Source organism: Streptomyces humidus (assembly GCF_014649655.1).
Taxonomy (GTDB): Bacteria; Actinomycetota; Actinomycetes; order Streptomycetales; family Streptomycetaceae; genus Streptomyces; species Streptomyces humidus.
The window spans coordinates 230,687-279,870 of record NZ_BMTL01000009.1 but is presented as its reverse complement, the minus strand read 5'-3'; the positions used below and the strand labels follow the sequence as shown (position 1 = coordinate 279,870).

Annotated in this window: 44 protein-coding genes (1 of these 44 cut by a window edge); 15 read left to right on the top strand and 29 right to left on the bottom strand. The window is 71.9% G+C overall.

Translation table 11 applies throughout. The features are described 5' to 3' along the window. The first annotated feature begins 760 nt into the window (after positions 1–760). Positions 761–1,846 (top strand): tryptophan--tRNA ligase, encoded by a 1,086-nt coding sequence (gene trpS / locus IE239_RS13485; RefSeq protein ID WP_190149496.1) that lies wholly within the window; start codon positions 761–763, stop codon positions 1,844–1,846. A gap of 86 nt (positions 1,847–1,932) precedes the next feature. Here the strand turns inward: trpS and proC are convergent, their stop codons facing one another. From proC to IE239_RS13455, 6 genes are all read right to left on the bottom strand, one after another. Further along, on the bottom strand, positions 1,933–2,745 hold the full coding sequence (proC, locus tag IE239_RS13480; RefSeq protein WP_190149495.1) for a pyrroline-5-carboxylate reductase: 813 nt from the start codon (positions 2,743–2,745) through the stop codon (positions 1,933–1,935). Between the two features lie 150 nt (positions 2,746–2,895). Next, on the bottom strand, positions 2,896–3,705 hold the full coding sequence (locus IE239_RS13475) for an ABC transporter permease (RefSeq protein ID WP_190149494.1): 810 nt from the start codon (positions 3,703–3,705) through the stop codon (positions 2,896–2,898). Beyond that, positions 3,702–4,628 (bottom strand): ABC transporter ATP-binding protein, encoded by a 927-nt coding sequence (locus IE239_RS13470; RefSeq protein ID WP_373308094.1) that lies wholly within the window; start codon positions 4,626–4,628, stop codon positions 3,702–3,704. Before IE239_RS13470 ends, IE239_RS13475 begins: the two co-directional genes overlap by 4 nt. A 133-nt stretch (positions 4,629–4,761) precedes the next feature. Next, positions 4,762–5,526, bottom strand: a complete 765-nt coding sequence (locus tag IE239_RS13465) for a class I SAM-dependent methyltransferase (protein WP_190149493.1) — start codon at positions 5,524–5,526, stop codon at positions 4,762–4,764. 172 nt (positions 5,527–5,698) lie between these two features. Continuing rightward, a complete protein-coding gene (locus IE239_RS13460; protein ID WP_373308092.1) occupies positions 5,699–6,286 on the bottom strand; it encodes an EamA/RhaT family transporter in 588 nt (195 codons plus the stop codon). A 115-nt stretch (positions 6,287–6,401) separates the two neighbouring features. Further along, a complete protein-coding gene (locus tag IE239_RS13455) occupies positions 6,402–6,752 on the bottom strand; it encodes an SH3 domain-containing protein (RefSeq protein WP_190149522.1) in 351 nt (116 codons plus the stop codon). 183 nt (positions 6,753–6,935) lie between these two features. On the opposite strand from IE239_RS13455, the gene IE239_RS13450 reads away from it, so the two are divergent. Next, positions 6,936–9,263 (top strand): serine/threonine-protein kinase, encoded by a 2,328-nt coding sequence (locus IE239_RS13450; protein WP_190149492.1) that lies wholly within the window; start codon positions 6,936–6,938, stop codon positions 9,261–9,263. A 209-nt stretch (positions 9,264–9,472) separates the two neighbouring features. Here the strand turns inward: IE239_RS13450 and ilvD are convergent, their stop codons facing one another. From ilvD to IE239_RS13430, 4 genes are all read right to left on the bottom strand, one after another. After that, positions 9,473–11,326: a dihydroxy-acid dehydratase gene (gene ilvD, locus IE239_RS13445; RefSeq protein WP_190149491.1), complete on the bottom strand. Its 1,854-nt coding sequence runs from the start codon at positions 11,324–11,326 to the stop codon at positions 9,473–9,475. Between the two features lie 165 nt (positions 11,327–11,491). Continuing rightward, positions 11,492–12,097 (bottom strand): TetR/AcrR family transcriptional regulator, encoded by a 606-nt coding sequence (locus tag IE239_RS13440; protein WP_190149490.1) that lies wholly within the window; start codon positions 12,095–12,097, stop codon positions 11,492–11,494. After that, positions 12,094–13,059: a sugar phosphate isomerase/epimerase family protein gene (locus IE239_RS13435; protein WP_229878068.1), complete on the bottom strand. Its 966-nt coding sequence runs from the start codon at positions 13,057–13,059 to the stop codon at positions 12,094–12,096. The genes IE239_RS13440 and IE239_RS13435 overlap by 4 nt, the downstream gene beginning before the upstream one ends. A gap of 238 nt (positions 13,060–13,297) precedes the next feature. Further along, positions 13,298–14,230, bottom strand: a complete 933-nt coding sequence (locus IE239_RS13430) for a Ppx/GppA family phosphatase (RefSeq protein WP_190149489.1) — start codon at positions 14,228–14,230, stop codon at positions 13,298–13,300. A gap of 124 nt (positions 14,231–14,354) precedes the next feature. Between IE239_RS13430 and IE239_RS13425 the strand changes: the two genes are divergently transcribed. After that, on the top strand, positions 14,355–15,275 hold the full coding sequence (locus IE239_RS13425; RefSeq protein ID WP_373308091.1) for a DUF3109 family protein: 921 nt from the start codon (positions 14,355–14,357) through the stop codon (positions 15,273–15,275). An 88-nt stretch (positions 15,276–15,363) separates the two neighbouring features. On the opposite strand, the gene IE239_RS13420 is transcribed toward IE239_RS13425, so the two are convergent. Next, positions 15,364–17,277: a hypothetical protein gene (locus IE239_RS13420; protein ID WP_373308090.1), complete on the bottom strand. Its 1,914-nt coding sequence runs from the start codon at positions 17,275–17,277 to the stop codon at positions 15,364–15,366. A 289-nt stretch (positions 17,278–17,566) separates the two neighbouring features. On the opposite strand from IE239_RS13420, the gene radA reads away from it, so the two are divergent. Further along, positions 17,567–18,976, top strand: coding sequence for a DNA repair protein RadA (radA, locus tag IE239_RS13415; RefSeq protein WP_190149487.1), 1,410 nt, complete (start codon positions 17,567–17,569; stop codon positions 18,974–18,976). Positions 18,977–19,056: 80 nt separating this feature from the next. Continuing rightward, complete coding sequence (gene disA, locus IE239_RS13410; protein WP_069773158.1) at positions 19,057–20,181, top strand: DNA integrity scanning diadenylate cyclase DisA; 1,125 nt, start codon at positions 19,057–19,059, stop codon at positions 20,179–20,181. 299 nt (positions 20,182–20,480) lie between these two features. Here the strand turns inward: disA and IE239_RS13405 are convergent, their stop codons facing one another. After that, positions 20,481–21,329, bottom strand: a complete 849-nt coding sequence (locus IE239_RS13405; RefSeq protein WP_190149486.1) for a hypothetical protein — start codon at positions 21,327–21,329, stop codon at positions 20,481–20,483. Positions 21,330–21,589: 260 nt separating this feature from the next. On the opposite strand from IE239_RS13405, the gene IE239_RS13400 reads away from it, so the two are divergent. The 5 genes from IE239_RS13400 to cseC all read left to right on the top strand — a co-directional run bounded on the left by IE239_RS13400 (position 21,590) and on the right by cseC (position 26,400). Further along, on the top strand, positions 21,590–22,537 hold the full coding sequence (locus IE239_RS13400; RefSeq protein WP_229878067.1) for an HhH-GPD family protein: 948 nt from the start codon (positions 21,590–21,592) through the stop codon (positions 22,535–22,537). Between the two features lie 322 nt (positions 22,538–22,859). After that, positions 22,860–23,402 carry a SigE family RNA polymerase sigma factor gene (locus IE239_RS13395; RefSeq protein ID WP_190149519.1) on the top strand — a complete coding sequence of 181 codons (543 nt, stop codon included), beginning with the start codon at positions 22,860–22,862 and terminating at the stop codon, positions 23,400–23,402. Further along, a complete protein-coding gene (locus IE239_RS13390; protein WP_190149485.1) occupies positions 23,387–24,046 on the top strand; it encodes a hypothetical protein in 660 nt (219 codons plus the stop codon). The genes IE239_RS13395 and IE239_RS13390 overlap by 16 nt, the downstream gene beginning before the upstream one ends. Before the next feature lie 283 nt (positions 24,047–24,329). Next, on the top strand, positions 24,330–25,031 hold the full coding sequence (gene cseB / locus IE239_RS13385; RefSeq protein ID WP_190149484.1) for a two-component system response regulator CseB: 702 nt from the start codon (positions 24,330–24,332) through the stop codon (positions 25,029–25,031). A 19-nt stretch (positions 25,032–25,050) separates the two neighbouring features. Beyond that, positions 25,051–26,400: a two-component system sensor histidine kinase CseC gene (gene cseC, locus IE239_RS13380; protein WP_190149483.1), complete on the top strand. Its 1,350-nt coding sequence runs from the start codon at positions 25,051–25,053 to the stop codon at positions 26,398–26,400. Between the two features lie 207 nt (positions 26,401–26,607). Here the strand turns inward: cseC and IE239_RS13375 are convergent, their stop codons facing one another. Continuing rightward, positions 26,608–28,191, bottom strand: coding sequence for an MDR family MFS transporter (locus IE239_RS13375; protein WP_190149482.1), 1,584 nt, complete (start codon positions 28,189–28,191; stop codon positions 26,608–26,610). A 166-nt stretch (positions 28,192–28,357) separates the two neighbouring features. Between IE239_RS13375 and IE239_RS13370 the strand changes: the two genes are divergently transcribed. Further along, a complete protein-coding gene (locus tag IE239_RS13370; RefSeq protein WP_190149481.1) occupies positions 28,358–28,945 on the top strand; it encodes a TetR/AcrR family transcriptional regulator in 588 nt (195 codons plus the stop codon). 63 nt (positions 28,946–29,008) lie between these two features. Here the strand turns inward: IE239_RS13370 and IE239_RS13365 are convergent, their stop codons facing one another. Continuing rightward, positions 29,009–29,599: a M23 family metallopeptidase gene (locus IE239_RS13365; RefSeq protein ID WP_190149480.1), complete on the bottom strand. Its 591-nt coding sequence runs from the start codon at positions 29,597–29,599 to the stop codon at positions 29,009–29,011. A 516-nt stretch (positions 29,600–30,115) separates the two neighbouring features. Here IE239_RS13365 and IE239_RS13360 point away from each other — a divergent pair. Beyond that, the gene (locus IE239_RS13360; protein WP_190149479.1) at positions 30,116–30,802 is read left to right on the top strand and encodes an HAD family acid phosphatase; all 687 of its coding nucleotides are present in this window, start codon (positions 30,116–30,118) and stop codon (positions 30,800–30,802) included. Between the two features lie 145 nt (positions 30,803–30,947). Here the strand turns inward: IE239_RS13360 and IE239_RS13355 are convergent, their stop codons facing one another. Next, complete coding sequence (locus IE239_RS13355) at positions 30,948–33,476, bottom strand: ATP-dependent Clp protease ATP-binding subunit (RefSeq protein ID WP_190149478.1); 2,529 nt, start codon at positions 33,474–33,476, stop codon at positions 30,948–30,950. 430 nt (positions 33,477–33,906) lie between these two features. Here IE239_RS13355 and IE239_RS13350 point away from each other — a divergent pair, with 430 nt between their 5' ends. Beyond that, positions 33,907–34,608 carry an SCO3374 family protein gene (locus tag IE239_RS13350; RefSeq protein ID WP_190149477.1) on the top strand — a complete coding sequence of 234 codons (702 nt, stop codon included), beginning with the start codon at positions 33,907–33,909 and terminating at the stop codon, positions 34,606–34,608. Here IE239_RS13350 and IE239_RS13345 read toward each other — a convergent pair. The 10 genes from IE239_RS13345 to IE239_RS13300 all read right to left on the bottom strand — a co-directional run bounded on the left by IE239_RS13345 (position 34,587) and on the right by IE239_RS13300 (position 43,175). Next, positions 34,587–34,922: a histone-like nucleoid-structuring protein Lsr2 gene (locus tag IE239_RS13345; RefSeq protein ID WP_069773146.1), complete on the bottom strand. Its 336-nt coding sequence runs from the start codon at positions 34,920–34,922 to the stop codon at positions 34,587–34,589. The two genes, IE239_RS13350 and IE239_RS13345, sit on opposite strands and share 22 nt — an antisense overlap. A 235-nt stretch (positions 34,923–35,157) precedes the next feature. Further along, complete coding sequence (locus IE239_RS13340; RefSeq protein ID WP_190149476.1) at positions 35,158–35,706, bottom strand: amino-acid N-acetyltransferase; 549 nt, start codon at positions 35,704–35,706, stop codon at positions 35,158–35,160. Between the two features lie 9 nt (positions 35,707–35,715). Beyond that, positions 35,716–36,213 (bottom strand): BlaI/MecI/CopY family transcriptional regulator, encoded by a 498-nt coding sequence (locus IE239_RS13335; protein WP_373308093.1) that lies wholly within the window; start codon positions 36,211–36,213, stop codon positions 35,716–35,718. Between the two features lie 171 nt (positions 36,214–36,384). Continuing rightward, positions 36,385–36,564: a hypothetical protein gene (locus IE239_RS13330; RefSeq protein ID WP_190149474.1), complete on the bottom strand. Its 180-nt coding sequence runs from the start codon at positions 36,562–36,564 to the stop codon at positions 36,385–36,387. Positions 36,565–36,617: 53 nt separating this feature from the next. Continuing rightward, positions 36,618–37,361 carry a hypothetical protein gene (locus IE239_RS13325; protein ID WP_190149518.1) on the bottom strand — a complete coding sequence of 248 codons (744 nt, stop codon included), beginning with the start codon at positions 37,359–37,361 and terminating at the stop codon, positions 36,618–36,620. A gap of 266 nt (positions 37,362–37,627) precedes the next feature. Further along, positions 37,628–38,425: a type III pantothenate kinase gene (locus IE239_RS13320; RefSeq protein WP_190149473.1), complete on the bottom strand. Its 798-nt coding sequence runs from the start codon at positions 38,423–38,425 to the stop codon at positions 37,628–37,630. 16 nt (positions 38,426–38,441) lie between these two features. Beyond that, positions 38,442–39,443, bottom strand: coding sequence for a carboxylating nicotinate-nucleotide diphosphorylase (nadC, locus tag IE239_RS13315; RefSeq protein WP_190149472.1), 1,002 nt, complete (start codon positions 39,441–39,443; stop codon positions 38,442–38,444). A gap of 5 nt (positions 39,444–39,448) precedes the next feature. Then, the gene (locus tag IE239_RS13310; protein WP_190149471.1) at positions 39,449–41,164 is read right to left on the bottom strand and encodes an L-aspartate oxidase; all 1,716 of its coding nucleotides are present in this window, start codon (positions 41,162–41,164) and stop codon (positions 39,449–39,451) included. Then, positions 41,161–42,153 (bottom strand): pantoate--beta-alanine ligase, encoded by a 993-nt coding sequence (panC, locus tag IE239_RS13305; protein ID WP_190149470.1) that lies wholly within the window; start codon positions 42,151–42,153, stop codon positions 41,161–41,163. Before panC ends, IE239_RS13310 begins: the two co-directional genes overlap by 4 nt. Continuing rightward, positions 42,150–43,175 carry a Rossmann-like and DUF2520 domain-containing protein gene (locus IE239_RS13300; RefSeq protein WP_190149469.1) on the bottom strand — a complete coding sequence of 342 codons (1,026 nt, stop codon included), beginning with the start codon at positions 43,173–43,175 and terminating at the stop codon, positions 42,150–42,152. The genes panC and IE239_RS13300 overlap by 4 nt, the downstream gene beginning before the upstream one ends. A gap of 437 nt (positions 43,176–43,612) precedes the next feature. On the opposite strand from IE239_RS13300, the gene IE239_RS13295 reads away from it, so the two are divergent. Further along, complete coding sequence (locus tag IE239_RS13295) at positions 43,613–44,719, top strand: DUF5937 family protein (protein ID WP_190149468.1); 1,107 nt, start codon at positions 43,613–43,615, stop codon at positions 44,717–44,719. Between the two features lie 51 nt (positions 44,720–44,770). On the opposite strand, the gene IE239_RS13290 is transcribed toward IE239_RS13295, so the two are convergent. The 3 genes from IE239_RS13290 to IE239_RS13280 form a co-directional block, all read right to left on the bottom strand. Beyond that, on the bottom strand, positions 44,771–45,403 hold the full coding sequence (locus tag IE239_RS13290) for an AAA family ATPase (RefSeq protein WP_190149467.1): 633 nt from the start codon (positions 45,401–45,403) through the stop codon (positions 44,771–44,773). 50 nt (positions 45,404–45,453) lie between these two features. Then, on the bottom strand, positions 45,454–46,122 hold the full coding sequence (locus tag IE239_RS13285) for a response regulator transcription factor (RefSeq protein WP_190149466.1): 669 nt from the start codon (positions 46,120–46,122) through the stop codon (positions 45,454–45,456). A gap of 242 nt (positions 46,123–46,364) precedes the next feature. Further along, positions 46,365–47,567 (bottom strand): sensor histidine kinase, encoded by a 1,203-nt coding sequence (locus IE239_RS13280; protein WP_190149465.1) that lies wholly within the window; start codon positions 47,565–47,567, stop codon positions 46,365–46,367. 137 nt (positions 47,568–47,704) lie between these two features. On the opposite strand from IE239_RS13280, the gene IE239_RS13275 reads away from it, so the two are divergent. Then, complete coding sequence (locus tag IE239_RS13275; RefSeq protein WP_229878066.1) at positions 47,705–48,886, top strand: SAM-dependent methyltransferase; 1,182 nt, start codon at positions 47,705–47,707, stop codon at positions 48,884–48,886. A gap of 58 nt (positions 48,887–48,944) precedes the next feature. Here IE239_RS13275 and IE239_RS13270 read toward each other — a convergent pair whose 3' ends face one another. Then, positions 48,945–49,184 carry the 3' portion of an NADH-quinone oxidoreductase subunit D gene (locus IE239_RS13270; RefSeq protein WP_190149464.1) on the bottom strand. The gene runs 912 nt beyond the window's last position, so 240 of the gene's 1,152 nt are visible here — the last part of the coding sequence; its start codon lies off the right edge, out of view — the gene reads right to left on this strand; the stop codon is at positions 48,945–48,947.

Below are 49,184 nucleotides of genomic sequence, written 5' to 3'. Positions count from 1 at the left end.
ATCCTCGGCTTTCACGGCCGGGGACGGGGTATCAACATATCTGGCGTTGATTTTTGGCACGCTGTTGAGTTCTCAAGGAACGGACGCTTCCTTTGTACTCACCCGAACCTCTCGGGCTTTCCTCCGGGCGCTTCCCTTCGGTCTTGCTGTCTTGCGTTTCCGACTCTATCAGATCTTTTTCCGATCCGATTTCCTCGGTGCTTTCCAGGTTCCCGCTTTTGCTTCGCGGTTTCCCTTTCCGGCGGTTCCGACTCTATCAGATCCTTTCGGCGCTGATTCCCCGTCAGAGGGGGGTTGCCTTCCCGGCTGTTGGGCCGTTCCGACGAGTGAGACTTTAGCGGATTCCCGGCCTCCGAAGCCAATCGGGGCCTGCGCCCTTTCGAACGCGGATTCCTCATTTCGCGAATACACACGCCTGTCGACGCGACGGCAGACGAATGGACTGCACGTCGAGAAGTGGTGAGTACCTGCGGAATGGCTGTCCGGGGACCGACCGGAGTCGGCGCTCACGTCGGACAACTCGGAGAACACTACGTACGCGATCAGGGTGTGTCAACTCATGTCCCGACGGCATCCCTGAGGCGTACCCTGACGGGCATGACTACGCGTACGTGCACCCAGCTGTGGTGGGCCGCCTGACGGCGGCCGTGCTCACGTATGCACTCAACGGCCGCCGCTTCGGCGGCCGTTCTCGTATCTCCCTCCAGGGTTTCAGGGGACCGGCCGGCCGGGGCGGCGGTCTCGACCAGGAGGCGGAGAGATGAAGCGGGTCTTCAGTGGGGTCAAGCCGACCGGGCACCTGACGCTGGGGAACTACCTGGGAGCGCTCCGGCAGTGGGCCGAGGTCGACCAGCACCGGGCGGACTCGTTGTTCTGCGTGGTCGATCTGCACGCGCTGACCGTGGAGCACGATCCGGCGCGGGTGCGTCGGCTGAGCCGGCAGGCGGCGACGCTGTTGCTGGCGGCGGGGCTGGACCCCCGTTTGTGCACCGTGTTCGTCCAGAGCCATGTGGACGAACACGCGCGGTTGTCGTATCTGCTGGAGTGCGTGGCCACGGACGGCGAGATGCGTCGGATGATCCAGTACAAGGAGAAGGCCGCGCGCGAGCGGGAGCGTGGGGGCAGCGTGCGGCTCTCCCTGCTGACGTACCCCGTGCTGATGGCGGCGGACATCCTGGCTTACGCGACCGACGAGGTGCCCGTCGGCGACGACCAGGCGCAGCACGTGGAGCTGGCGCGGGATCTGGCGATGCGGTTCAACCAGCGGTACGGGCACACGTTCGTCGTGCCGAAGGCCACTCTTCCCGCGGTGGCGGCGCGGGTGATGAACCTGCAGGAGCCGGGGTCGAAGATGGGCAAGAGCGACGACTTCGGCCCGGGGATCGTCTATCTGCTGGACGAGCCGGACGTCGTCCGCAAGAAGGTGATGCGTGCCGTCACCGACAGCGGGCGGGAGGTCGTGTACGACCGTGCGGGGCGGCCCGGGGTCGCGAATCTGCTGGAGATCCTCGCGGCGTGCACGGGCGGGGATCCGGAGGCGTTGAGCGCCGCGTACACGTCGTACGGGGATCTGAAGAAGGACACGGCCGATGCCGTGGTGGAGGTTCTGCGGCCGCTGCGGGCCCGTCATCAGGAGTTGTGTGCCGACCCCGGCTATGTGGAGCGGGTGCTGCGGGACGGGGCCGAGAAGGCGAGGGCCATGGCCCGGCCCGTCGTCGACGACGCCTATCGCGCGATCGGGCTGCTTCCGCCTCTGAAGGAGTCCGGGGCGAAATCCGGGGCGGAATCCGGGCCTGAGTCCGGGGCAGGGTCCGGGGAGGAGGGGGCCTTGAACGCGGCGCGGTAGGCGCGGGGCGGGCGGCGAGGCGCGAGGCGAAGTGCCGGCGCCTCGTGACCTCGCTGCCGAAACCGGTGCGCCGGGCGATGGAAGGGTCAGTCCTTCTTGCCTGCGGCCAGTTCGCGGCTGCGGTCGCGGGCGGCCTCCAGGGCGGCGATGAGGGCGGCCCGGACGCCGTGGTTCTCGAGTTCCCGGATGGCGTTGATGGTCGTGCCCGCGGGGGACGTGACGTTCTCGCGGAGCTTGACCGGGTGCTCGCCGCTGTCGCGGAGCATCGTCGCGGCGCCGATCGCGGACTGGACGATCAGGTCGTGGGCCTTGTCGCGGGGCAGGCCGAGCAGGATGCCCGCGTCCGTCATCGCCTCGACCAGGTAGAAGAAGTACGCCGGGCCGGATCCGGAGAGGGCGGTGCAGGCGTCCTGCTGGGACTCGGGGACGCGGAGCGTCTTGCCGACCGCGCCGAAGATCTCCTCGGTGTGGGCGAGGTGGTCGGCGGTGGCGTGGGTGCCGGCGGAGATGACGGACATGGCCTCGTCGACGAGGGCGGGGGTGTTCGTCATGACGCGGACGACCGGGGTGCCGGCGGCGAGACGCTCCTCGATGGAGGCGGTGGTGATGCCGGCGGCGCCGCTGATGACCAGACGGTCGGCGGGGACGTGCGGGGCGAGCTCGTCGAGGAGGGCGCCCATGTCCTGCGGCTTGACCGTGAGGATCAGCGTGTCGGCGGTCTTGGCGGCCTCGGCGTTGGTGACAGGGGTGACTCCGTGGCGGGCGCGGAGTTCCTCGGCCCGCTCGGCGCGGCGGGCGGTGACCAGGAGGTCGGCCGGGGCCCAGCCGCCTCGGATCATGCCGCTGAGGAGAGCTTCGCCGATCTTGCCGGTGCCGAGGACTGCGACTTTCTGGGTCATGGCGGGAGGGTCCTCCGGGGGTGCGTCGTCCGTCGTCCGGGGTCATCCTCGCACCGGGGGTGGGGGGTGGGTCCGGATGTCCGGTGGGCGGACGGGTTCCGGGCCGGGTTCCGGGCCGGGGCCGGGTTCCGGGCCGGGGTGGGCGGCGGGTCAGGGGGTTCGGCGTCGTAGCGTCGCCGCTCCGAGGAACAGGACCAGGAGGGCGCAGCCGGCGACGATCAGGACGTCCCGGACGAAGGTCGCCGTCATCTCCGTGTGCCGGAGGACCTCGTTCATGCCGTCGACGGCGTAGGACATGGGCAGGACGTCGGAGACGGCCTCCAGGGCGGGGTGCATGGTGTCGCGGGCGGCGAAGAGGCCGCACAGCAGGAGCTGGGGGAAGATCACCGCCGGCATGAACTGGACGGCCTGGAACTCCGAGGCCGCGAAGGCGGAGACGAAGAGGCCGAGAGCCGTGCCGAGCAGCGCGTCCAGGAGGGCCACCAGGAGCAGGAGCCAGGGGCTGCCCGTGACGTCGAGGTCGAGGAACCACACGGCCAGGGCCGTGGCCAGGGCCGACTGGACGATCGCGAGGGCTCCGAAGGCCAGGGCGTAGCCGGCGATCAGATCCCCTTTGCCCAGCGGCATGGCGAGGAGGCGTTCGAGGGTGCCCGAGGTGCGTTCGCGCAGGGTGGCGATGGAGGTCACCAGGAACATCGTGATCAGCGGGAAGATCCCGAGGAGGGACGCGCCGATGTTGTCGAAGGTGCGGGGGCTGCCGTCGAAGACGTAGCGGAGCAGGAACAGCATCAGGCAGGGGACGAGCATCAGCAGCGCGATCGTGCGGGGGTCGTGGCGCAGTTGGCGCAGGACGCGGGCCGCGGTGGCGGTGGTGCGGGAGACGTTCAGGCCGCCGGCGGGGGCCGGAGGCGCGGTCGCGGGGGACGCGGCGGACGGGGTGGGCGACGTCTGTGTGCTCATCGGGTGCTCTCCTTCTCTCGGGCCGTCTGCGTGGCGGCGTCCACCAGGTGCAGGAAGGCCGCCTCGACGGTGTCGGCGCCGGTGCGGGTGAGCAGGGCGTCGGGGGTGGCGTCGGCGAGGATCCCGCCCTCGCGCATGAGGAGAAGGCGGTGGCACCGCTCGGCCTCGTCCATGACGTGGGAGGAGATCAGGAGCGTCGCGCCCCGGGTCTCGGCGATGTCGTGGAAGAGGTTCCACAGATCGCGGCGCAGGACGGGGTCCAGGCCGACGGTGGGTTCGTCGAGGACCAGGAGCTCCGGTGTGCCGAGGAGGGCGACGGCCAGGGAGACACGGCTGCGCTGGCCGCCGGAGAGGTTGCCGGCCAGGGCGTCGGCGTGGGTGGTCAGGTCGACGTCGGCGATCGCGCGGGTGACGTTCTCGTGGCGCCGGTCCGCTGCGGCCCGGCCCGGGTCGAGGATCGCCGCGAAGTAGTCCAGGTTCTGGCGGACCGTCAGGTCGTCGTAGACGGAGGGGGCCTGGGTGACGTAGCCGATGCGGGTGCGCAGGGCGGGGTGGCCGGCGGGTCGGCCGAGGACGTCCAGGGTGCCGGTGACCTTCGCCTGGGTGCCGACGACGGCGCGCATGAGGGTCGACTTGCCGCAGCCGGAGGGGCCCAGGAGACCGGTGATCTGACCGCGGGGGACGGTGAAGTCGAGGGTGCGCAGAACGGTGCGGGGACCGCGGACCACGCTGAGGTCCTGGGCTCGTACGGCGGGCGCGGCGGCCTCGGCGGGGTCGCCGTGGCCACCGGAGCCTTGGGTGCTTGCGGAGCCTCCGGGAGCTCCGGAGCCTCCGCGGATTCCGGGGGCGGTCCCGCGCGGGCTCTGCTTCTCGGATTCCCGCGCTTCCCGGTCGGGTGGGCGGGAGCCGGGCCTGAAATTCATCATGTGATGAATAATGCTCGCGAGGCGGTGCGGCGTCAAGCGGCACGGCCGTGGGGAACACACGAGCGCGGCGACCCTGGAGGGGGGCCGCCGCGCGGGAGGGGGCAGGTGGGAGTGGCTGGAGGGGAGGAGGTCAGGTGGTGGTCGCGAGCAGCAGGACGACGTCGTAGACCTCTTCGACGAGTCCGTCGGGGAAGGCCCGGGTCAGGTGCTCGCGCTCCTCGGCGAGGAAGGCCGCGGTCGCCTCGTCGCCATGGACCAGGAAGATCGAGTGGCTGCCGATGTTGGCCAGGTGCGTGTCGACCGGAACGCGGCGGCTCCAGCGGACCTCGCGGCGGACCGGGTCCAGGCGGCCCGAGGGGTCGACGGTACGAGCGCTCACGTTCCGGTCGGCGACGGGGACGCCCGCCCCGAAGTGCCGTGCGATGCGCCGGCCCTGCTCGGCGAGCCACGGCACGTCCGGCGCGTCGGTGTTCCACCAGAGGGCCAGCGCCCCGCCCGGACGCAGCACGCGCAGGGCTTCCGGGACCGCGCGGGCCGGGTCGGTCCAGTGCCAGGACTGGGCGTAGGTGAGGAAGTCGAGGGAGGCGTCGGCCAGCGGGAGGCTGTTCCCGTCGCCCCGGACGACCGCCACGTCGGGGAGGACGCGGCGGAACTGCGCGGCCATGCCCTCCCCGGGCTCGACGGCGACGACGTCCGCGCCGCGAGCGTGCAGGAGAGCGGTCGAGATGCCGGTGCCGGCCCCGACGTCCGCGACCCGCGCACCGGCGAGGGGGCGGCCGGCGAGTTCCTCGATCGCGTCGAGGAGGGCGCTCGGGTAGGAGGGGCGGTTGGCGGCGTACTGGGCAGCGGCGGAGTTGAAGGAGTGGGCTCGGGCCGCGTGGGAGGAGACCGTCATGGGGCCATGCTCGCGGGGGGTGGGCGCGGACGGGAAGGAATTGACGATCCCGAGCCCAGAGGGAGTCGGGGGGGTGTCGGGACCGGACCCGGCCGGGGCGCGGGGACCGGCTCGGCCGGGGCCGGCCGGGGCGGCAGGCCGGGCCCGACGGAGAGGACGGGCAGCGTGGGCGTCAGCCGGTGCGGCGTTTCTTCGAGGGGTTGCCCGTGCGGCGGCTGGTGCGCTGGGTGTGGCGCCGACGGGCCTCTTCGAATTCCTTGCGGTGCAGGCTCTCGCCGGGGGCCTCGGTGAAGGTGCGGAAGAAGTAGGCGAGCAGCGAGCCCACGAAGCCGATGGCCAGCAGGCCGCGCAGGGATGCCTGGCGGTCGGGGTCAGGGCGCTTGGCGAAGCCGTCCCAGGTGTGACGGAAGGCGAGGGCGCTGCAGACGGCGAACATCACGACGACCAGGAGGGTCACGAAGCCGCCGAGGCCGGCGATGGCGATGCCCTGGTAGGCGAGGCGCAGGACGAGGCAGGAGACGGCGGCCGCGGCGAGGGAGCCCACGGCCGCGGCGACCCGTCGGACCGCGTAGCCGCGGGGGCCGGGGTCGTGGTCGACCCAGGTGGTGCCGAAGAAGCCGAGCGGCTCCGGGCGGGGTCCGGACACCGGACCGGTGCCGGCGGCGGGGCTCCCGGCCGCCCGGCCGGTCGAAGCGCTCGGGGCGCTCGAGGCGCTCCGGGCGTCCGCGGAGGTGTCCGGGGTGCCGCTTTCGTCGCTCACGGGACGATTATGGCTCCGGGTGGACACGCGCTCCCGGGCGGGCTGCCGGGAACCCCCGGTGGCGGGCTGCCCGAAACCTCCGGTGGGGGGCTCCGGGCAGCCCGCCGGCGTCGGATCAGGCGCAGCGCGAGGCGACGTACCCGTCGCTGCCGGTGTGCACGTACGCGTCCGAGACGAACTGGCCGCCACCGATGTTGTCCCAGATGTTCGACGTGCCGTACGGGCCGGAGACCGAAGTGCCCGGCGTCTGGCAGAAGATCGGGACCTGGACGCCCTCGGCCAGGACCTTGACGACCGAGTAGCCGGTGCCCGGGCCGCTGCGCACGTTCAGCCGGACACCCGGGGCGACCGGGTAGTAGTCGATGGCCACCGTCGTGACGGCCGCCGCGGTTCCGGCACTTTCGGAACTTTCAGTGCTTTCGGTACTTTCGGTGCTTTCGACCTTTTCCACACGGTCCACAGACATGAAAAAACCTCCCCCGTCGGACCCCATGACTGCCATGGGGACACGTTGATTCCCCCGAGATCCGCAATGAAACACATGTGCAGAATTCGTACACGGAGGCTGGCAAGCCGTCTCTGTCCCGTACGAGTCATCGATTAGGCTCCGTGGGTCGCGCGCGCGGTTTGAACAGCACGGGGGTGGTCCATGTCGCCACAGCGCAACACCGGGGCGGGCGCGGAAGCGGAACTTCCGGAATACGCCGGCCACTACCGCCTGCGCGAATGCCTGGGCTCCGGTGGCATGGGCGTGGTGCACCTGGCCCACAGCACCTCCGGGATGAAGGTCGCGGTGAAGGTCGTCCACGCCCGGTTCGCCCTGGATCCCGAGTTCAGGGGCCGTTTCCGGCAGGAGGTGGCCGCGGCTCGGCGAGTGAGCGGGGCGTTCACCGCGCCCGTCGTCGACGCCGACCCGGAGGCCGAACGGCCCTGGATGGCGACTCTGTTCATCCCCGGCTCGACCCTCGCCGAGCACGTGAAGCGGAACGGCCCCATGCGCTCGGGCGAGTTGCGGCGGCTGATGGCCGGGCTGGCGGAAGCACTGCGTGACATCCACCGCGTGGGGGTCGTGCACCGGGATCTCAAGCCGAGCAACGTGCTGCTCGCCGAGGACGGGCCGAAGGTGATCGACTTCGGCATCTCCCGGCCGAAGGACAGCGAACTTCGCACCGAGACCGGCAAGTTGATCGGCACACCGCCCTTCATGGCGCCGGAGCAGTTCCGTCGGCCGCGGGAGGTCGGGCCTGCCGCCGACGTCTTCGCGCTCGGGTCGGTGATGGTGCACGCGGCGACCGGGCGCGGGCCGTTCGACTCCGACAGCCCCTACGTCGTCGCCTACCAGGTGGTGCACGACGAGCCGGATCTGACCGGCGTGCCGGACAACCTCGCGCCGCTGGTCTCGCGCTGCCTGGCCAAGGAGCCCGAGGGCCGGCCCACTCCGGACGAGTTGATGCGCGAGCTGCGGTCGGTGGCGGCGTCGTACGACACACAGTCGTTCATACCGGCGCAGCGGTCCCTCTGGGGCGGCGAGACGGATCCGGCGGGCACGGGAGACGCGGCGGGGCCGCCGGTTTCGGCCGCTCCGGGGGCTTCCGACGCTTCGGCTGCTCCGGACGCTTCAGCTGCTCCGGTGGCTCCAGCGGCTCCAGTGGTTCCGGTGGCTCCTGATGAGCCGTCGGGGGCCGAGTCCGAGCGGGTGGACGAGGAGGCCGTGCGAGAGACGGACAAGCGGCCCGGGCGGTGGGCGCGGGTCCGGTCCGGGCTCCGGGGGCGGCGCGGGCGGGTCGCGTTCACGGCCGGCGCGCTGGTCGTCGTCCTCGCGGGGGGCGCGCTCGGCGTCACGCGGCTGCTGGGCCACGACGACGCGGGCCGTGGCGTGCGGGGAGGCGCGGCCGGCTCGCACTCGGCGTCGCCCGCCTTCAGCCCCTGGAGCACCCGGCCGGCCAAGGCGGGCAAGGGGGCGGGTGCCGCCGGAACGGGCGGCATGCCGCTGTGCGCGTCCGCCGCGAAGCGGCTGCTCTGCGCGCAGTCGGGGCTGGTGTCCGCGCTGGACGCCGACGACGGGCGCGTGCTGTGGCGGCATGCGCTCGCCGACGGAGACCGGCCCAGCGAGGCGCCCGTGCTCGCGGGCGGTCTGGCGCTGGTGGTCACGCACTCGGGCAGGCTCGTCGAGGCGCTGGACCCGGCGTCGGGCGCCACGCGCTGGCAGCAGGACCTGTCGGGGTACGGGAGTCTGCGCGCCGTCGGCGACACCCTGCTGCTGACCGCGGCCGACAAGACGGTCACCGGCGTGTCCGCGACGACGGGCGAGAAGATCTGGAGCCGCTTGATCCCGGGACTGAACGAGCCGTACTTCACGACGTTCCCCGGGGATCCGCTGGCGTACGCGGCGAGCGTCTCTGACGACGGCCACACCCGGATCACGGCGGTGGACCCCGCCACGGGCAAGGTGCGCTGGAAGGCACGGCTCGGCGGCGCGCTCAGGCTGGTGGGCACCACCGCCGGCAGCGCGGTCCTGCTGTCCCAGGGCGACGCCTACGGCACGGTCGACGCCGTGGTCCGCTACGACCCGGCGGACGGGGCGGCGCGGCGGGTGCCGCTCGGCATCACGCTCCAGGAGGCTCAGGCCGCGGTGCACGGGGACCGGGTGTACCTGCTGGCCTTCGACGGGACGCTGGCGGCCGTCGACACGGCCGCCGGGCAGCAGGTGTGGTCCCTGCAGACGGCCGTGAGCCGGGGTTCGGCGCCGGCCTCCGACGGCGGGCACGTCTACTTCAGCGCCGCCGACGGCCGTCTCCTCGCCGTCGACGCGGACGACGGCAGGCTCCTCGGTCAGACGACGCTGCGGCTCGGCGCCCACTCGGACCGGGTGGTGGCCACACTGCCCGCGCCCGCGGCGGTCGGCGGCCGGGTCTACGCCGGCGCGCCCGACGGAACCGTCTTCGCGGTCGACGGGCGGGATCCGGCGGGCTGGTGAGACACCGCCGCATCCCGCAGACGGCGTAGACGTGGACGAGACGTAGGCGTAGGCGTCCGCACCGGTCCGGTGTCGGTCTCGGTATCCGGATCGGCACCGGCCGGCGGGTGGCCGAGGCCGCAGACACGCCAGGGCCGTCTGCGCGGTGCGCAGACGGCCCTGGCGAATGAGGTCCGGCGGAAGAGCCCCTGAGGGACGCCGGGCGGACGTCAGCCGAGCTTCGACACGTCCCGCACCGCGCCCTTGTCGGCGCTCGTCGCCATCGCGGCGTAGGCGCGCAGCGCGGCGGACACCTTGCGCTCGCGGTTCTTCGGGGCGTAGACGCCGCCGAGGGCCGCCTCGCGCCGCGCCAGTTCGGCGTCGTCGACGAGGAGCTCGATCGTGCGGTTCGGGATGTCGATGCGGATGCGGTCGCCGTCCTCGACCAGGGCGATCGTGCCGCCGGACGCCGCCTCCGGCGAGGCGTGGCCGATCGACAGGCCCGAGGTGCCGCCGGAGAAGCGGCCGTCGGTGACCAGCGCGCAGGTCTTGCCCAGGCCGCGGCCCTTGAGGAAGGACGTCGGGTACAGCATCTCCTGCATGCCCGGTCCGCCCTTGGGGCCCTCGTAGCGGATGACGACGACGTCGCCGTCGGTCACCTGCTTGTTGAGGATCTTCTCGACGGCCTCCTCCTGCGACTCGCAGACGACCGCCGGGCCCTCGAAGGTCCAGATCGACTCGTCGACGCCGGCCGTCTTGACCACGCAGCCGTCGACGGCGAGGTTGCCGCGCAGGACGGCGAGGCCGCCGTCCTTGCTGTAGGCGTGCTCGGCGGAGCGGATGCACCCGCCCTCGGCGTCCTCGTCCAGCGCCTCCCAGCGCTCGGACTGGGAGAAGGCCTCGGCGGAGCGGACGCAGCCGGGGGCCGCGTGCCACAGTTCCAGGGCCTCGGGGGACGGTGAACCAGCGCGGACGTCCCACGTCTTCAGCCAGTCCCCGAGGGACGGGCTGTGGACGGCGTGCACGTCCTCGTTGAGCAGGCCCGCACGGTGCAGTTCGCCGAGCAGGGCGGGGATTCCGCCGGCGCGGTGCACGTCCTCCATGTAGTACGTGCGGTTCTTCGCGACGTTGGGCGCCACCTTCGCCAGGCAGGGCACACGGCGCGAGACCTCGTTGATCTCCTCAAGGCCGAACGGGACGCCCGCCTCCTGGGCGGCGGCGAGGAGGTGCAGGATCGTGTTGGTCGAGCCGCCCATCGCGATGTCGAGGGCCATGGCGTTCTCGAAGGCCGCGATGGTGGCGATGTTGCGCGGCAGGACCGTCTCGTCGTCCTGCTCGTAGTAGCGGCGGGTGATGCCCATCACCGTGCGGCCGGCGTCCTCGTACAGCGCCCTGCGGGCCGTGTGGGTGGCCAGGACCGAGCCGTTGCCGGGGAGGGACAGGCCGATGGCCTCGGTCAGGCAGTTCATCGAGTTTGCGGTGAACATGCCGGAACAGGAGCCGCAGGTCGGACAGGCGTTCTCCTCGATGCGGAGGATGTCCTCGTCCGAGATCTTGTCGTTGACGGCGTCGGAGATCGCGTCGACCAGGTCGAGCGTGCGGACCGTGCCGTCGACGAGCGTGGCGCGGCCGGACTCCATCGGGCCGCCGGAGACGAAGACCGTGGGGATGTTCAGCCGCAGGGCCGCGTTCAGCATGCCCGGAGTGATCTTGTCGCAGTTGGAGATGCAGATCAGGGCGTCGGCGCAGTGCGCCTCGACCATGTACTCCACGCTGTCCGCGATCAGGTCGCGCGAGGGCAGGCTGTAGAGCATGCCGCCGTGGCCCATCGCGATGCCGTCGTCGACGGCGATGGTGTTGAACTCGCGCGGGATGCCGCCGGCCTCCCGGATGGCCTCGCTGACGATCCGGCCGACCGGCTGGAGGTGCGTGTGGCCGGGCACGAACTCGGTGAAGCTGTTCGCCACCGCGATGATCGGCTTCCGGCCGATGTCCGCACCGGGTACACCGGAGGCGCGCATAAGGGCGCGGGCGCCCGCCATGTTGCGTCCGTGGGTGACTGTGCGGGACCTCAGCTCGGGCATCGTCGCTCGCTCCTTCAGACGGATGGGGCTACTGGTGAGCGTACGCCGGTCATCCAGGGGGCGGGACGACGTGTCCGGAATGCGGGACGCGTGTCTCGGCTTCGGTGGCCGCGACGGTCCGGTCAGGCGCCCGGTCCGTCATGGTCCGGTCAGGCGCCCGGTCCGTCACGGTCCGGTCAGGTGCCCCTGCACCACCGGCGCCACCCGCGCGATGATCTGCTCCACGTCCGCCGAGGCCAGCGGCTCCACCTTGATCACGTATCGCAGCATCGCGCAGCCCACCAGCTGCGCCGCGGCCAGCTCGGCGCGCAGCTCGGCGTCCGGCAGGTCGAGCTGGTCGGCGATGCGGCGCAGCAGCTGCGAGGCGACCAGACGGCGGAAGACGGCGGCCGCGGTGTCGTTGTTCACGGCGGAGCGCACGATCGCCAGCAGCGGCTTGCGGGTGGTGGGGTTCTCCCAGACGCCGAAGATGAAGCGGGCCAGGCGTTCGCCCACCTGGTCCTGCGGCCCGTCGGCGACCGCTGTCGGCGCGTTCAGCGCGGGCGCGAAGGCCACCTCGATCGCGGCAGCGAAGACCTGCTCCTTGGTGCCGAAGTAGTGGTGGACCAGCGCCGGGTCCACGCCGGCCGCCTTGGCGATCCCGCGCACGGACGTCCTGTCGTAGCCCCGCTCGGAGAACTCCTCGCGGGCGGCGGTCAGGATGCGGTCCCGGGTGTCGGCCGACTCGGCCCGCGGGGGACGGCCGCGCCCCCGGGCGGTGACGCCGGTCATCGGCGGGGCGCCTTCGCCCGGCGCCGGGCCGACGACGAAGACACGGCGGACGAGGCGGACGACGGGGACGGCGGGGGCGACGGTGGCGAAGCAGACGGACCGGACGACGGGGAGGCGGCCGACTGCGGCGACGACGAGGCCGAGGCCGACGGCGATGAAGCCGACGCGAGGTGCAGGCGGGCGAAGGCCAGTGCCTCCGCCAGGTCCGCTTCCCGCTCCGCGCCGGACATCGCGCGCCTGGTGTTGACCTCGATGACGACGTGCCCGTCGAAACCGGTCAGCGCGAGCCGCTCCAGCAGTTCGGCGCAGGGCTGGGAGCCGCGGCCGGGGACCAGGTGCTCGTCCTTGGCCGAACCGTTTCCGTCGGCGAGGTGGACGTGGCCCAGACGGTCGGCCATGCGGTCGACCATCTGCATCGCGTCCGTGCGGGACGTCGAGGCATGGCTGAGGTCGATCGTGAAGTGCCGGTAGTCGTCCTTCGTGACGTCCCAGTCGGGCGCGTACGCGAGCATCTCGCGGTCGCGGTAGCGCCACGGGTACATGTTCTCCACGGCGAACCGCACGTCCGTCTCGTCCGCCATCCGCCAGATGCCGGTGACGAAGTCGCGCGCGTACTGGCGCTGCCAGCGGAACGGCGGGTGGACGACGACGGTGCTCGCGCCGAGCCTCTCCGCGGCCGCTCTGGCCCGCTGGAGCTTGGTCCACGGGTCGGTCGACCACACCCGCTGCGTGATGAGCAGGCAGGGGGCGTGCACGGCGAGGATCGGGATCCGGTGGAAGTCGCTGAGTCTGCGCAGCGCGTCGATGTCCTGGCTGACGGGATCGTTCCAGACCATGACCTCGACGCCGTCGTACCCGAGGCGTGCGGCGATCTCGAAGGCCGTCGCCGTCGACTCCGGATAGACCGAGGCAGTCGACAGGGCGACCTTCGCATCCGGGATCCGCACGACTGGCTCTGCCATGGGGGACAGGTTACGGGGTGGGATCGGGTGAGTGCGGGGCACCCGCGCCCCGCACGACCGCGCGCAGACGTGCCCTCACGCCGCCGTACGCGCGTTCTCGGCGCCCTGCCCGCCACGTCGGCGCGTCCGGCACGCTGTCACCTCCGTCACATCCGTCACATCACTCACGCCCTCTCCCCCAGAGGTCCCCAGGTCCCCCAGGTCCCCCAGGTCCCTCTGGTCGCTCACGTCGCGTCGCTCACGTGGACGCCATGTGGTCCAGCTTGCGCAGGATGACGCCCTCCCTGAGCGCCCACGGGCAGACTTCCAGCGTCTCGACGCCGAACAGGTCCATCGCGCCCTCGGCCACCAGCGCGCCCGCCACGAGCTGGCTCGCCCGGCCCTCCGAGACGCCGGGGAGCGCCGCACGCTGGGCCGACGTCATCCCGGCCAGGCGGGGCACCCAGGCTTCCAGGGACTCGCGCTTGAGCTGACGCTGGGTGTACGGGCCGTCGGCGGAGCGGGCGGCGCCGGCGATGCGGGCGAGCTGCCTGAAGGTCTTCGACGTGGCGACCACGTGGTCGGGGGCGCCGAAGCGGGCGAACTCGCCGACCGTGCGGGCGATCTGCGCGCGGGCATGGCGGCGCAGCGCTCGTATGTCCTCGGGGGCGGGCGGGTCGCCGGGCAGCCAGCCCGCGGTGAGCCGGCCCGCGCCGAGCGGCAGCGAGACGGCCGCGTCGGGCTGCTCGTCGATGCCGTACGCGATCTCCAGGGAGCCGCCGCCGATGTCCAGGACCAGCAGCTTTCCGGCCGACCAGCCGAACCAGCGGCGGGCGGCGAGGAACGTCAGCCGGGCCTCCTCGGCGCCGGAGAGGACCTGGAGCTCGACGCCGGTCTCGGCCTGCACGCGCGCGAGGACGTCGTCGGCGTTGCTGGCCTCGCGCACGGCGGAGGTGGCGAACGGCAGCAGGTCCTCGACGCCCTTGTCCTCGGCGGCCTGGAGGGCGTCCTTGACGACGGCGATCAGTTTGTCGACGCCCTCGGGGCCGATCGCCCCGTCTTCGTCGAGGAGTTGGGCAAGGCGCAGCTCCGCCTTGTGCGAGTGCGCGGGCAGCGGGCACGCGCCCGGGTGTGCGTCCACCACCAGCAGATGCACCGTGTTCGATCCCACGTCGAGGACACCGAGTCTCATGCAGGGAACGCTACTGCCCACCGGGCGATCCAGGTTGTGCGGGGCGAAACGCCTTGTCGCGGAGGCGGTGGCCGGGCTGCCGGCGACGTCCCCGGAGCGGGCCCCGGCGACTTACCCTGGACGGGTGCCAAAGACGAACAAGGCGAAGGCCGACAAAACCGCCGACAAGCCCACCGACGGCGCTTCGCGGGCGAAGCCGGTGAAGCCACCGAAGAAGTCGGGGAAGGACCTGGCGGCGACGGCTGTGGCCGCCGACGAGAAGGGCCTCGACTTCGCCCGCGCGTGGGTGGAGTTCCCGGACCCGGCCGACGCCGAGCAGGTCTTCCGGTGCGATCTGACCTGGCTGACCTCGCGCTGGAACTGCATCTTCGGCAGCGGCTGCCAGGGCATCCAGGCGGGCCGCGCGGACGACGGGTGCTGCTCGCTGGGCGCCCACTTCTCCGACGAGGACGACGAGAAGCGCGTCGCCGGACATGTGGCGAGGCTCACCCCCGACATCTGGCAGCACCATGACGAGGGCGAGCGCGGCGGCTGGGTCTCGCAGGACGAGGAGGGCTCCCGCCAGACCCGCCCGTTCAACGGCTCCTGCATCTTCCAGAACCGTCCGGGGTTCGCGGGCGGCGCCGGCTGCTCGCTGCACATCCTGGCCCTGCGCGAGGGCCGCGAGCCGCTGGAGACCAAGCCCGACGTCTGCTGGCAGCTGCCGGTGCGGCGCACGTACGACTGGATCGACCGGCCCGACGACACGCGCGTGCTGCAGGTGTCCATCGGCGAGTACGACCGGCGCGGGTGGGGGCCGGGCGGCCACGACCTGCACTGGTGGTGCACCTCGGCCACCTCGGCGCACGGCGCGGGCGACCCGGTGTACGTGTCGTACCGCCCGGAGCTGACCGAGCTGATGGGCAAGGCGGGCTACGACCGCCTGGTCGAGCTGTGTGAGGAACGCCTCGCCGCACAGCTGCCCCTGCTGGCGCCGCATCCGGCGGACCCGGTCGATCCCGTGAACCCGGTCGGCCCGGTCGGCCCGGGGAAGCCGGTCGGCTGAGCCTGTGACCAGCCCGTCGCCGGCGTGACGTCCGACGACACACCCGACGACACACCCGGCGACTCATGACTACGCCTGACGACGCTGTCTACGGCGTCGCCGGGCTCGGCGGGTCGCCGTCGGCGCTCGGGGACGGGCTGTCCGGGACGGACGGGGACGGGTCGCCTGGCGTGGGATCCGGGTCGGAGGAGGCGGGCGGGGCCGTCGGGGTGGGGTCCGCGGAGGGCGGGGCCGTCCGGGTCGGCTCCGGGCCGGACGAAGGCGGCGGGCCGCCGGAGCCCGGACCGTGACCGTGGCCGTCCCCGGGGCGCGACGGGGCGGGGGCGGTGCCGTAGCCCTCGATGGAGACGACGGCGCCCGCCGGGGCGATCGCCACGCGCGCGTGCCAGTGCCCGGAGGGTTCGCGCAGGGGGTCGACATAGACCCTGACCGTGGCCGACTCGCCCGGCTTCAGCGCGCCCGTGGAACGGCTCAGGTAGAGCCAGGGAGCCACGGTGGTCGCCGACCAGCGGATCGACTCCTCCGCTTCCGGCGACGCGGCGAGGGTGATGAGGGTGGTGTCGCCCCTGGTGACGGCCGCCACGGAGAGCAGGCCGGAAGCGCCGCGGCCGAGCCCGCCGACGCTGACGACCTCCACGGAGACGTCCTGTTCGCCGCCCCTGGACGGATCGGCGCCGGGGCGGGTGCTGACGTTCCCGGCGTTCTCGTAGCCGCCCCCCGCCCCGCCGTCGAGGCTGCCGGGGCCATGCGCCTCGCCGGCACTGGCCGGGCGGCCCTCGACCCCCTCGCCCGTCGGCGTGCCGCGACAGGCCGCCCACAGCGCGATCACGGGGGCGGCGACGACGGTGGCGACGACGGTCGTCGTGACGGCACGCGCGCGCAGCCGCTCCCGGCGGGCTGCGCGGTCCTTGGGGTCCATCGGGAAGCCGCGCCGGTCGTAGCGCGGCACGGCGACCCCCCGCGCGCGGGAGGGCCGGGCCATGGCAGCGTGCAGCTGCGCGCGGGGCGCTTCCAGGATCGGCAGCTCGGCGGGGGTGACGCCGGCGCCGGGCCAGCGGCCGGGAACGGCGCGCTCGGCGGCTCGGCGGCAGTGCGGACAGTCGTCGACGTGCCGGACGAGCTCGCGGCGCAGGGCGGCGCTGAGGACGAGCTGGTTCTCGCCGGCGAGGCGGCTCACGCCGGGACAGCCGCCGGACTCGACGACGGCGAGCGCCGCGCGCGTGCGCTCGACCTCGCAGGCGGCGGAGGCGAGCAGCTCGCGGGCCGCGGCGGGATCCCTGCCGAGCACGGCGGCGACCTCGTGCGCGGCCAGGTGGTGGCGTACGGCCAGCTCCAGCGCCTCGCGCTGTTCCGGGGAGGTGCCGGCGGCCTCCGGCCAGGCGAGCTGGGCGAGTTCGCGCCGCCGTTGCTCCTGGAGCTCGTCGGAGACGGGTGACGCAGGCGGAACGGAGGAAACCGAGGAGGCGCAGGGCGCGTAGGGCGTGGGGGGCGCGGAGACGGAAGAGGCGGCGCCGTTCGGAGCTGCGGGCGTCGTGGGCGTCTTGGACGCCGGGGACGCCGGGGACGCCGAGACCACCGAGGGGACCGACGGGGACGTCGACGGGGACGGGGACGGGGACGTCGCGTGCTTCCCGGTCGGCGGGCGGCGGCCGCCCTCGCGTCGCGCGGCGTGCGTGCTCCGACGTCTCTGCTTGGCCTCGGTGAGCTTGCGCAGACAGGCCCAGCGGGCCAGCGCGTACAGCCAGGCCCGGAGGTCGCCCGCCGCGTCCGGCATCCGCTGGCCGCGCCGTTCCGCGAACGCCAGGGCGTCCCCGAGGGCGGCGGTGGCCGCGTCGTGGTCGCACAGGACGGACAGACAGTAGGTGAACAGGCCGTCCAGGTACGGCTCGTAGCGCGCGGGCGGCCGCTGCGCGAGCGTGCGCGCCGCAGCGATGTCGCGCGCCTCCCGGTGCGCCCGGTGCGCGCCGGTCGTGCGGGCTGAGGTTTCCGGGCTGCTGCTCATCACCCGTGCGACCGTAGGCGGCGCGGAACGCGGTCTACTTGTCCCTTGAGTCCTTTTAATCCGTATGGGTGAAACGATCCCTCATAAGGGGACAGTGGAGGGGGGTCCCATGGCTCGTTCGTGACGGGGCGCGGACGGATCACAGGGGGTGGCGCTCCTCTCCGCGGCGCACGCCCCCGCGCGCGGGCGGCGGAGGGGCGGCAGCGGGACGCGGCGCAGGCCCCCGGAGAGCCCGGGCCGTTCACGGGCGCGTCCGGCTGATGTCAGTGGCGGCGGCTACGGTTTCCCCATGGCTGCCCGTACGAAGACCACCAAGGACCGACCGTCCTACCGCTGCACGGAGTGCGGCTGGCAGACGGCCAAGTGGCTCGGCCGCTGCCCCGAGTGCCAGGCGTGGGGGACGGTCGAGGAGTACGGCGCGCCCGCGGTCCGCACGACGGCGCCCGGCCGGGTCACCACCTCCGCGGTGCCCATCGGCCAGGTCGACGGCCGTCAGGCCACCGCCCGCCCCACCGGCGTGTCCGAGCTGGACCGCGTCCTCGGCGGCGGGCTCGTGCCCGGCGCCGTGGTGCTGCTGGCCGGCGAGCCCGGCGTCGGCAAGTCGACGCTGCTGCTGGACGTGGCGGCCAAGTCGGCGAGCGACGAACACCGCACCCTCTACGTGACGGGCGAGGAGTCGGCATCCCAGGTCCGGATGCGCGCCGACCGCATCGGCGCCATCGACGACCACCTGTACCTCGCGGCGGAGACCGATCTGGCGGCCGTCCTCGGCCACTTGGACGCCGTGAAACCGTCCCTGCTGATCGTGGACTCGGTGCAGACGGTGGCCTCTCCGGAGATCGACGGAGCGCCCGGCGGCATGGCCCAGGTCCGCGAGGTCGCGGGGGCCCTGATCCGCGCCTCCAAGGAACGCGGCATGTCCACGCTCCTGGTGGGCCACGTCACGAAGGACGGCGCGATCGCCGGTCCCCGCCTCCTCGAACACCTCGTGGACGTCGTCCTGAGCTTCGAGGGCGACCGGCACGCGCGGCTGCGTCTGGTGCGGGGCGTCAAGAACCGTTACGGCGCCACCGACGAGGTCGGCTGCTTCGAACTGCACGACGAGGGCATTACGGGCCTTGCGGACCCGAGCGGACTTTTTCTGACCCGCCGTGACGAACCGGTCCCGGGCACCTGTCTGACGGTCACCCTGGAGGGCCGCCGCCCCCTGGTCGCCGAAGTGCAGGCGCTCACCGTGGACTCCCAGATCCCCTCCCCCCGGCGCACGACGTCCGGCCTGGAGACCTCCCGCGTCTCCATGATGCTGGCCGTTCTGGAACAGCGCGGCAGGATCAGCGCGCTCGGCAAACGGGACATCTACTCGGCCACGGTCGGCGGTGTGAAGCTCTCGGAGCCCGCCGCGGACCTGGCGATCGCCCTCGCCCTGGCCTCCGCCGCGAGCGACACCCCGCTGCCCAAGAACCTCGTCGCGATCGGCGAAGTGGGCCTCGCAGGCGAGGTCAGGAGGGTCACGGGCGTCCAGCGCAGACTCTCCGAGGCCCATCGTCTGGGCTTCACCCACGCGCTCGTGCCGAGCGACCCGGGCAGGATCCCGGCGGGCATGAAGGTCCTGGAAGTCGCGGACATGGGGGACGCCCTGCGGGTCCTGCCGCGCTCCCGTCGCCGAGACGCCCCACAGGAGTCGGAGGACCGCCGGTAGACTTTGCCCTGGTCTCGCCCGTCCGTACGAAACGAGTGCGCGAAACGGGGGCGTCCCAGACCTGTGACCGGAGGAGTGCAGTGGCAGCCAACGACCGGGCGGCAGCTCCCGGAAAGTCCGGTGGGAGTTCCGGTGCCGACGGCCTGATGCGTGCCGCGCTGAGCGCGGTGGCTCCCGGCACGGCCCTGCGCGACGGCCTGGAGAGAATCCTCCGCGGCAACACCGGCGGGCTCATCGTGCTGGGCTCCGACAAGACGGTCGAGGCCATGTGCACGGGCGGGTTCGTGCTCGACGTGGAGTTCGCCGCCACGCGGCTGCGCGAGCTGTGCAAACTCGACGGCGGCATCGTGGTCTCCTCCGACCTGTCGAAGATCCTCCGGGCGGGCGTCCAGCTGGTGCCCGACCCCACGATCCCCACGGAGGAGACGGGCACCCGGCACCGCACGGCGGACCGGGTCAGCAAGCAGGTCGGCTACCCGGTCGTCTCGGTCTCCCAGTCCATGCGCCTGATCGCCCTCTACGTCGACGGACAGCGCCGCGTCCTGGAGGACTCCGCGGCGATCCTGTCCCGCGCGAACCAGGCACTGGCCACCCTGGAGCGCTACAAGCTCCGTCTGGACGAGGTCGCGGGGACGTTGTCAGCGCTGGAGATCGAGGACCTGGTGACGGTCCGGGACGTCTCCGCGGTGGCCCAGCGCCTGGAAATGGTCCGCCGCATCGCCACCGAAATCGCCGAATACGTGGTCGAACTGGGCACGGACGGGCGCCTGCTCGCCCTTCAGCTCGACGAGTTGATCGCGGGCGTGGAGCCGGAGCGTGAGCTGGTGGTCCGCGACTACGTGCCCGAGCCCACGGCCAAGCGTTCCCGCACGGTCGACGAGGCGCTCTACGAGCTGAACGCGCTCTCCCACGCCGAGCTGCTCGAAATGTCCACCGTGGCCCGCGCGTTGGGTTACACCGGCTCCCCCGAGGCGCTCGACTCGGCGGTGTCCCCGCGCGGCTTCCGCCTGCTGGCGAAGGTGCCTCGCCTCCCCGGCGCCATCATCGACCGCCTGGTCGAGCACTTCGGCGGCCTGCAGAAACTCCTCGCCGCGAGCGTCGACGACCTGCAGACGGTGGACGGCGTGGGCGAGGCGCGAGCCCGGAGCGTCCGCGAGGGCCTGTCCCGGCTGGCGGAGTCGTCGATCCTGGAGCGGTACGTCTGACCGGTCGGCCTGACCGCCCCTGCGACCGCACCCCCTCCGCCCGGTCCGCCTGACTGACCGACCGGCCTGATCTGGCCTGCTCTAGGGGTTCGGCACGCCTGCCTCCGACCTGTCCGGCGCGCCGGGCCACCGAGCGACCCACAGCGGACGAGACGGCCCGGCACGCAACCAGGAGGCCCGTCGATCGCTCCGAGCGCCCCGGTCTCCCGGTCTCCCGGGTCTTCCCGGGTCTTCCCGGTCATCGAGGCGCTTCGGTCGCCTCAGACGCCCTCACACCTCTCAGACCTCTCAGACGCGCCTCAGTCGCTCTTCAGCACGAAGGACGTCTGCGCCTTCGCGAACCCCGGGGCCTTGGCCTCCACCAGGTACGTGCCCGCTCCGGCCGTCCCCGCCGGAGGCGTGGCGCACTGCGGCGCGCTCGGCTTGCGGTCCCACTTGAGGGTGTACGTGAAGCTGCTTCCGGCCGGCACCCGGTACAGCAGGCTTCCGGCTCCCTTGGGACAGTCCGCGGACGACCAGTAGTCGTCGTCGCCGTCCGCCTTCGTGATCGTCAACACCGCGGCCTTCGGGCCCAGATCGACCTTGCAGTCGCTCGCCGAGCTGTTCCTGGCCGTCAGCCGGACGACGGGGGTCTCGTCCGGCGAGTACGCGTTGCGGACGCTGCGCAACGTCAACGTGACGGCGCTCGCCGTGCAGTTGGGCAGTGTCGTCCCGGCCGGCAGGGTCGTGGCCGTGCCGCCGTCGCCCCCGATGCCACCACCGCCGCTCGCGCTGCCGTTGGCGCCGTCGTCGACTTCGCCCGAGCCGGCCGATCCGCCGTCCGAGCCACCGGTTCCCGCGCCGCCGCCCGAGCCCGCACCGGACCCGGTTCCCGATCCGGACCCACTGGTGGCCCCTGCGCTCGACTCGTCCCGCCCGCCCGGTTTTTGGCTGATCGCGGGCCCCGACCCGGACGGCCCCGGCGTGATGGAGGACGCGGGGTTCTTGCCGCCGCCCCCGTCGGCGCCGTTCTTTCCGCCGCCTCCGCCCGACGTCGTCACCCACAGGACCAGCAACGCCAACAGGGCGAACACGGACAGCAGTACGGCCCTCCGTCGCCAGTAGATGGAGGAGGGAAGCGGCCCGACCGGATTGCGCAGTGATCCCACGGCCCAAACCTTACGAGAGATCGACGCGTTCGCTGGCCCCACCCGCCGCCGGGAACACAACTTTTCCGGATCATCATTTCGGAAACCGCCCGCCTCGTACCCGACTTCGTCCTCCACGGCCGTACTGCCGTCGCCGATCGCCCGCGTCGTGCCTCCGGTCATGGCCCTGGCGCCCGCGCGGGAAGCGCCTCCGGCGTGCGACCCGGTCGAGTGGCGGTACGCGCGCGTGCCCCGGTGCGCATGGCAGGATCGGTAGGGCCATGACTGCCCCCACGAAGCCCCCGCACAGCAGCAGCCCCGCCCGCGGCCCCGTCGGCGTCGACGCCGAGGCCCCCGGAGCGGATCTGCACGCCCCGGTGATCCACTGGTTCGACGACCACGCCCGCGACCTCCCCTGGCGGCGCCCCGAAGCCGGGGCGTGGGGGGTGATGGTCAGCGAGTTCATGCTCCAGCAGACGCCGGTCAGCCGCGTCCTGCCGGTCTACGAGCAGTGGCTCGCCCGCTGGCCGCGCCCCGCCGACCTCGCCGCGGAGGCCCCGGGCGAGGCCGTGCGCGCCTGGGGCCGGCTCGGCTACCCGCGCCGCGCCCTGCGGCTGCACGGCGCCGCGGTGGCGATAACGGAACGGCACGGCGGCGACGTGCCGTCCGACCACGCGCAGCTCCTGGCGCTGCCGGGCATCGGCGAGTACACGGCCGCAGCCGTCGCCTCGTTCGCGTACGGCCGGCGCCACGCCGTCCTGGACACCAATGTCCGCCGCGTGTTCGCGCGCGCCGTCAGAGGTGTGCAGTACCCGCCGAACGCCACCACGGCAGCCGAACGCAAGCTGGCCCGCGCCCTGCTCCCCGAGGACGAGGCGACGGCCGCGCGCTGGGCCGCCGCGTCCATGGAGCTCGGCGCGCTCGTCTGCACGGCCAGGAACGAGACGTGCGTGCGCTGCCCCATCGCCGCGCAGTGCGCCTGGCGGCTCGCGGGCAAGCCGGAGCACGACGGCCCGCCGCGCCGCGGCCAGACCTACGCCGGCACCGACCGGCAGGTCAGGGGCAAACTGCTCGCCGTCCTGCGCGACGCGCACGCGCCCGTACCGCAGGCCGCCCTCGACCGCGTATGGCACGATCCGGTGCAACGCGCGCGTGCGCTGGACGGGCTCGTCGCGGACGGACTGGTGGAGCCGCTGCCGAACGGGCTGTACCGCCTGCCCCTGACCTGACGCACGGTCGGTTCACTGCCGGCCCCCCCCGTCATGGCCGTCGTCGGCGTTCGTCACAGCCGTCGTCGGGCGTTTGTCACGGCCGACGCGTGGACGAATCTCCCCATAACCCTGCGATGCGGCCCTTACTCTTACCCCGAACTCACCGCCGTTACACAACCGACGGACAGCTGAGCGCTAGCCGCAGGCTGCTTCGGACAGTGCCGTGACAACACCTCCGTAGCTTCATCTCCGTGCCCGGCGAAGACACGACGGGCCGCAGACCACAAGCGGTGAACCGGCGGCGACCACCGTCGGAACGGGGAATCGGAGGCGGTTGACCATGGCGCAGGGCGAGGTGCTCGAGTTCGAGGAATACGTCCGCACGCGGCAGGACGCGCTGCTGCGCAGCGCCCGTCGCCTCGTCCCGGACCCGGTCGACGCCCAGGACCTGCTGCAGACCGCGCTGGCCCGGACGTACGGCCGCTGGGACGGCATCGCGGACAAGCGGCTCGCGGACGCCTACCTGCGTCGGGTCATGATCAACACGCGGACCGAGTGGTGGCGGGCCCGCAAGCTCGAGGAAGTGCCGACCGAGCAGCTCCCGGACGCCTGCGTCGACGACTCCACCGAGCAGCACGCCGACCGCGCCCTGCTGATGGACGCGATGAAGGTGCTCGCACCCAAACAGCGAAGCGTCGTCGTGCTGCGACACTGGGAACAGATGTCCACGGAGGAGACGGCCGCCGCCCTCGGCATGTCGGCCGGAACGGTCAAGAGCACGCTGCACCGGGCGCTCGCCCGGCTCCGCGAGGAGCTGGAAGCCCGCGACCTGGACGCACGCGCGCTGGAGCGTGAGGAGCGGGAGCGTTGCGTGGCGGCCTGACCCAGGCCGGGCCCACACCGGCCCGAGGCACCATCCAGGCGGCGATCACGGCGATGACCGTGCTCGCCGCCCTCGCCCTTTTCGTCTCCGCCTGCGGCACCGGCGGCACCGGCGCCCGCGACGAGGGCCCGGCCCACGTCGACGCGGTGGTCGGCGCCACGGCCTCGCCCTCGGCCGCCCCCACCGGCGCCCCCGACCGGACGGAAGCGGTACGTCTCGTCAAGGACGATCCCGCGGTCTCGGCGGAGGTCAAGAGCGGACTGAAGCCCTGCGTGGGCGACGAGTACCCGGTCGACGTGTCGTACGGGGACCTCACCGACGGTTCCGGCGAGGACCTCATCGTCAACGTGCTCACCTGCGGCGACGCCGTCGGTGTCGGCTCCTACGTCTACCGGGAGGACGCGAACGGCTACGCGAACGTCTTCAAGGCCGAGGAGCCCCCGGTCTACGCGGAGATAGACCGGGGCGACCTGGTGGTGACCAAGCAGGTGTACGCGAAGGGCGACCCGGTCTCCAGCCCCTCCGGGGAGAACGTGGTCACCTACCGCTGGGTCGCGGGCCGCTTCCGCAGGGAGTTCAGCTGGCACAACGACTACAGCAGCGTCGTCGGCGGAGAATCCACACCGGTGCCGAAGACCGGCTGACCTGCCCGGCAGCGCCCGGTCGAAGAAAAAATCGCGTCTGCGTGAACCGATCGGCCCCTCCCTTCCGATCATCTGGTGGACGGGTGCGAACGGTCGAGGACGGGCGGGCAGTGAACGTTCGCGGCCTTCCACGCGTCCACCCAAGGGACGCCCCTGACAGCGAGGGCACAGAAACCCGACAGACTGACGACCGACAGACCGACGACCGACAGACAGCCTGACGATTGTCAGGCGCACCCGCCGACACGCACGCGAGCACGCGACGAGAACTGAGAGCACCGGGATGGCAGACCAGACACACGTTCTGTTCGTCGAGGACGACGACGTCATCCGCGAGGCCACCCAGCTCGCCCTGGAGCGGGACGGCTTCGCGGTCACCGCGATGCCCGACGGCCTGTCCGGCCTGGCGGCGTTCCGCGCCGACCGTCCCGACATCGCGCTGCTGGACGTCATGGTTCCGGGCCTGGACGGCGTGAGTCTGTGCCGGCGCATCCGGGACGAGTCCACCGTGCCGGTGATCATGCTGTCTGCGCGCGCCGACTCCATCGACGTCGTCCTGGGGCTGGAGGCCGGTGCCGACGACTATGTGACCAAGCCGTTCGACGGCGCGGTCCTGGTCGCCCGGATCCGTGCCGTGCTGCGCCGGTTCGGCCACGCGGGCGGCGGGGACCGCATCGAGCCCGACGCCTCCCAGGCCGGCGGTGTGCTGGCCTTCGGCGACCTGGAGGTCGACACGGAGGGCATGGAGGTGCGCCGGGCCGGGCAGCCGGTGGCACTGACCCCGACCGAGATGCGCCTGCTGCTGGAGTTCTCCTCCGCTCCCGGCACCGTCCTCTCGCGCGACAAACTGCTGGAGCGGGTGTGGGACTACGGCTGGGGCGGCGACACCCGGGTCGTCGACGTCCATGTGCAGCGGCTGCGCGCCAAGATCGGCCAGGACCGCATCGAGACGGTCCGCGGCTTCGGCTACAAGTTGAAGGCCTGAGCGGGGCGGAGACGGAAGTATGCGGGGGATGATCCGGCACCTGGGTCCGGCTCGTGCGGAGGGCATGGCCCTCCGCACAGGCCTGCGATGGAAGCTGAGTGCGGCGATCGCGCTGGTCGGCGCCCTGGTGGCGATAGCGCTCAGCCTCGTCGTGCACAACGCCGCGCGCGTGTCCATGCTGGACAACGCGCGCGATCTCGCCGACGAGCGCGTGCAGATCGCCCAGCGCAACTACGAGCAGTCGGGGCGGCCCAACTTCTACTTCCCCAACATCAAGATCGACGACTCCAGTCTGCCGGCCGCGCTGCGCAAGAAGGTCCGGGAAGGCCGCCGGGCCACGTTCGTCTCCGACCGCAGGGGCGGCGTGCCGGACATCTGGGCGGCCGTGCCGGTCAAGGACGGGCATGTGCTGTCCCTGCACACAGGGTTCACCGACCGCAGCACGGACATCCTCAAGGACCTCGACCAGGCCCTGGTGATCGGTTCCATCGCGGTCGTCCTCGGCGGCAGCGCGCTGGGTGTGCTGATCGGCGGCCAGATGTCGCGCCGGCTGCGGAAGGCGGCTGCCGCGGCGAACCAGGTCGCCAAGGGCGAGACGAACGTCCGCGTCCGGGACGCGATAGGCGGGGTCGTGCGGGACGAGACCGACGACCTGGCGAGCGCGGTGGACGCCATGGCGGACACCCTGCAGGAACGCCTGGAGGCCGAGCGCCGGGTCACCGCGGACATCGCGCACGAACTGCGTACCCCGGTGACGGGCCTGCTGACGGCGGCCGAGCTGCTGCCGCCCGGCCGGCCGACCGAGCTGGTGCTGGACCGGGCCAAGGCCATGCGCACCCTCGTCGAGGACGTCCTGGAGGTGGCCCGCCTCGACGGCGCCTCGGAGCGTGCCGAGCTTCAGGACATCGTGCTCGGCGAGTTCGTGTCCCGCCGGGTGGCGGCCAAGGACCCGGACGTCGAGGTGCGGGTGGTGCACGAGTCGATGGTCACGACCGATCCGCGCCGCCTGGAGCGGGTGCTGTTCAACCTGCTGGCCAATGCGGCCCGGCATGGCAAGCCGCCCATCCAGGTCACCGTGGAAGGCCGGGTCATCCGGGTCCGCGACCACGGCCCCGGGTTCCCCGAGGATCTGCTCGCCGAGGGGCCGAGCCGCTTCCGCACCGGCAGCACCGACCGGGCGGGGCACGGACACGGGCTCGGGCTCACCATCGCGGCGGGCCAGGCCCGCGTTCTCGGCGCGCGGCTGACCTTCCGCAACGTGCGGCCCGCGGGCACCCCCGAGCACATACCGTCCGAGGGCGCCGTGGCGGTCCTGTGGCTGCCCGAGCACGCACCGACCAGCACCGGAAGCTACCCGACGATGCCGTGACGCCCGGCGCGGCAACGCCGGCCGTCCTCCGGCGCTCCGTCGCCATTGCCGGTGCACGCCGTCGCATCACGGCCGCCGGCTCCGGCTCCGATGCCGTGGCTGTCACCATCGGCGACGCGGCATCGGCGACGCGGCATGAGGAAGGCCCCCGGGGCGGACACCGCCGGAGGCCTTCGTTCAGCGCGAGCAGCGCAAGGTCGGACTGCGTCAGACTGCCTCGACCATGGGCGGCGGCGCGAGGGTCGCACCGTCGGTGGCCTCGTCCGCCTTCTGCGGCCCCGCTCCCTTCAGCGGAACCTCCTTCACGAACACCGCCGCCACCAGCGCGGCGATCGCCACCGCCGCGCCCAGCAGGAACGCCGTGTGGATGCCTGCCGACACGGCGTGCTGGTAGGCCTCACGGGCGGCCGCGGGCAGCTTGGCCAGGCTGGCGGCGTCCAGCTGGGCGGATTGCTGGGTGATCTTCGAGCCCAGTGCCCCGGCGCGCTCGGACATCACGTCCTGGACCCGGTTGTTGAACAGCGCGCCCATGATCGCGACGCCGAAGGAGGAGCCGAGGGTGCGGAAGAGGGTGGTGGACGAGGATGCGACGCCCATGTCCTTCATCTCGACGCTGTTCTGCGCCACCAGCATCGTGATCTGCATCAGGCAGCCCATGCCGAGACCGACCACGGCCATGAAGACGCCGGAGGTGAGACGGCTGGTCCCGGTGTCCATCGTCGACAGCAGGTACAGCCCGATCACCATCAGGAAGCTGCCGAGGACCGGGAAGACCTTGTACTTGCCGCTGTTCGTGGTCACCCGCCCGGCCACCATCGAGGTGACCAGCATCGCGCCGAGCATGGGCAGGAGCAGCAGACCGGAGTTGGTCGCGGACGCGCCCTGGACCGACTGCTGGTAGAGCGGCAGGAAGAGGGTGGCGCCGAACATCACGAATCCGGTGATGAAGCCGATGAGCGACATGAGGGTGAAGTTGCGGCTGCGGAAGATGTGCAGCGGCACGATCGGCTCCACGGCCCTCGTCTGCCAGAAGACGAATCCGATGAGCGAGGCGACGCCGATGGCGATGAGTTCCATGATCCGCGCGGAGGTCCAGGCGTACTCCGAGCCGCCCCAGGTGGTGACGAGGACGATGGAGGTGATGCCCAGCGTCAGCAGGCCGGCGCCGAGGTAGTCGATGCGCGACTGCGACCGCTTCTTGGGCAGGTGCAGGACGACGCTGATCGCGGTGAGGGCCACCACCCCGAGCGGCAGGTTGATGTAGAAGGACCAGCGCCAGCCCCAGTTGTCGGTGATGGTGCCGCCGACCAGCGGACCGCCGATCATCGCGAGCGCCATGACGCCGGCCATCATGCCCTGGTACTTGCCGCGCTCCCGCGGGGGGATCAGGTCGCCGATGATGGCCATGACGCCGACCATCAGACCGCCCGCGCCGAGGCCCTGGATCGCGCGGAACCCGATGAGTTCGCCCATGTTCTGGGCCATGCCGCTCAGTGCGGAGCCGATCAGGAAGATCACGATCGACGTCATGAAGGCGCCCTTGCGCCCGTACATGTCGCCGATCTTGCCCCAGATCGGGGTGGAGGCGGCGGTCGCCAGGGTGTAGCCGGTCACCACCCACGAGAGGTGTTCCAGGCCGCCGAGGTCGCCGACGATCGTCGGCATGGCCGTGCCCACGATCATGTTGTCGAGCATCGCGAGCATCATCGTGATCATGAGGGCGAGCAGGACCACCCGCACGCTCCTGGGCTGTTTCTCCGGCTCGGTCTCCGGTGTCTTCGTGTCCGCCATCGTTCCACTCCCCTGGGTCCCACCCCGACCGGCCACTTACTTGCCGCCCGGCTAGTTCAGTACACTAGGAAGTTAGACCCGTCACTAGCCGGTCGTCAAGTAAGTTACTGGTGTCGAACTAGCCGGACGGCAAGTAAGTTTTCGCGGGAGCCCTAGGAGTACGAGGATGGACCGCACCATGGACGGCACCAAGCAGCAGCGCCGCGGCAACACCCGCCAGCGCATCCAGGACGTGGCCCTCGAACTCTTCGCCGAGCAGGGATACGAGAAGACCTCCCTCCGCGAGATCGCGGAACGCCTGGAGGTCACGAAGGCTGCCCTGTATTACCACTTCAAGACCAAGGAAGAGATCATCGTCGGCATCTTCACGGATCTGACGAAGCCGATCGAAGACCTGATCGAGTGGGGCAGGGAGCAACCGCACACCCTGGAGACGAAGCACGAACTCGTACGGCGCTACAGCAAGGCCCTCTCCGAGGCGGCCCCGCTCTTCCGCTTCATGCAGGAGAACCAGGCGACGGTGCGGGAACTCCAGATCGGCGACTCGTTCAAGGACCGCATGCGGGGCCTGCGCGACATCATCATGGATCCCGAGGCCCCGCTCATCGACCAGGTCCGCTGCGTGAGCGCCATCTTCACGCTGCACGCCGGGATGTTCTTCCTGAACGACCTCGACGGCGACCCCGAGGACAAGCGGGCAGCAGTCCTGGAGGTCGCCGTCGATCTGGTGACGCAGGCGCATCACGGCGGCTGAGCGCGCGGCCGCGTCGCGGCGGCTGAGCGCGCACCGGCGTCACGTCGCCCGGTCACGCAGGGGTCAGACCTTCACGCCCTTGGCGTGCAGGAAGGTGACCGGGTTGATCGCCGAACCGTAGTCGGGGGTCGTGCGGATCTCGAAGTGCAGGTGCGGACCGCTGGAGTTGCCCGTGTTGCCGGACAGCGCGATCTTCTGGCCGGTCTTCACGACCTGGCCGACCTTCACCTCGATGTGCGAGAGGTGGGCGTACTGCGAGTACACGCCGTTGGCGTGCTTGATCACGATGGCGTTGCCGTAGGCCGGACCGTCGCCGGCGCCGTTGCCGCCGGCCTTCACCACGGTGCCGCCGTGCGCGGCCATGACCTTGGTGCCGCTCGGCACGGCGAAGTCCTGACCGCTGTGCTTGGACTGCCACATCTTGCCGGCCTGGGCGAACCCGGCGGACAGCGTGTACTTCTTCACCGGGTCTATCCAGGAAGCGGCGGACACGGCGGTCTTGGCGGCGGGGGCGGCGGGCGCGGCGGCGGGGGCGGCGGCGGACGCCACTCCGGTCCCCAGCACGACCGAGGCGCCCACTGCGGCGGCCCCGACGGCCACGCGGGTGCGGAGCAGGGACGTACGGGAAGAACGGGACGTGACGCGCTGGAACATCGAAGACCTCATGGGGACGGGGGCAGAGGAAACCACCTGGCGAGAACCTCCGCCGAGGTGGCCATCCCTTGGTAACCCCGAGGTCCACAGACCCCCAAACGTGTGATCTACGACGGAAACTAGTACTTCGTCGTAAATCTCATCACTCCTTGACAGATCACCCTTTCCGGACACTTTCGACACCAGGCCACCCCTGGAAGCCTCTACGGCACGGAGCCCGGGAGCGCGTGTCCCTTTTGCTCGCATTCGTCCAGCGACTATTGCGCCTAGTAGGGGCCAAAGCGGCTGTGCGGCATGTCACCGGTCGCCCGCCTCAAGGGACTTCGGAATGTGACGACGGCTACTCCCGTGCCCCACAGGGCACTTGTGACCCCGGTCACGTCGCGTGCACGGGTCTGTGACCAGCCTCTCATTCACCTCTACCGTCCAGTAACCCGCTGGTTCCCCTCAGGCCACCCCCAACGATCGGCATGCCCACGACATAGGCAGCGCAAGGACGCGAGAGGACCCCCACCCATGACCAGAGGCACCTGGACGCGCCGCACAGCCCTGACCGCCGTGGCGGCCGCAGCCGTCACGGCACTGGCCGTCCCGGCCGGCGCCCAGGCCGCGACGGCCACCGGCACCGCCGCCGCATCCACCGCCACCGCATCCACCACTGCCGTGGCCACCTCCACCGTGGCCTCCGCCTCCGCGGCGGCCGCCGGAGACGTCGACTACACCACCTGGCAGCAGGACTGCCAGGCCGTGATGAACCAGGCGCTGCCGGCCCTGAAGCAGCGCATCGCCGCCGCCAAGCCGGGCGAGAAGCAGGCGATCGTCTTCGACGTCGACAACACCACGCTGGAGAGCGATTTCGGCTTCAGCTACCCGCAGCCGGCCAACAAGCCCGTTCTGGAGGTCGCGAAGTACGCCCAGGACCACGGCGTCTCCCTGTTCTTCGTCACCGCCCGTCCGGGCATCATCTCCGGGGTGACCGACTACAACCTCAAGAACGTCGGCTACAAGGTCTCCGGCCTCTATGTGCGCGGCTTCCTCGACCTCTTCAAGGACGTCGCCGTCTACAAGACCGCCCAGCGCGTCGCCATCGAGTCCAAGGGCTACACGATCATCGCGAACATCGGCAACAGCGCCACCGACCTCTCGGGCGGCCACGCCGAGACGACGTACAAGCTGCCGGACTACGACGGTCAGCTCTCGTGAACCGTCGGTCGTCCGCGGACGCCCCGTAGCCGCACGGCGGACGTCCGACAAGCCGCAGGGCGGACGTCTCATCGCCTTCAGGGCATGTGAGAGGGGCCGGTGCTGGAAAGCACCGGCCCCTCTCTTCGGCTCGACTCCCGGAGGGTCAGACGTCCTTGCTCAGGTTCGGTCCGGCGCCGCCGGCCGCCTGCTCGATCGGCGGGACGTCGGGCAGCGCCGACTTCTCCTCGCCGCGGAAGGTGAAGGTCCTGGTGTCACCCTCGCCCTCGGTGTCCACGACCACGATGTGACCGGGGCGCAGCTCACCGAAGAGGATCTTCTCCGAGAGCGTGTCCTCGATCTCGCGCTGGATGGTGCGACGCAGCGGACGCGCACCCAGCACCGGGTCGTAACCCTTCTTCGACAGCAGCTCCTTGGCGGACTGGGAGAGCTCGATGCCCATGTCCCGGTCCCTCAGGCGCTCGTCCACCTTGCCGATCATCAGGTCGACGATCCGCAGGATGTCCTCCTGCGTGAGCTGCGGGAAGACGACCACGTCGTCGACACGGTTGAGGAACTCGGGGCGGAAGTGCTGCTTGAGCTCGTCCGACACCTTGTTCTTCATGCGCTCGTAGTTGGTCTTCGAGTCGCCCGAGGCCGCGAAGCCCAGGTTGAAGCCCTTGGAGATGTCCCGGGTGCCGAGGTTGGTCGTCATGATGATGACCGTGTTCTTGAAGTCCACGACCCGGCCCTGGGAGTCGGTCAGACGACCGTCCTCCAGGATCTGCAGCAGCGAGTTGAAGATGTCCGGGTGGGCCTTCTCGACCTCGTCGAACAGGACCACGGAGAACGGCTTGCGGCGGACCTTCTCGGTCAGCTGGCCGCCCTCTTCATAGCCCACGTATCCGGGAGGCGAACCGAAGAGACGCGACACCGTGTGCTTCTCGCTGAACTCCGACATGTCGAGGGAGATCAGCGCGTCCTCGTCACCGAAGAGGAACTCGGCGAGCGCCTTGGACAGCTCGGTCTTACCGACACCGGACGGGCCGGCGAAGATGAACGAACCACCGGGACGCTTCGGGTCCTTGAGGCCCGCGCGCGTACGACGGATCGCCTTCGACAGCGCCTTGACGGCGTCGACCTGGCCGATGACCCGCTTGTGGAGCTCGTCCTCCATCCGCAGCAGACGCGAGGACTCCTCCTCGGTCAGCTTGAAGACCGGGATGCCGGTGGCGGTGGCGAGGACCTCGGCGATCAGCTCGCCGTCGACCTCGGCGACGACGTCCATGTCGCCGGCCTTCCACTCCTTCTCCCGCTTGGCCTTGGCGGCCAGAAGCTGCTTCTCCTTGTCGCGGAGGGAGGCGGCCTTCTCGAAGTCCTGCGAGTCGATCGCGGACTCCTTGTCGCGGCGCACGCCCGCGATCTTCTCGTCGAACTCGCGCAGGTCCGGCGGAGCGGTCATCCGGCGGATGCGCATCCGGGAACCGGCCTCGTCGATCAGGTCGATCGCCTTGTCCGGCAGGAAGCGGTCCGAGATGTACCGGTCGGCCAGGGTGGCGGCCTGGACCAGCGCCTCATCCGTGATGGAGACGCGGTGGTGGGCCTCGTACCGGTCGCGCAGGCCCTTGAGGATCTCGATCGTGTGCGGCAGGGACGGCTCGGCGACCTGGATGGGCTGGAAGCGGCGCTCGAGGGCCGCGTCCTTCTCCAGGTGCTTGCGGTACTCGTCCAGGGTCGTCGCACCGATGGTCTGCAGCTCACCGCGGGCCAGCATCGGCTTCAGGATCGAAGCGGCGTCGATGGCGCCCTCGGCGGCGCCCGCACCGACCAGCGTGTGCAGCTCGTCGATGAACAGGATGATGTCGCCGCGGGTGCGGATCTCCTTGAGGACCTTCTTCAGGCGCTCCTCGAAGTCACCGCGGTAGCGGGAGCCGGCGACCAGGGCGCCGAGGTCGAGGGTGTAGAGGTGCTTGTCCTTGAGCGTCTCGGGCACCTCGCCCTTGACGATGGCCTGGGCGAGGCCCTCGACGACGGCGGTCTTGCCGACGCCGGGCTCACCGATCAGGACCGGGTTGTTCTTGGTGCGGCGGGACAGCACCTGCATGACCCGCTCGATCTCCTTCTCGCGCCCGATGACCGGGTCGAGCTTGGACTCACGAGCGGCCTGGGTGAGGTTCCGGCCGAACTGGTCGAGGACCAGGGACGTCGAGGGGGTGCCCTCGGCAGGCCCGCCACTGGCGCCGGCGGTCTCCTTGCCCTGGTAACCGGAGAGCAGCTGGATGACCTGCTGCCGCACCCGGTTGAGGTCGGCGCCCAGCTTGACCAGGACCTGGGCGGCGACGCCCTCGCCCTCACGGATCAGGCCGAGCAGGATGTGCTCCGTGCCGATGTAGTTGTGGCCCAGCTGAAGGGCCTCGCGGAGCGACAGCTCCAGGACCTTCTTGGCACGGGGGGTGAAGGGGATGTGCCCGGACGGGGCCTGCTGCCCCTGCCCGATGATCTCCTCCACCTGCTGGCGGACCGCCTCGAGCGAAATCCCGAGGCTCTCAAGGGCCTTGGCGGCGACACCCTCACCCTCGTGGATCAGGCCCAGGAGGATGTGCTCGGTGCCGATGTAGTTGTGGTTGAGCATCCGGGCTTCTTCCTGAGCCAGGACGACAACCCGCCGCGCGCGGTCGGTGAACCTCTCGAACATCGTTAATCGCTCCTCAGAGCGGTCAGGCAGTGGGGGGAACTTCCCCTCCCTGTCCTTCCGCAGCTTAGTCCCGCAAGCGGGGACCGCTCATTCCAACTGCCGACACCGTCGATGGCCTCCTGACCCCGAACGCCGACATCTGCTCCAACCCGATGGTGCGAGACGATGTTCCCGCAGGCCAGGCAGATACCCCAGTCGCCAGTACGCCGATGGCGAACGTGAGACGGCCTGTCCTGCGTGTCGCCCCCTCCCACTAGGGATGTCTTACCCGCCGGGACTGACACTCCATGCCGTGCGCCCCCGTTCCCTCCGCTACGGGCGAACAACCTTGCCTCCCCTGTCACCCGCATCCGCCTCCCGCGCCGGAACACTGCGCAGCCACGGAAACACCCAGCGTAACTCGCGAGGCTTTTCGGCGGTTGCACTCGGCATGGTTGGCTCAGTCCCTCCGGCCGCCCGCTCGGGGCCCGCCGCGATCACCGCAGTACCCCTCCCCCGACGGCCGCTCGCCCGACGGCTGCTCGCCCCGGAGGGTCCGGCTCACCCGGCCGACCCGGACGGTCCAGCCGGATCCGGCGACCGGATCCGCGGCTGGTACGAGAACGAACTGGGCTGGGCGACCGTGCCCGGGTCGCCGGTACGGCTTTCCGTGGGCGAGCGCTTCGACGTCCTGGACGTCCCGGCCAAGGCGGGCGCGGCGGCGCTGCGCCGCCTGGCACCGGGCTCGCCGGTGGCCGTGCGGGGCGACCGGATGCGGCTGCTGGTGGCGGCGGGCGGCGCGGAGGAGGTGCCCGGGATCCTGCGATGGCTGGAGTGGGGCGCGTTGCCGCTGGATCTCACGGCCATCGGCGCGGGCGGCGCCGTCGAGGCGCCGCTGCCCCCGCCTCGCCTGCCGGGCCGCGTCCCGGGCCGCGCTCCGGGACCGCGCCGCCCCGGGCCGGTGCAGGGGGCCGCCGTCTGGCTGCGGCCCCCCGTGGCAGGGTGCGAGGTCGAGGCCTCGCTGCCGACGATGTCGGCGTCGGGAGGCGTTGGGGGCGCCCCCGATCTCGTACGGCTGGTGGACACGCTGGCGACTCACTGTCACCGTGTCCGGCTGCGGCGCGCGTGCGCTCAGCCGTTGGCCTTCTCGTAGGCCTCGCGAATGGTCGCCGGAACGCGGCCGCGGTCATTGACCTCGAAACCGTTCTCCTTCGCCCACGCGCGGATCTGAGCGGTGTCCTGGCTGCCGCCGGAAGCGGCGCGCGCCTTTCCCCGCCCGCCGGAAGCACGTCCGCCGGTACGACGGCCGCCCTTCACGTAGGGCTCGAGAAGTCCACGCAGCTTGTCGGCATTGGTGGTCGTGAGATCGATCTCGTACGTCTTGCCGTCCAACGCGAACGTCACGGTCTCGTCCGCCTCGCCGCCGTCGAGGTCGTCGACAAGAAGGACCTGAACCTTCTGTGCCACCGGATTTCCTTTCATCGAAAACGTGAGGGCCGGGGGTCCGCGGCGTCCGCCGTTTAGCCGCACCCTGTTATATGCAGTACTGCACTACGTCGGAAAGCAAACCGCTTTTGCTGGGAAAACACAAACCCTTGGCAGAGACCCGCAGCCCGCTCCCCGCCCGGAAACATACGCGTTTCGGACATAGAGACCCTGGGCAAGGCGGGTCGGCCGGAAAGGACTGCGACGACTGCGTCGATCACAGATGCAGAAGCATCCGACTGTTGCCCAAGGTGTTCGGTTTCACTCGTTCGAGTCCGAGGAACTCCGCGACGCCCTCGTCATAGGAGCGCAGCAGCTCGGCGTAGACATCGGTGTCGACCGGCGTCTCACCGATCTCCACGAAGCCGTGCTTGCCGAAGAAGTCCACTTCGAAGGTCAGGCAGAAAACACGGCGAACGCCGAGCCAGCGTGCGGTGTGGAGCAACTTCTCCAACAACTGGTGACCGACGCCGGACCCCTTCAGCCCTGGCTTCACCGCGAGAGTGCGCACTTCGGCCAGGTCTTCCCACATGACGTGCAGGGCGCCGCAGCCGACCACCTCGGCGTTGTCGTCGCGTTCGGCGACCCAGAACTCCTGGATGTCCTCGTAAAGCGTCACCGTTGCTTTGTCGAGCAGGATGCCGCCGCGGACGTAGGCGTCAAGGAGACGGCGCACGGCGGCGACATCGCCGGTCCGGGCCCGCCGGACGGTGATGGCTTTAGCGGTGACTTCGAGGTTCTCGGCCGAGGGACTCTCTGCTGACATGTGCGGACGCTATCGCCCGCCGCCCTCCGATGCCGAGGCGGGGTTCTCCCCGGCACCGCCGGCACTCGCCGCACTCCCCGTGCTCTCGGCAGTCGCGGGTTCGGCCGTCGCGGGTTCGACGGGCTCGGCTTCGGGTTCGCGTACGGGTTCGCGTGTGGGTTCGCGTGTGGGTTCGGTGGTTTCGGGACCTTGGACGATACGTACGGCGTCGCGCAGCGCGCCGCGCTGTTCGTCGCTCATCATCCCGAAGAAGGCGACGAGAGCGGCGGCGGGGTTGTCGCTCTGGGACCAGGCCTCGTTCATCAGGGCGGCGGCGTAGGCGGCGCGGGTGGAGACCGCCTCATATCGATAGGCCCGGCCTTCCGCTTCACGGCGCACCCAGCCCTTCTGATGGAGATTGTCCAAAACGGTCATCACCGTGGTGTACGCGATGGACCGTTCCTGCTGAAGGTCTTCCAGGACTTCTCGAACGGTCACCGGGCGGTTCCACTTCCACACCCGCGTCATGACCGCGTCTTCGAGTTCTCCCAATGGGCGAGGCACACCTCAGAACAATAGTGGGAGATCTCGCCAATCGCGTGCCGGACGTACACCTTCAACATCAAACGGGAACAAAAAGGGCGTGCGACTCCGAAAGGAGACGCACGCCCCTGGAGGGCCGCGTGAGCGTGGGTGCCGTCAGGCGTCCGGGCCGGCGGAGACCTGACGGGGGCCTTCCGCGCGCGCGAGCGCGGCGTCGACGGCCGCGTCCTCCTTGGCCTTGTTGGCCCCACCCTGGGTCTTCACGATCACCCTGATCAGGCCGATGAAGAACACGGCCATGACGACGGGAGGCACGAGCGCGGAGACATAGTCCATGGATCCAGAGTAGCCATCCGGGAGCCGGATCTCCGGGCGGGGGGGCGGCCGGGTCAGCCGACGGCCAGCCGCCGCTGCTGCGGGTCGGCGGACGGCGGGGTCGGCCTGCGTCGCGGAAAGACCTCGCCGGGTGTGGGGACGGGGCGGCGGGACGGCTCGGGCGCGGGCTTGACGGGAACGGGCCCCGGCCCGGGAGCAGGGGCGGGGGCGGGCGCGGCCGGCTTCTCGGCCGGTTCCTTCCGCGGCGCGTGGCCCGGCTTCTTCTCCGGCTCCTCGGCCCTCGGCTCCCCCGGCGTCGGCTCCGCAGCGGCGACGGCCACCGCGAGGGCGGTCCGGCCCGCGCCGGAGAGGCCCCCGGGAAGGGCCTGGAGGCGCGTACGGGACGCCGGGACGACGGGGGCGGCCACAGCGACCCTGCGAGCCGCTCGGCGCTCCAGACGGGCGCGTACGTCCTTCTCGGCCAGGACCTGACAGCGGTCCAGGAGGGCGGCGGCCTTCGGATTGCCGCGCAGGGCGCGCAGGGCGGCGAGATCGTCCGGTTCGGGGCAGTAGGAGGTGGCCAGGACCTCCTCCAGGAGGGTGAGGTAGCAGGCGGCGGTGCCGGGGAGTGCTGCGCGATACCGGGCGAGGTCGGCCACCAGGAAGGCCCGCAGCCGGGCCGCCTCGCCCATCGCCTCGTCGAGCGACTCGGCGAGGCGATGGCAGTCCTGGACGTCCTCGGCGGAGACGGGGCCGGGGTGGAGGGCGATGGCGAGGGCGCGGCGGAGCACACGCAGCTCCTCCGCGCCGAACGCCAGGCCGCCGCGGGATCCGTAGGGCGTGGGCATGCGGCGACGGTACGCGCTAATCAGACAAATTCGACATAGCGGTGGGGTGCGGCGCGCCCGGATCCGCCCTGGTGGCCCACCGCTCACCCCCCGATGGCCCACCGCCCACGCGCCTCGCGCGGGGTCCGGGCCGGGCGAGCCCGCCGCCCGGACCCGCTTCCGCCGCCCGTCCGCACGCCCGCATGCCCGTCCGGCGTCCGCGCCCGCCTGCGATGCGGGCCCGGAGGCGCCGCGGCTCACATGCGCGAGACGTTGCGTTCGTACACGAGGCGCAGACCGATCAGCGTCAGCCACGGCTCGTGCTCGTCGATCACCGAGGACTCGCCGAGCACCATCGGCGCCAGCCCGCCCGTCGCGATGACCGTGACCTCGTCCGGGTCCTCCGCCAGCTCGCGGGCCATCCTGGTCACCACGCCGTCGACCTGGCCGGCGAACCCGTAGACGATCCCGGACTGCATGGCCTCGACGGTGTTCTTGCCGATCACGCTCCGGGGCCGGGCCACCTCGATCTTGCGCAGCTGTGCGGCCTTGACCCCCAGGGCCTCGACGGAGATCTCGATGCCGGGGGCGATGACGCCGCCGACGTACTCCCCGCGCGCGCTGACCGCGTCGAACGTGGTGGCCGTGCCGAAGTCGACGACGATCGCCGGGCCGCCGTAGAGCTCGTTCGCCGCGACGGCGTTGATGATGCGGTCGGCGCCGACCTCTTTGGGGTTGTCGAACAGGATCGGCACGCCCGTCTTCACGCCGGGTTCGACGAGCACGGCGGGCACGTCGCCGTAGTACCGGCGCGTCACCTCGCGCAGTTCGTGCAGCACGGAGGGCACGGTGGCGCAGATCGCGATGCCGTCGATGCCGTCGCCCAGCTCGTCCCCGAGGAGCGGGTGCATGCCCATCAGGCCCTGGAGCAGCACGGCGAGTTCGTCCGCGGTGCGGCGGGAGTCGGTGGAGATGCGCCAGTGCTCGACGATGTCCTCACCGTCGAACAGGCCGAGCACGGTGTGGGTGTTGCCCACGTCGATCGTCAGCAGCATGGCCGGTTCCCGTTCCCTACTCAGCCGCTCGCAGATCCAGACCGATGTCCAGGATCGGCGAGGAGTGCGTCAGCGCCCCGACGGCGAGGAAGTTCACGCCGGTGTCGGCGTACGCCTTGGCGTTGTCCAGGGTCAGCCGGCCCGACGCCTCCAGCAGGGCCCGCCCGCCGACGATGCCCACGGCCTCCGCGCACTCACCGGGCGTGAAGTTGTCCAGCAGGATCAGGTCGGCGCCGGCGTCGACCACCTCACGCAGCTGGTGCAGGGTGTCGACCTCGACCTCGATCGGCACGTCCGGGAAGGCCTCCCGGACGGCCTCGAAGGCCGGTGCGACGCCCCCCGCGGCGATCACGTGGTTGTCCTTGACCAGGGCCGCGTCGGACAGCGACATCCGGTGGTTGACGCCCCCGCCGCAGCGGACGGCGAACTTCTCCAGCGAGCGCAGGCCCGGCGTCGTCTTGCGGGTGTCGCGCACGCGTGCCCGGGTGCCTTCCAGGACGTCCGCCCACGCGCGCGTGGCGGTGGCGATGCCGGACAGCCGGCACAGCAGGTTGAGCGCGCTGCGCTCGGCGGTGAGGAGGTCACGCGTGCGCGTGGTGACCGACAGCAGCCGCTGCCCGGCCTCCACGCGGTCGCCGTCCTCCACGTGCCGCTCCACCTCGAACTCGTCCGTGCAGACGACCGAGACGACCGCCTCGGCGATCCTGAGGCCCGCGACCACGCCCGCCTCGCGTGCGGTGAAGTCGGCGGTGGCGACCGCCTCCGCGGGGATGGTGGCGACGGTCGTCACGTCGACGCCGTGGGCCAGGTCCTCCCCGATCGCGACGTTGGCGATGTCCTCCACCTCGACCGGGTCGAGCCCGGCGTCGGCGAGGAGCTGGGCGAGTGCGGGATCGAGTCCGCACTCCACGTATTCGGCGTATCCCTCGTCGGTGAGTTCGGCGTCTGCGTCGGCGCCGCAGGCACAGCCGTCGCCGCAGCCGCCGCTCCGGGCGAGGGGAAGGTCGGGGGTGCTCACGTCTGTCACTGCTCCTGGTGGTGCTGCCGGGTAGGGGGGAAGTCTGCGGTATCGGTGGTGTGTACGGCGAGCGTGCGGTCCGGATTCAGTCGTACGACGATGTGACGGCGCCAGTTCGCGTCGTCGCGGTCGGCGTGGTCCTCGCGCCAGTGGCAGCCCCGGGTCTCCTCGCGCTGCCGGGCGGCGGCGACCAGGACGCGCGCGACGCACAGGAGGTTGGTGGCCTCCCAGGTGTCGACGCCGGGCTCGGCCGTCTTGCCGTTCTCGTCGAGCGCCTCGCGGGCCTCGGAGTGCAGGCGCTGAAGCTGGTCGGCGGCCTTCTCCAGGGACCGGGCGGAGCGCAGGACGCCGGCGCCGTCGGTCATCACCCGCTGGATGGCGAACCGGGCCTCGGGGGCGAGGAGCGGGTGCGCCGGCCTTTCGGGGTGCTCGACGGGCGCGGGCACCCGCGTGTGGAGCGCGTCGCCCGCCCGGCTCGCGGCGATGTCGGTGACGATGCGCTCGGCGTAGACGAGGCCTTCGAGGAGGGAGTTCGACGCGAGCCGGTTCGCGCCGTGCACACCGGTGCAGGCGACCTCCCCGCACGCGTAGAGCCCGGGCACGGTCGTCCGGCCGTGCGAGTCGGTGCGCACGCCTCCGGACGCGTAGTGGGCGGCCGGGGCGACCGGGACGGGCTCGGTGACCGGGTCGATGCCGTGGGCGCGGCAGGCGGCGAGGATCGTCGGGAAGCGGTGCTCCCACATGGGGGCGCCGAAGTGCCGGGCGTCGAGGAACATGTGCTCGACGTCCTGCTCCTGCATGCGCCGCATGATGCCCTTGGCGACGATGTCCCGGGGCGCGAGTTCGGCGAGTTCGTGCTGTCCGACCATGAAGCGCGCGCCGTCCGCGTCGACCAGGTGGGCGCCTTCGCCGCGCACGGCCTCGGAGACGAGGGGCTGCTGGCCCTCCGCGTCCGCGCCGAGGAACAGCACGGTCGGGTGGAACTGGACGAACTCCAGGTCGGAGACCTCCGCGCCCGCGCGCAGGGCGAGCGCCACGCCGTCGCCGGTGGACACGGACGGGTTGGTGGTGGCGGAGAACACCTGGCCCATGCCGCCGGTCGCGAGGACGACCGCGGGGGCGTGCACGGCCCCCACGCCGTCGTGCTGGCCCTCGCCCATGACGTGCAGGGTCACGCCGGCGGTGCGGCCGTCCCCGTCCGTGAGGAGGTCCAGGACGAGCGCGTTCTCGACGGTGCGCATGCCCCGCGCGCGGACCGCCTCGACGAGTGCGCGGGAGATCTCCGCGCCGGTCGCGTCGCCGCCCGCGTGCGCGATGCGGCGACGGTGGTGACCGCCCTCGCGGGTGAGCTCCAGGCCGCCTTCCTCGGACTCGTCGAAGTGCGCACCGGTCGCGATCAGGCGGCGCACGGCGTCGGGGCCCTCGGTGACGAGGATGCGCACGGCCTCCTCGTCGCACAGGCCGGCGCCGGCCACCAGCGTGTCGTCCAGGTGCTGTTCGGGGGTGTCGCCCTCGCCCAGGGCCGCGGCTATGCCGCCCTGCGCCCAGCGCGTGGAGCCGTCGTCCAGGCGGGCCTTGGTGACGACGACCGTCTTCAGGCCGGCGGCATCGCAGCGCAGGGCCGCGGTCAGACCGGCCACGCCGGAGCCGACGACCACGACGTCCGCGTCGATGTTCCACCCGGGCGCGGGCGCGTGCAGTCGTATGCCTGTGCTGGTCACGAGGCGGCTCCGAAGGTGAGGGGAAGGTTGTCGATCAGCCGGGTCGTGCCGACCCGGGCGGCGACGGCGAGGACGGCCTCGCCGGTGAAGCCGTCCTCGATCTCGGTGAAGTCGGACGGGTCGACGAGAGCGAGGTAGTCCAGCTCCAGCGGCGGGACGAGGCGGGCCGCCTCGTCGAGGACCGTGCGGGCGGCCGCGCGCACGCCCGCGGGGTCGCCGGGAGCCGCCTTGGCGACGGCGTGCGCGTCGGCGGCCGCGCGGGACTCCCCGAGGGCGCTGAGCGCCTCGGCACGCGCCTGGGTGGCGGGCACCTCACGCGCGCGGGCCCGCAGGGCCTCCTGGGCGGCGTGCCGGTCCCGGCCGGCGAACAGTGCCCGGGAGAGCGCGAGGGCGGTGCGTCGTTCCTCGGCGGACAGGTAGCGGTTGCGGCTCGACAGAGCCAGCCCGTCCTCCTCGCGCACGGTCGGCACGGCGACGATCCGCACGCCGAAGTTCAGGTCCCGCACCATGCGGCGGATCAGGGCGAGCTGCTGGGCGTCCTTCTGCCCGTACAGGGCCGTGTCGGGCCGGGTGAGGTGCAGCAGCTTCGCGACGACGGTGAGCATGCCGTCGAAGTGCCCCGGGCGGGAGCTTCCCTCCAGGCGCTCGCCCATCGGGCCCGCGGTGATGCGGACCTGGGGCTCTCCGCCGGGGTAGACCTCGTTCACGGAGGGGGCGAACACGGCGTCCGCGCCCGCCTGCCCGGCGATCTCGAGGTCGGCGTCGAGGGTGCGCGGATAGCGGTCGAGGTCCTCGCCCCGGCCGAACTGAAGCGGGTTGACGAAGACCGTGACGACGACCTCGCCGTCCGGTCCGGCGAGCTCGCGCGCGGTGCGCACGAGGGTGGCGTGGCCCTCGTGCAGGGCGCCCATCGTCATCACCACGGCCCGGTGCCCGCCACGCGTGCGTGCGTGCAGTTCGTCGGCGGTGCGCAGCAGCGCGGTGGTCATCCGACGTCTCCTTCGGTGCCGTCCGTGCGGTCCGTGCGGTCCGTGCGGTCGGCGCGGTCGGCGCGGTCGGCGTCCGTGCCGGGGGCGCGGGAGGCGCCGGACGAGCCGGGGATGCCGTGGGCCTCGCCTGCGAGCACCCCGAGGAGGTCCTGAGCCAGTTCGGGCTTGAGCAGTCCGTGGGCGAGCGCGCGGTCGGCGGTCGCCCGGGCCATGGCCAGATAGCCCGCGACGGCCTGCGGGGCGTGCTCGCGCAGTTCCGCGACGTGTGCGGCGACCGTGCCGGCGTCCCCGCGCGCGACGGGGCCGGTGAGGGCGCCGTCGCCGGAGCGCAGCGCGTTGTCCAGGGCGGCGCCCAGGAGCGGGCCGAGCATCCGGTCGGGGGCCTCGACGCCGGCCGCGCGCAGCAGCTCCATGGACTGGGCGACCAGGGTGACCAGGTGGTTGGCGCCCAGGGCGAGAGCGGCGTGGTAGAGCGGGCGGCTCTCCTCCGCGATCCACTCCGGCTCGCCGCCCATCTCGATCACGAGCGCCTCCGCGGCCAGCCGCAGCTCCTCGCGCGCGGTGACGCCGAAGGAGCAGCCGGCCAGCCGCTGGACGTCCACGGCGGTGCCCGTGAAGGTCATCGCCGGGTGCAGGGCCAGCGGCAGCGCGCCGGCGCGCAGTGCGGGGTCGAGGACCTTCGCGCCGTAGCGCCCGGAGGTGTGCACGAGGAGCTGGCCCGGCCGTACCGCTCCCGTTTCGGCGAGCCCCTCCACGAGCCCGGGCAGGGCGTCGTCGGGGACGGTGAGCAGGACCAGGTCCGCCCGCTGGAGGACTTCGGCGGGCGGCATCAGGGGCACGTCGGGCAGCAGGAGCGCGGCTCGGCGCCTGGAGGCGTCGGAGACGCCCGACACGGCGACCGGCCGGTGCCCGGCGAGTTGGAGTGACGCGGCCAGGGCGGGCCCGACCCGGCCCGCGCCGACGACGCCGACGGCGAGCCGTGCGGGGCGGTCCCTGGGGTCTGGTTGTTGGGGTGTACTCACTCGACGGCGGCCTTCCGTTCCAGTCCGCTCCGGGTACCGGACGATTTCTCGTCATGTTAACGCGATCTGTTCCGGGAGAGCCCGGTTGTCCACAGGCTGTGGGTTTTCCCACCCGTCCCGCCCGCGGCCTCGGGCCGGTGCGGAGCGGCCCGGTGCGATGTGATGCGGTGCGGAGCGGTCCGGTGCGGTGCGCGGACCGGGACGCGGAAAGGGGCGGGCGAGGCAGGGACGGGTGCGGGACGCGGCCGCGACGGACGCGCTACCGACACGGCCGTGCCCGGCGACCGCCCCGTCCCACACACACGGCATGCCCCGCACGGCCCACGCCCCATGCCCCACGCGCCACACCCCACCCGTCCGTCGCGTCGTCTCGCGGCGGGCGACGGCTGCCTGCGATCGTGAGCGGCGTTGTCAGTGGCGGGGTGCACCATGTGGACATGAGCCTGAGCATCGACATCGCGGGGCTGCGGCCGGAGAGGGTCGCCGTCGTGCCCTCGCCCCTGGCCGAGCTCGGCATGGCGTTGCACGCGCTGTCCGAGCCGGGTCACCACCCCGGTCTGCAGGGCTGGGTCACCTCCGTCACCGCCCGGCTCGACTCGCACCTGGCCGACCGGATGTGCGAGGCCGACTTCCTGTGGCGGACGACGTTCTCGGACATCTTCCTGCCCTGCGCGGGCATCCCCGGCGGCAGCACGCTCCCCGGAGCCACGCTCGCCGAGGAGCTCGACCTGCTGGACAAGCTGACGGACGAACAGTTCGTCGACGCCGCGCTGGAGTTCACCTGCGCGCCCGGGTACGACCTGCCCGCCCCGGCTCTGCTCTCCCACCCGGAGCTGTGCCGCCGCGCCCTCGACCTGGCCGCCACGCGCGGGCCTCGGCAGGTGCGGTTCACCCGTCGGCTGCTGGAGGAACCGCCACGCGTGCGGGGCTGGCTGCGGCAGTTCCTGGAGGACTGCGACGAGGCGTTCTTCGCCGACGTCTGGGCCCGGGTGCGCCTTCCGCTCGCCGCCGACGCCCGCCACAAGACGGACCTGCTGCGCCACAGGGGCCTGGCGGAGACGCTCGCCTCGGTGTCCTCGGCCGTGACCCTCGACGAGAGCGGCACGCGGATCAGCGTGGACAAACTGGTCCAGGGCCGCAGCTCCACCGGCGACGGCGGTCTGCTGCTCGTGCCGACGAGTCTGGGCTGGCCGCATCTCATGGTGCTGCACCGGTACGGCTGGCAGCCGGTGCTGCACTATCCGGTGGGCTCTCCCGAGCTGGCCTCGCCCCCGTCGGTGGAACAGCTGACCCTGCGGATGACGGCGTTGTCCCACCCCGTGCGGATGCGGATCTGCCGACTGCTGGCCCGCAGCGCGTACACCACGACCGAGCTGGCCCAGGTGCACGGCAGGACGGCTCCCGAGATATCCCGGCACCTCGCCGTCCTGAAGAAGGCCGGCCTGGTCACCACGCGCCGGCGCGGCCGGTACGTGCTGCACCAGCTCGACGTGACGGTGGTGGCCCGCTTGGGCAGCGACTTCCTGGAAGGGATACTCCGCTGAGGCTCGGCCGCAGGGTCGCAGTCGCCGCGAAGGCGGCCGCCTCCCGGAAGGTCAGTCGAACCGGATGTGCCGCGCGCTCACCCCGGCCTGTCGCAGCCGTGTCCGCAGCGCGCCCCCGGTGTGGGGGCTGAGCGTCAGCCCGGCCAGGACGGCGATGCGGTCGGCCGTCCTCGGCACGCTCGTGCGGTCCGTCCACAGATGCTCGGCGAACTCCGGCTCCCGCAGCCGCTCCAGGCAGTCGTCGAGCCGCTGGAGGGCCCAGGTCTCCCGGCGCAGGCCCGCGTTCCTGCCCACGACGAACCCGAGGAGGCGCCCGAAACCGCGTTCCCGCAGCCGCTTCAGGACCGTCTCCCGTTCGGCGAGGAGCGTGAAGTGGCGCACGTCGTGGCCGAGTTCGCGCAGCCGGCCGACGGTCTCGTCGAAGTACCGGGGATCTGTGACGGTCATGGGGGCGATGATCACGCCGTCGTGCGCGCCGAGGGCCAGGTCGAGGACCTCGACGACGCCCTGCCGCCACGACACGAGGTCCTGGAAGTCCCCGCGCAGCCCGGACGGCAGCATCCGGCGCAGCCCGAACCCGGCGTGCTCGGGGTCGCAGACGACGCTGCCCGGCAGCCGGCGTCGTATCTCGTGTGCGGTCTGTGTCTTGCCGCCCCCGAAGGGGCCGTTGATCCACAGGAGCATGCGCAGACCCTAGTGGCAGGCGCCGCAGCGGACGGCCCGTTCACGCCGGTTCACAGACCGCCCGCGCGGACGAGTCCCGTCTCGTACGCGAGGACCACGACCTGGACCCGGTCGCGCAGCCCCAGCTTGGTCAGGATGCGCCCCACATGGGTCTTGACGGTGGCCTCGGACAGCACCAGCCGGGCCGCGATCTCCCCGTTGGACAGCCCCTGGGCGACCAGCACCATGACCTCGCGTTCGCGCTCCGTCAGCCGTTCCAGCTCCTTGTGCCGGGGCTCACCGCCGGTGCTCGGCAGCATCGGCGCGAACCGGTCCAGCAGACGGCGGGTGGTGGACGGGGCGACCACCGCGTCGCCGCTGTGCACGGAGCGGATGGCGGTGAGGAGCTCGCCCGGCGGCACGTCCTTGAGCATGAACCCGGAGGCGCCCGCCTTCAGCCCGGAGAACGCGTACTCGTCGAGGTCGAAGGTGGTCAGGATCAGCACCTTCGGCGCGTCGGGCTCCGCGCAGATGCGCCGGGTGGCCTCCACGCCGTCCAGCTTCGGCATGCGGACGTCCATCAGCACGACGTCGACCGCCGTGGAGCGCACCACCTGCAGGGCCTCGACGCCGTCGCCCGCCTCGGCCACGACCTCCATGTCCGGCTGGGCGGCGAGCACCATCCGGAACCCGGTGCGCAACAGCACCTGGTCGTCGACGAGCATCACGCGGATCGTCATCGAGTCCTCTTCCGTTTCCTTCTGATTCCGCCGAGTGATTCCGGCGGGCGGTTCTGGCGGTTCCTGAGATTCTGGCGGTTCCTGCGGTTCTGGCGGTTCTGGCGGTTCCGTGATCCGGTCGGCCGGTCGGCCGGTCGGCCGGGCCACGCGGACCGGTTCAGGACGGTTCGGCTGGTTCAGGCTGTTTCGTGGTGGGCGGCACAGGGGGCGTGACAGGTGTCAACTGGGGGTGTGTGTGGGCGTCAATGCGCCGGTTTGAGCGGGAGCAGAGCGCTGATGCGGAATCCTCCGCCCGGCCGTGGGCCCGCGTCCAGGGTGCCGCCCACCATGCCGACTCGCTCGCGCATGCCGATCAGGCCGTGGCCCGCGCCGTCGGCGCCGCCCTCCTCGTACAGCTCGTGGGGGGCGCCCTTGCCGTCGTCCTCGACCAGCAGGCCGAGACCGTCGTCGAAGTAGACCAGCCGCACGCTCGCGCCGGCGTTCGGTCCGCCGTGCTTACGGGTGTTCGTCAGCGCCTCCTGCACGATGCGGTAGGCCGTCAGCTCGACGCCGCTGGGCAGCGGCCGAGCGGTGCCCTCGACCTTGAAGTCCACCGGCAGGCCCGAGCCGCGGCACTGCTCGACGAGGTCCTCGATCTGCTCGACGTCCGGCTGCGGCACGTACTCACCGCCCTCCTGGTGCTCGCCGGTGCGCAGCACGCCCAGCAGGCGCCGCATCTCGGCCAGCGCCTGGCGGCCGGTGGAGGAGATCGTCTCCAGCGCCTTCTTCGCCTGGTCGGGCGCGGCGTCGAGGACATAGGCGGCGCCGTCGGCCTGCACCACCATCACCGACACGTTGTGCGCGACGACGTCGTGCAGCTCGCGTGCGATCCGGGCGCGCTCGGCGGCGACCGCGACCTTCGACTGCGCCTCGCGCTCCTTCTCCAGGCGCGCCGTGCGCTCCTCCAGCTGGGCGAAATAGGCGCGACGGGTCCGCATCGAGTCGCCGAGCACCCAGGCCAGGACGAACGGCACCGTCTGGAAGACGATGACCGCCGCCTGGCCGGGCACGCTCGCGTTCTCGTGCGGCCAGCGCAGCTGCGCCATGGTGGCCGCACTCAACGCCATGACCAGGGCGAGGCGCGAGGCCCAGCGGACGCCGGTCGCGGCAACCGTGTAGACGATCACCAGGAGGGCGAAGTCGGCTGCCGTGACCCCGACGTTCAGCACCAGCTGCGCCGCTCCGAGCGCGACGGCGAGCACGAGCATCTGTTCGGGCATGCGCCGACGCAACGCGATGACCAGGCACAGCAGGAAGACCACCGGCACCAGCAGCGCCATGGAGTCGGTGCCGCCCCGGTCCTGCCCGGCGGTTCCGGCAGCGGCGGAGATCCCGAACAGGACGAGGGCCCAGAAGCCGTCGACCCCGGTCGGGTGTCTGCTGAGGAAGTCATAGAGGCGCTGCACGTGACCCAGCGTAGGGATGCCCGATGCGTGCAGGGTCAACCGGAGGGCCGATCCGGTCCGGGCCGGTGTACTCCGCAAGGTGGATGCCGTGATCACCTGTACGCCTAGTCTGACCGGATGGTCGTCGACAAGGGGCGGTGGACGAAGTGACCGATTCGGGCCGGTGGCGCGGCTGGCGAGCGGCCATGCAGGACGCCCTGTACGGCCCGGACGCCCCGTACGGCCCGGAGTACGGCCAGGACGCTCCGGGCGTCCCGGGCTCCCCGGGCTCCCCGGACGCTCAGGCGGCCGCGGACGCGACGGGCAGCCGCCGCACCCGCGCTCCGGGCGGCTTCTACCGGCGGCCCGAGGGTCCGGCAGGGCACTTCCGTACGTCCGTGCACGCGTCGCCGCTCTTCGCCGAGGCCGTGGCCCGGCTGCTCTGCCGGGTCGACGAGGCGCTGGGCCGGCCTGCGTCGCTCGACTTCGTCGACATGGCCGCAGGGCGGGGCGAACTGGTCACAGGAGTGCTGGCGGCGCTCCCCGCCGACGTGGCCGCCCGCACACGCGCGTGTGCCGTCGAGATCGCCGACCGCCCCGAGGGCCTCGCCTCACGGATCGAGTGGCTGACCGAGCCGCCTCCGGAGTTCACCGGGCTGCTCTTCGCCAACGAATGGCTGGACAACGTCCCCCTCGACGTCGTCGAGGTCGACTCCGCGGGCGTGCCGCGCATGGTGCTCGTCCGTGACGACGGAGCGGAGCGGCTCGGGGATCCGGTCCACGGCGCGCTGGCGGGGTGGCTCGCGCGGTGGTGGCCGCTGGCGGGCGGGGAGGGGCTGCGGGCGGAGATCGGGCTCCCCCGGGACGCGGCATGGGCGTCCGCGGCGGCGTGCGTCGTACGCGGGCTGGCGATGGCCGTGGACTACGCGCACACCGCCGACGCGCGTCCCCCGTTCGGAACGCTCACCGGTTTCCGGGAGGGACGGGAGACGGCGCCCGTTCCGGACGGTTCCTGCGACCTCACGGCCCACGTCGCCCTGGACGCGTGCGCGGAGGCGACGACGGGGGAGGCGACGACGGGAGGGCCGTCCGCAGCGTCCCGCGCGCGTCTGCTCAGCCAGCGAGCCGCGTTGCACGCCCTGGGCGTCACCGGGGCGCGGCCCCCGCTCACGCTCGCGTCCACGGACCCCCCGGCGTATCTGCGCGCCCTGGCGAGCGCCACGCAGGCCTCGGAGCTGACCGCGCGAGGCGGAATGGGCGACTTCGGATGGCTGCTCCAGCCGGTGGGAATCGCGGACCCGCTCGGCGCGGAAGACGGCCGTCCGGCACCCGCGGGGTGACCGCCCGCGGGGTGACCGCCCGCCTGGCCGCTCGCCGGGTGACCGCCCGCCGGGGGGCCTACTTGTCGATGTCCCCCACCACGAAGAACATCGACCCCAGGATCGCCACCATGTCGGCGACCAGGGTGCCCGGCAGCAGCTCGGTGAGCGCCTGGATGTTGTTGTACGACGCCGAGCGCAGCTTCAGCCGGTACGGGGTCTTCTCACCCTTGCTGACGAGGTAGTAGCCGTTGATGCCGAGAGGGTTCTCGGTCCACGCGTACGTGTGCCCCTCGGGCGCCTTGAGAACCTTCGGGAG

Coding starts and splice junctions, on each gene's coding strand:
- IE239_RS13290 (WP_190149467.1), bottom strand. CDS start 45,403: ATGCTCCTGTGGATCAACGGCCCCTTCGGGGGCGGCAAGACACAGACC.
- IE239_RS13370 (WP_190149481.1), top strand. CDS start 28,358: ATGGACCGCACCATGGACGGCACCAAGCAGCAGCGCCGCGGCAACACC.
- IE239_RS13470 (WP_373308094.1), bottom strand. CDS start 4,628: ATGAATTTCAGGCCCGGCTCCCGCCCACCCGACCGGGAAGCGCGGGAA.
- IE239_RS13440 (WP_190149490.1), bottom strand. CDS start 12,097: ATGACCGGCGTCACCGCCCGGGGGCGCGGCCGTCCCCCGCGGGCCGAG.
- IE239_RS13465 (WP_190149493.1), bottom strand. CDS start 5,526: ATGACGGTCTCCTCCCACGCGGCCCGAGCCCACTCCTTCAACTCCGCC.
- proC (WP_190149495.1), bottom strand. CDS start 2,745: ATGACCCAGAAAGTCGCAGTCCTCGGCACCGGCAAGATCGGCGAAGCT.
- IE239_RS13475 (WP_190149494.1), bottom strand. CDS start 3,705: ATGAGCACACAGACGTCGCCCACCCCGTCCGCCGCGTCCCCCGCGACC.
- panC (WP_190149470.1), bottom strand. CDS start 42,153: ATGACCACCGCGCTGCTGCGCACCGCCGACGAACTGCACGCACGCACG.
- IE239_RS13365 (WP_190149480.1), bottom strand. CDS start 29,599: ATGTTCCAGCGCGTCACGTCCCGTTCTTCCCGTACGTCCCTGCTCCGC.
- ilvD (WP_190149491.1), bottom strand. CDS start 11,326: ATGCCCGAGCTGAGGTCCCGCACAGTCACCCACGGACGCAACATGGCG.
- IE239_RS13340 (WP_190149476.1), bottom strand. CDS start 35,706: ATGTCAGCAGAGAGTCCCTCGGCCGAGAACCTCGAAGTCACCGCTAAA.
- cseB (WP_190149484.1), top strand. CDS start 24,330: ATGGCAGACCAGACACACGTTCTGTTCGTCGAGGACGACGACGTCATC.
- IE239_RS13360 (WP_190149479.1), top strand. CDS start 30,116: ATGACCAGAGGCACCTGGACGCGCCGCACAGCCCTGACCGCCGTGGCG.
- IE239_RS13450 (WP_190149492.1), top strand. CDS start 6,936: ATGTCGCCACAGCGCAACACCGGGGCGGGCGCGGAAGCGGAACTTCCG.
- IE239_RS13285 (WP_190149466.1), bottom strand. CDS start 46,122: ATGACGATCCGCGTGATGCTCGTCGACGACCAGGTGCTGTTGCGCACC.
- IE239_RS13350 (WP_190149477.1), top strand. CDS start 33,907: ATGGTTGGCTCAGTCCCTCCGGCCGCCCGCTCGGGGCCCGCCGCGATC.
- IE239_RS13435 (WP_229878068.1), bottom strand. CDS start 13,059: ATGGCAGAGCCAGTCGTGCGGATCCCGGATGCGAAGGTCGCCCTGTCG.
- IE239_RS13395 (WP_190149519.1), top strand. CDS start 22,860: ATGGCGCAGGGCGAGGTGCTCGAGTTCGAGGAATACGTCCGCACGCGG.
- IE239_RS13335 (WP_373308093.1), bottom strand. CDS start 36,213: ATGACGCGGGTGTGGAAGTGGAACCGCCCGGTGACCGTTCGAGAAGTC.
- IE239_RS13430 (WP_190149489.1), bottom strand. CDS start 14,230: ATGAGACTCGGTGTCCTCGACGTGGGATCGAACACGGTGCATCTGCTG.
- IE239_RS13420 (WP_373308090.1), bottom strand. CDS start 17,277: ATGAGCAGCAGCCCGGAAACCTCAGCCCGCACGACCGGCGCGCACCGG.
- IE239_RS13355 (WP_190149478.1), bottom strand. CDS start 33,476: ATGTTCGAGAGGTTCACCGACCGCGCGCGGCGGGTTGTCGTCCTGGCT.
- IE239_RS13295 (WP_190149468.1), top strand. CDS start 43,613: ATGAGCCTGAGCATCGACATCGCGGGGCTGCGGCCGGAGAGGGTCGCC.
- IE239_RS13330 (WP_190149474.1), bottom strand. CDS start 36,564: ATGGACTATGTCTCCGCGCTCGTGCCTCCCGTCGTCATGGCCGTGTTC.
- IE239_RS13375 (WP_190149482.1), bottom strand. CDS start 28,191: ATGGCGGACACGAAGACACCGGAGACCGAGCCGGAGAAACAGCCCAGG.
- IE239_RS13320 (WP_190149473.1), bottom strand. CDS start 38,425: ATGCTGCTGACGATCGACGTGGGCAACACCCACACCGTGCTCGGCCTG.
- cseC (WP_190149483.1), top strand. CDS start 25,051: ATGCGGGGGATGATCCGGCACCTGGGTCCGGCTCGTGCGGAGGGCATG.
- IE239_RS13400 (WP_229878067.1), top strand. CDS start 21,590: ATGACTGCCCCCACGAAGCCCCCGCACAGCAGCAGCCCCGCCCGCGGC.
- trpS (WP_190149496.1), top strand. CDS start 761: ATGAAGCGGGTCTTCAGTGGGGTCAAGCCGACCGGGCACCTGACGCTG.
- radA (WP_190149487.1), top strand. CDS start 17,567: ATGGCTGCCCGTACGAAGACCACCAAGGACCGACCGTCCTACCGCTGC.
- IE239_RS13455 (WP_190149522.1), bottom strand. CDS start 6,752: ATGTCTGTGGACCGTGTGGAAAAGGTCGAAAGCACCGAAAGTACCGAA.